Source organism: Buttiauxella sp. JUb87, from assembly GCF_004361975.1.
Classification (GTDB): Bacteria; Pseudomonadota; Gammaproteobacteria; order Enterobacterales; family Enterobacteriaceae; genus Buttiauxella; species Buttiauxella ferragutiae.
The window spans coordinates 230,190-273,291 of record NZ_SNVY01000004.1; the positions used below are offsets into that span (position 1 = coordinate 230,190).

General features: G+C 50.7%; 47 protein-coding genes and 1 pseudogene (1 of these 48 running past the window's edge). 16 read left to right on the forward strand and 32 right to left on the reverse strand.

Going from position 1 to position 43,102, the window contains the following annotated elements:
- Positions 1 to 471, forward strand: a pseudogene (locus EC843_RS16940) (nucleobase:cation symporter-2 family protein); its annotated part reaches 852 nt to the left of the window's first position; the annotation flags it as partial.
- 73 nt (positions 472 to 544) lie between these two features.
- On the opposite strand, the gene EC843_RS16945 reads toward EC843_RS16940, so the two are convergent.
- The 5 genes from EC843_RS16945 to rimJ form a co-directional block, all read right to left on the reverse strand.
- Entirely contained in the window at positions 545 to 1,033 is a 489-nt protein-coding gene (locus EC843_RS16945; protein WP_074388587.1) for a cold shock domain-containing protein, read from the reverse strand.
- Positions 1,034 to 1,116: 83 nt separating this feature from the next.
- The gene (gene murJ / locus EC843_RS16950; RefSeq protein ID WP_064547892.1) at positions 1,117 to 2,652 is read right to left on the reverse strand and encodes a murein biosynthesis integral membrane protein MurJ; all 1,536 of its coding nucleotides are present in this window, start codon (positions 2,650 to 2,652) and stop codon (positions 1,117 to 1,119) included.
- A 311-nt stretch (positions 2,653 to 2,963) separates the two neighbouring features.
- Positions 2,964 to 3,887, reverse strand: coding sequence for a Gfo/Idh/MocA family oxidoreductase (locus tag EC843_RS16955; protein ID WP_133522681.1), 924 nt, complete (start codon positions 3,885 to 3,887; stop codon positions 2,964 to 2,966).
- Positions 3,888 to 3,890: 3 nt separating this feature from the next.
- The gene (locus EC843_RS16960; RefSeq protein ID WP_064547896.1) at positions 3,891 to 4,541 is read right to left on the reverse strand and encodes a YceH family protein; all 651 of its coding nucleotides are present in this window, start codon (positions 4,539 to 4,541) and stop codon (positions 3,891 to 3,893) included.
- 9 nt (positions 4,542 to 4,550) lie between these two features.
- Entirely contained in the window at positions 4,551 to 5,135 is a 585-nt protein-coding gene (rimJ, locus tag EC843_RS16965; protein ID WP_064547898.1) for a ribosomal protein S5-alanine N-acetyltransferase, read from the reverse strand.
- A 241-nt stretch (positions 5,136 to 5,376) separates the two neighbouring features.
- Here rimJ and mdtH point away from each other — a divergent pair, with 241 nt between their 5' ends.
- From mdtH to solA, 7 genes are all read left to right on the forward strand, one after another.
- Complete coding sequence (mdtH, locus tag EC843_RS16970) at positions 5,377 to 6,585, forward strand: multidrug efflux MFS transporter MdtH (protein ID WP_121813895.1); 1,209 nt, start codon at positions 5,377 to 5,379, stop codon at positions 6,583 to 6,585.
- 75 nt (positions 6,586 to 6,660) lie between these two features.
- Positions 6,661 to 7,308, forward strand: coding sequence for a glutaredoxin 2 (gene grxB, locus EC843_RS16975; RefSeq protein ID WP_064547902.1), 648 nt, complete (start codon positions 6,661 to 6,663; stop codon positions 7,306 to 7,308).
- Positions 7,309 to 7,503: 195 nt separating this feature from the next.
- Entirely contained in the window at positions 7,504 to 8,064 is a 561-nt protein-coding gene (locus EC843_RS16980; protein WP_064547904.1) for a lipoprotein, read from the forward strand.
- A gap of 134 nt (positions 8,065 to 8,198) precedes the next feature.
- Positions 8,199 to 9,245, forward strand: a complete 1,047-nt coding sequence (pyrC, locus tag EC843_RS16985; RefSeq protein WP_064547907.1) for a dihydroorotase — start codon at positions 8,199 to 8,201, stop codon at positions 9,243 to 9,245.
- A 73-nt stretch (positions 9,246 to 9,318) separates the two neighbouring features.
- Entirely contained in the window at positions 9,319 to 9,564 is a 246-nt protein-coding gene (dinI, locus tag EC843_RS16990) for a DNA damage-inducible protein I (protein ID WP_064547909.1), read from the forward strand.
- A 383-nt stretch (positions 9,565 to 9,947) separates the two neighbouring features.
- Positions 9,948 to 10,202 carry a biofilm formation regulator BssS gene (bssS, locus tag EC843_RS16995; RefSeq protein ID WP_064547911.1) on the forward strand — a complete coding sequence of 85 codons (255 nt, stop codon included), beginning with the start codon at positions 9,948 to 9,950 and terminating at the stop codon, positions 10,200 to 10,202.
- A 141-nt stretch (positions 10,203 to 10,343) separates the two neighbouring features.
- Positions 10,344 to 11,462: an N-methyl-L-tryptophan oxidase gene (solA, locus tag EC843_RS17000; protein WP_133522682.1), complete on the forward strand. Its 1,119-nt coding sequence runs from the start codon at positions 10,344 to 10,346 to the stop codon at positions 11,460 to 11,462.
- Between the two features lie 137 nt (positions 11,463 to 11,599).
- On the opposite strand, the gene EC843_RS17005 is transcribed toward solA, so the two are convergent.
- Positions 11,600 to 12,649 (reverse strand): rhodanese-related sulfurtransferase, encoded by a 1,050-nt coding sequence (locus EC843_RS17005; protein ID WP_064547915.1) that lies wholly within the window; start codon positions 12,647 to 12,649, stop codon positions 11,600 to 11,602.
- A 229-nt stretch (positions 12,650 to 12,878) separates the two neighbouring features.
- On the opposite strand from EC843_RS17005, the gene EC843_RS17010 reads away from it, so the two are divergent.
- From EC843_RS17010 to EC843_RS17020, 3 genes are all read left to right on the forward strand, one after another.
- Positions 12,879 to 13,799 (forward strand): Kdo(2)-lipid IV(A) acyltransferase, encoded by a 921-nt coding sequence (locus EC843_RS17010; protein WP_133522683.1) that lies wholly within the window; start codon positions 12,879 to 12,881, stop codon positions 13,797 to 13,799.
- A gap of 142 nt (positions 13,800 to 13,941) precedes the next feature.
- A complete protein-coding gene (gene mdtG, locus EC843_RS17015) occupies positions 13,942 to 15,168 on the forward strand; it encodes a multidrug efflux MFS transporter MdtG (RefSeq protein WP_133522684.1) in 1,227 nt (408 codons plus the stop codon).
- Positions 15,169 to 15,269: 101 nt separating this feature from the next.
- Positions 15,270 to 15,644 (forward strand): MysB family protein, encoded by a 375-nt coding sequence (locus EC843_RS17020; RefSeq protein ID WP_064547921.1) that lies wholly within the window; start codon positions 15,270 to 15,272, stop codon positions 15,642 to 15,644.
- A gap of 3 nt (positions 15,645 to 15,647) precedes the next feature.
- On the opposite strand, the gene EC843_RS17025 is transcribed toward EC843_RS17020, so the two are convergent.
- Genes EC843_RS17025 through mdoG form a run of 3 tightly spaced genes read right to left on the reverse strand, consistent with a single transcriptional unit; the run spans position 15,648 to position 19,996 of the window.
- Entirely contained in the window at positions 15,648 to 15,878 is a 231-nt protein-coding gene (locus EC843_RS17025; protein ID WP_237931461.1) for a YceK/YidQ family lipoprotein, read from the reverse strand.
- Positions 15,879 to 15,936: 58 nt separating this feature from the next.
- A complete protein-coding gene (gene mdoH, locus EC843_RS17030) occupies positions 15,937 to 18,468 on the reverse strand; it encodes a glucans biosynthesis glucosyltransferase MdoH (protein WP_064547925.1) in 2,532 nt (843 codons plus the stop codon).
- The gene (gene mdoG, locus EC843_RS17035; RefSeq protein WP_121815655.1) at positions 18,461 to 19,996 is read right to left on the reverse strand and encodes a glucans biosynthesis protein MdoG; all 1,536 of its coding nucleotides are present in this window, start codon (positions 19,994 to 19,996) and stop codon (positions 18,461 to 18,463) included. The genes mdoH and mdoG overlap by 8 nt, the downstream gene beginning before the upstream one ends.
- A 294-nt stretch (positions 19,997 to 20,290) precedes the next feature.
- On the opposite strand from mdoG, the gene mdoC reads away from it, so the two are divergent.
- Complete coding sequence (gene mdoC / locus EC843_RS17040) at positions 20,291 to 21,439, forward strand: glucans biosynthesis protein MdoC (protein ID WP_121813897.1); 1,149 nt, start codon at positions 20,291 to 20,293, stop codon at positions 21,437 to 21,439.
- A gap of 98 nt (positions 21,440 to 21,537) precedes the next feature.
- Here mdoC and EC843_RS17045 read toward each other — a convergent pair whose 3' ends face one another.
- From EC843_RS17045 to csgB, 23 genes are all read right to left on the reverse strand, one after another.
- Positions 21,538 to 23,025, reverse strand: coding sequence for a phospholipase D family protein (locus EC843_RS17045; protein ID WP_243739153.1), 1,488 nt, complete (start codon positions 23,023 to 23,025; stop codon positions 21,538 to 21,540).
- Positions 22,976 to 23,500: an O-acetyl-ADP-ribose deacetylase gene (gene ymdB, locus EC843_RS17050; RefSeq protein ID WP_133522687.1), complete on the reverse strand. Its 525-nt coding sequence runs from the start codon at positions 23,498 to 23,500 to the stop codon at positions 22,976 to 22,978. The genes EC843_RS17045 and ymdB overlap by 50 nt, the downstream gene beginning before the upstream one ends.
- 48 nt (positions 23,501 to 23,548) lie before the next feature.
- Complete coding sequence (locus EC843_RS17055) at positions 23,549 to 24,166, reverse strand: 4'-phosphopantetheinyl transferase superfamily protein (RefSeq protein ID WP_133522688.1); 618 nt, start codon at positions 24,164 to 24,166, stop codon at positions 23,549 to 23,551.
- Positions 24,157 to 25,386, reverse strand: a complete 1,230-nt coding sequence (locus EC843_RS17060; RefSeq protein WP_064547934.1) for a beta-ketoacyl-ACP synthase — start codon at positions 25,384 to 25,386, stop codon at positions 24,157 to 24,159. Before EC843_RS17060 ends, EC843_RS17055 begins: the two co-directional genes overlap by 10 nt.
- Positions 25,383 to 26,114: a 3-ketoacyl-ACP reductase FabG2 gene (locus EC843_RS17065; protein ID WP_133522689.1), complete on the reverse strand. Its 732-nt coding sequence runs from the start codon at positions 26,112 to 26,114 to the stop codon at positions 25,383 to 25,385. Before EC843_RS17065 ends, EC843_RS17060 begins: the two co-directional genes overlap by 4 nt.
- A 252-nt stretch (positions 26,115 to 26,366) precedes the next feature.
- Positions 26,367 to 26,825: a 3-hydroxy-fatty acyl-ACP dehydratase gene (locus tag EC843_RS17070; protein ID WP_133522690.1), complete on the reverse strand. Its 459-nt coding sequence runs from the start codon at positions 26,823 to 26,825 to the stop codon at positions 26,367 to 26,369.
- Positions 26,818 to 27,990 carry a beta-ketoacyl-[acyl-carrier-protein] synthase family protein gene (locus EC843_RS17075; protein ID WP_133522691.1) on the reverse strand — a complete coding sequence of 391 codons (1,173 nt, stop codon included), beginning with the start codon at positions 27,988 to 27,990 and terminating at the stop codon, positions 26,818 to 26,820. Before EC843_RS17075 ends, EC843_RS17070 begins: the two co-directional genes overlap by 8 nt.
- 2 nt (positions 27,991 to 27,992) lie before the next feature.
- Complete coding sequence (locus tag EC843_RS17080) at positions 27,993 to 28,568, reverse strand: DUF3261 domain-containing protein (RefSeq protein ID WP_133522692.1); 576 nt, start codon at positions 28,566 to 28,568, stop codon at positions 27,993 to 27,995.
- Complete coding sequence (locus tag EC843_RS17085; RefSeq protein WP_133522693.1) at positions 28,568 to 30,898, reverse strand: MMPL family transporter; 2,331 nt, start codon at positions 30,896 to 30,898, stop codon at positions 28,568 to 28,570. Before EC843_RS17085 ends, EC843_RS17080 begins: the two co-directional genes overlap by 1 nt.
- Entirely contained in the window at positions 30,870 to 31,475 is a 606-nt protein-coding gene (locus EC843_RS17090) for an outer membrane lipoprotein carrier protein LolA (protein ID WP_133522694.1), read from the reverse strand. The genes EC843_RS17085 and EC843_RS17090 overlap by 29 nt, the downstream gene beginning before the upstream one ends.
- Positions 31,468 to 31,893: a thioesterase family protein gene (locus EC843_RS17095; RefSeq protein ID WP_064547949.1), complete on the reverse strand. Its 426-nt coding sequence runs from the start codon at positions 31,891 to 31,893 to the stop codon at positions 31,468 to 31,470. The genes EC843_RS17090 and EC843_RS17095 overlap by 8 nt, the downstream gene beginning before the upstream one ends.
- Entirely contained in the window at positions 31,887 to 33,581 is a 1,695-nt protein-coding gene (locus EC843_RS17100; protein WP_133522695.1) for a glycosyltransferase family 2 protein, read from the reverse strand. The genes EC843_RS17095 and EC843_RS17100 overlap by 7 nt, the downstream gene beginning before the upstream one ends.
- The gene (locus EC843_RS17105; RefSeq protein WP_133522696.1) at positions 33,572 to 33,922 is read right to left on the reverse strand and encodes a hydroxymyristoyl-ACP dehydratase; all 351 of its coding nucleotides are present in this window, start codon (positions 33,920 to 33,922) and stop codon (positions 33,572 to 33,574) included. Before EC843_RS17105 ends, EC843_RS17100 begins: the two co-directional genes overlap by 10 nt.
- Positions 33,909 to 35,231 carry an AMP-binding protein gene (locus tag EC843_RS17110; protein ID WP_133522697.1) on the reverse strand — a complete coding sequence of 441 codons (1,323 nt, stop codon included), beginning with the start codon at positions 35,229 to 35,231 and terminating at the stop codon, positions 33,909 to 33,911. The genes EC843_RS17105 and EC843_RS17110 overlap by 14 nt, the downstream gene beginning before the upstream one ends.
- The gene (locus EC843_RS17115; protein WP_064547958.1) at positions 35,224 to 35,793 is read right to left on the reverse strand and encodes a hypothetical protein; all 570 of its coding nucleotides are present in this window, start codon (positions 35,791 to 35,793) and stop codon (positions 35,224 to 35,226) included. The genes EC843_RS17110 and EC843_RS17115 overlap by 8 nt, the downstream gene beginning before the upstream one ends.
- 3 nt (positions 35,794 to 35,796) lie before the next feature.
- The gene (locus EC843_RS17120) at positions 35,797 to 36,045 is read right to left on the reverse strand and encodes an acyl carrier protein (RefSeq protein ID WP_064547960.1); all 249 of its coding nucleotides are present in this window, start codon (positions 36,043 to 36,045) and stop codon (positions 35,797 to 35,799) included.
- Between the two features lie 19 nt (positions 36,046 to 36,064).
- Entirely contained in the window at positions 36,065 to 36,337 is a 273-nt protein-coding gene (locus EC843_RS17125; RefSeq protein ID WP_064547962.1) for a phosphopantetheine-binding protein, read from the reverse strand.
- A 15-nt stretch (positions 36,338 to 36,352) separates the two neighbouring features.
- Positions 36,353 to 37,123 carry a lysophospholipid acyltransferase family protein gene (locus EC843_RS17130; RefSeq protein WP_064547964.1) on the reverse strand — a complete coding sequence of 257 codons (771 nt, stop codon included), beginning with the start codon at positions 37,121 to 37,123 and terminating at the stop codon, positions 36,353 to 36,355.
- The gene (locus tag EC843_RS17135) at positions 37,123 to 37,845 is read right to left on the reverse strand and encodes a beta-ketoacyl synthase chain length factor (RefSeq protein ID WP_133522698.1); all 723 of its coding nucleotides are present in this window, start codon (positions 37,843 to 37,845) and stop codon (positions 37,123 to 37,125) included. The genes EC843_RS17130 and EC843_RS17135 overlap by 1 nt, the downstream gene beginning before the upstream one ends.
- A 214-nt stretch (positions 37,846 to 38,059) precedes the next feature.
- On the reverse strand, positions 38,060 to 38,188 hold the full coding sequence (locus EC843_RS24970; protein WP_279535813.1) for a hypothetical protein: 129 nt from the start codon (positions 38,186 to 38,188) through the stop codon (positions 38,060 to 38,062).
- Positions 38,189 to 38,481: 293 nt separating this feature from the next.
- Positions 38,482 to 38,811, reverse strand: a complete 330-nt coding sequence (gene csgC, locus EC843_RS17140; protein ID WP_064547969.1) for a curli assembly chaperone CsgC — start codon at positions 38,809 to 38,811, stop codon at positions 38,482 to 38,484.
- 72 nt (positions 38,812 to 38,883) lie between these two features.
- Positions 38,884 to 39,306 carry a curli major subunit CsgA gene (csgA, locus tag EC843_RS17145; protein ID WP_064547971.1) on the reverse strand — a complete coding sequence of 141 codons (423 nt, stop codon included), beginning with the start codon at positions 39,304 to 39,306 and terminating at the stop codon, positions 38,884 to 38,886.
- 47 nt (positions 39,307 to 39,353) lie between these two features.
- Positions 39,354 to 39,809 (reverse strand): curli minor subunit CsgB, encoded by a 456-nt coding sequence (gene csgB / locus EC843_RS17150; RefSeq protein WP_064547973.1) that lies wholly within the window; start codon positions 39,807 to 39,809, stop codon positions 39,354 to 39,356.
- A gap of 788 nt (positions 39,810 to 40,597) precedes the next feature.
- On the opposite strand from csgB, the gene csgD reads away from it, so the two are divergent.
- From csgD to csgG, 4 genes are read left to right on the forward strand one after another with little or no spacing between them, the layout of a single operon-like run.
- Positions 40,598 to 41,263: a biofilm master transcriptional regulator CsgD gene (csgD, locus tag EC843_RS17155; protein ID WP_064547975.1), complete on the forward strand. Its 666-nt coding sequence runs from the start codon at positions 40,598 to 40,600 to the stop codon at positions 41,261 to 41,263.
- A gap of 4 nt (positions 41,264 to 41,267) precedes the next feature.
- Entirely contained in the window at positions 41,268 to 41,657 is a 390-nt protein-coding gene (csgE, locus tag EC843_RS17160; protein ID WP_064547977.1) for a curli production assembly/transport protein CsgE, read from the forward strand.
- Positions 41,658 to 41,666: 9 nt separating this feature from the next.
- The gene (gene csgF, locus EC843_RS17165) at positions 41,667 to 42,083 is read left to right on the forward strand and encodes a curli production assembly/transport protein CsgF (protein ID WP_064547978.1); all 417 of its coding nucleotides are present in this window, start codon (positions 41,667 to 41,669) and stop codon (positions 42,081 to 42,083) included.
- Between the two features lie 41 nt (positions 42,084 to 42,124).
- Positions 42,125 to 42,958 (forward strand): curli production assembly/transport protein CsgG, encoded by an 834-nt coding sequence (gene csgG / locus EC843_RS17170; RefSeq protein ID WP_064547980.1) that lies wholly within the window; start codon positions 42,125 to 42,127, stop codon positions 42,956 to 42,958.
- The last annotated feature ends 144 nt before the right edge of the window (positions 42,959 to 43,102 follow it).

Here is a 43,102-nt window from a genome sequence, read left to right on the forward strand (position 1 = left end):
AAAGATATTATCCGTGGTTTACGGGTTGATGGCGTGGGGACGGTGATTGGTGGTCTGTTTAACAGCTTCCCGCATACTTCGTTTTCGCAGAACGTCGGTCTGGTGAGCGTAACGCGGATCCATAGCCGTTGGGTGTGCGTGGCTGCGGGTTGTATTTTGATCTTGTTTGGCATGGTGCCGAAAATGGCCGTGTTTGTGGCGTCAATTCCACAATTTGTCTTAGGTGGTGCGGGGTTGGTGATGTTCGGGATGGTGTTGGCAACAGGGATTCGTATTCTGGCTCGCGCCAACTACTCAACCAATCGTTACAACCTTTATATCGTCGCCATCAGCTTAGGGATGGGGATGACACCCACGCTTTCTCACGGCTTCTTCGCACAATTTCCGGCAGCCTTACAGCCTTTGCTACACAGCGGGATCATGCTGGCAACCGCCTGCGCGGTGATTTTGAATCTCTTTTTTAATGGCTACCCAAAAGCGGAAAAGTCACAGGCTTAACAGGCAGGAAGCTTGTAGCGCTCAGAGTTGAGCGCTACAGCATGACTTACTTCAGACCCTGGAGGATCTTCATGGTGGCTTCAACATCAATTTCATCTTCGGAGAAGATTAATGTTGAGCCCTGGAAGGTGGTCACCGCCAGTTTCTTCAGCGTACGCATTTCGCCCGGCTTAGGTTCTGCTTTCGGGCGAATGCTGTTCATCAGCGCGCCAACAGACAGCACCGCGTTCTCTTTATCAATCTTGGTTTCGGCTGGCACTTCTTCGCTGTAAACCAGGAAGGATTTAATCGCCGTGATTTTGATGCGCTCGCCAGCAATAAAGATGTATTTGCTGTCTGGCTCAACTTTCACCGAAAAAGCTGATAAGCCTTTGTTGTTGGTGGTTGGCTCAAAAGTCACCGAGGCATCTTTCTTAATCAGCTCAGGGTTGGCGACCTTAATCACATGAAAATAACGATTGTCACCGTTTTCATCTTTGATAAAACCGAAACCTTTATCTTCAAACCAGGTTGTGATTACTCCGTGCATCGCTATTACCGCCTAATTAATCGTTCAATATGTCAAATTTTTGCAGCGCGCAGTTTAATGCAGAACGCGCCTGGTACCTAGTCTGTTTGCTAAATGGTGCGGCGGGCAAAGTCCTTCACCCTGAAGCCCAGCACCATCAGTGTTGCGAAATACGCCGCAATCCCGGCAACCACTACAGCCATCAGGCGCAGCAAGCGGTAAGGCATGGAGCCAAGATCCCAGGCTGGCATCACGTGCATCATGCCGAACAACACCGCCGCCATCACAACCACACCGGCAAACAAACGCCACAAGAACGCCCACCAGCCCGGCTGAGGCTGGAAAATATCCTGTTTACGCAGTTGCCAGTATAGCAGGCTGGCATTCAGGCAAGCCCCCAGACCAATCGACAACGACAGCCCGGCGTGTTTGAGCGGGCCGATAAACGCGAGGTTCATCACCTGAGTCAGAATCAGTGTGACGATGGCAATTTTGACCGGTGTCTTGATGTCCTGGCGCGAATAGAAACCCGGAGCCAGCACTTTCACCACAATCAGCCCCATCAAACCGACGGAATAGGCCACCAGCGCACGTTGCGTCATCGCGGCATCAAAAGCGGTGAATTTACCGTACTGGAACAGTGAAACGGTGAGCGGTTTTGCCAGAATCCCCAGTGCCACCGCGCTTGGCAACGCCAGCAGAAAACATAAACGCAACCCCCAGTCCATCAGGCGCGAGTATTCGTCATGGTTGCCACTGGCAAAGCTCTTCGCCAGCGAAGGCAGCAAAATAGTGCCTAGCGCCACGCCTAACACGCCGGATGGAAATTCCATTAAACGGTCAGCGTAGTACATCCAGGAAACCGAGCCTGAGGCGAGGAACGAGGCGAAAATGGTGTTGATAATCAAAGAAATCTGGCTAACGGAAACACCGAGAATTGCCGGTCCCATCTGTTTGATAACGCGCATCGCACCGGCATCTTTCAGATTGACGCGCGGCAAAACCAGCATGCCAATCTTTTTCAGATGCGGTAACTGATACGCCAGTTGCAACACGCCGCCCACGGTCACCGCCCAGGCCAGCGCCAGAATCGGTGGGTTAAAGTACGGTGCCGCAAACAGCGCAAAGCCAATCATGCTGAGGTTCAGGAAGGTCGGCGCAAAAGCAGGAACGGAGAAACGGTTCCAGGTATTAAGAATCGCCCCGCATAACGAAGCCAGCGAGATCAGGAAAATATACGGGAAGGTTATCCGCAACAGGCTGGAAGTCAGGTTGAATTTATCTGCGGTATCGGCAAAGCCAGGCGCGGTGACCATAATCACCCACGGTGCCGCTATCATGCCGATAACGGTGACTACCGCCAGTGCCAGCGTGAGTAGCCCGGAAACATACGAGACAAACACGCGGGTGGCATCTTCGCCCTGCTTACTTTTGTACTCGGCAAGAATCGGCACAAACGCCTGCGAAAATGCCCCTTCGGCAAAAATACGACGCAACAAGTTGGGAAGTTTGAATGCCACGAAAAAGGCATCCGTCGCCATCCCTGCCCCAAAAACCCTTGCCACAATGGCGTCGCGCGCAAATCCGAGCACGCGAGAAAACATGGTCATCGAGCTGACGGCTGCCAGCGATTTTAATAGATTCATTATTATGTGGTTCCACAAACATCAACGCCTGCAAGGCAGGCGCTCAGCGCGTAAACAAAAAAGGAAAAAGCGTGGTTTTTCCTTCTTTGTGGTTATCAGCCGAAAATCAATAAATCGATTTTCCTTGTTTATTTATTTGGTGACATATGTTCGCTTTGCGAAAGAATGAGGTTTGTCATCAAACATCAACGCCTGCAAGGCAGGCGTTGGGATAACAGCAATGACGTCCAATTCATGTCGGATGTCGCTACGCTAATCCGACCTACGAAAGCCCCGCTAGTCTACCTATACACAGACGAAATACTACCGTGTTATTCACTCATGGCATCGCGCCACAGTTTCTCAACCACACGCTGGGCTATCAATGCTTGCTCGCCTGCAGTTTCAGGAACTGTCTGATTTGCCACACAATCGAGGAAATGACGGGCACAACCGACAAAACCGCGTTGTTCGAGCGTGGTTTGCCAGCCGGGAATGGGACGATTGACCACCCCATTGCCGCACTCTTCACGCCATTCGCGCATATCGGTCACATCATATAAGCCGCCATCTGTCACCGCTTGTACCGACTCGCGTTGGCTACCGGCACGGCGGTGCATACTGGTGGTGATTTGCAGGTTGCCACTGGCAAAGTGGTGCTCAGCAAACAGCATGTGGCCGTGATCGTTGGTCAGCAATGTTCCGCTTTGTAACTGTGCTTCGCCCCCCCCCAACCACAACGCGGTATCAACAACATGCAGATAATCATCAAGCAAGGTAAAGCGCAGGTCATTTGGCCCGACGCTGTCAGTGCGATGTTTGTCCATCCGCAACGAGGCGCCGTTCGCCAGTTTCGTTTTCAGGTCACGATACAGCGGAGAAAAACGGCGGTTAAAACCGACCATCAAGGTGCGTTTTTTCTGCTGTGCCAGTTCCACTAAACGCTCCGCATCAGCAAGATTTTCTGCCAGTGGTTTATCCACACAGACATTGACGCCAGCCTGTAACAGTTCGCTGACTACCGCGTAGTGGCTGCCGGTGGCGCTGTGGACAAAGACCGCATCGCACTGCGCTGCTAGTTCGGCAATAGATGAAACATAAGGGATACGGTAGGCATCGCAAACCGGTTGGGCTTTGGCGCGGGTTGGGGAAAAAGCACCTTGCACAATCCAGTCATTAGAGGCTCCTAATACTGGCAACCACGCCTTTTGCGCGATGCCGCCCAAACCCACCACGCCGACGCGAAGTTTAGTCATCAATTAATCCCCAAGATGTGCCAACAGCGAGTCAAGACGTTGCTTGAGTTCAGCGACTTCGCTTTCAAGTTGTTCCACGCGGGCAGTTAAATCATCCGTTGGTGCCGTCGCACTTTCGGCGAGGTTGGCTGGTGATGAATCAACTTCGCCACAGAACAAGTGCATATAGCGGCTTTCACGTTTGCCCGGTTCACGTGGCAAACGCACCACAAATGGGCCATCTTCACGGTTGGCAAGGTTTTCAAGCGTCGCTTCAACTTGCGCCATATCGCTGAATTCAAACATACGCGCGGCGCGAGAACGTAATTCACCCGGTGTCTGGGCGCCACGTAACAACAAGTTGGTGACGACCGCCACTTCCGCCGCCGAGAGTTTCAGATTGCCAAATTCGGAATTGCAGAAGCGCTGCTCGTACTTCGTCACGCGATTACCGAAACCGCTAAGAGTGCGCAAAAAGTGGCGCTTGACCAGAGTATCCAGCGTTTCTTGCACATCATGTTCTTTCAGATCCATCACCGGTTCGCGGTTGGTTTTCTGATTACACGCCGTCACGACGCCGTTGACGGACATCGGATATTGTTCAGGCGTGGTCACCTGTTTTTCCAGCAGGCTACCCACCACACGCGCTTCAACCGCAGTTAACTGATATTTCATTTCTCGTCCTTAACGGCCAGGGGTCCATTCTTTGGTGGTGAGCGCAGTCAAAACATGATCGCGCCAGACACCATCAATCAATAAATATTCTTTGGCATAGCCTTCTTTTTCAAAACCAAGGCGGGCGAGGAGATCGCCGCTGCGCTGGTTATGCGGCATGTAGTTCGCCATGATGCGGTGGATATGCTGGCTGCGCTGCATGTAACGAATCGCGGTGGTCAGCGCTTCAAACATCAGACCTTGCCCCTGCCATTTTTCACCCAACGAGTACCCCAGATAACAGGCATGAAATGAGCCGCGCACCACATTTGAAAAATTGGCGACGCCGCGAATCTCTTTCTCGTCAGGGTCGAGCAGCGCAAAGTAATAGGCGCTACCCTGTTTATGCATTTCGCTGATCATGCCCAGACGTGCTTGCCAGCCAGAAGGAAAGCAGTGGCTGTCATCTCGAATCGGTTCCCAGGGTTTCAGGAACTGACGGTTTTCGGCGTAATAATCTGCCAGACGCCAGGCATCTCGCTCATACACCAGACGCACCACCTGGCGGTCGGTTGATAAGCGTACTTTCGGCACGTTACTGCGGTAGCCAAACATGTTCACCCCTGCTCCTCACATCCCATATTTTCTTAGGCAACGTATTTACTATACCTGCGGCTGGCTGCGGAAGGAAAACAACAGCATGCAGATTTTTCACCTGCGCAAACTTTTTCGATTAAAGAGTTCAATCGAAGCCTCAGATTGATGAAAAAATATTGTCATATGCCTGGCTGTCAAAAACTCAAATAGCAGTAGAGAATAGAAGTTCATCACACTTTTAATATTCCCAGGAGGGGAGATGTCACGGGTAGCGCAGGCCAGGAGCCTGGGTAAATACTTCTTATTGCTCGATAACATGTTAGTGGTATTAGGCTTCTTCGTGGTTTTCCCTCTTATTTCCATTCGCTTCGTTGACCAAATGGGTTGGGCAGCGCTAATGGTCGGTATTGCGCTCGGCCTGCGTCAGCTCACCCAGCAAGGGCTGGGGATTTTCGGTGGCGCCATCGCTGACCGGCTGGGCGCTAAACCGATGATTGTCACCGGCATGCTGCTGCGAGCCGTCGGTTTTGCGCTGATGGGTATCGCCCATGAACCCTGGGTGTTGTGGCTATCGTGTTTTATTTCCGCTATCGGCGGCACGTTATTCGACCCGCCGCGTGCCGCGCTGGTGGTTAAACTCGTACGCCCACATCAACGAGGGCGTTTCTTCTCAATTCTGATGATGCAAGACAGCGCGGGGGCGGTTATTGGTGCGCTACTCGGGAGTTGGCTGCTGCAATATGATTTCCGCCTGGTGTGTGCTGTTGGCGCGGTGATGTTTGTGATTTGCGCTTTCGTCAACGCCTGGTTGCTACCTGCCTATAAACTTTCCACCATCCGCACGCCGATGCTTGAAGGGATGGGACGCGTGCTGCGCGATAAACGCTTCATCACTTATGTGTTAACGCTGGCCGGATATTACATGCTGGCGGTGCAGGTGATGTTGATGCTGCCGATTATGGTCAACGAAATTGCCGGCACACCTGCCGCCGTGAAGTGGATGTATGCCATTGAAGCCGCACTCTCGTTAACGCTGCTGTACCCGATTGCGCGCTGGAGCGAAAAACGCTTCCGTCTGGAGCAGCGCCTGATGGCAGGTTTATTCTTAATGTCGCTGGCCATGCTGCCGATTGGCCTTGCCAATAATCTTCAGCAACTGTTCACGCTAATTTGTGTGTTTTATGTCGGTTCAATCATTGCTGAACCGGCCAGGGAAACGCTGAGTGCATCCCTTGCTGATTCCCGTGCTCGCGGCAGTTACATGGGTTTTAGCCGTCTGGGTCTGGCCATTGGTGGGGCATTTGGTTACGCCGGTGGCGGCTGGTTGTTTGATGCCGGGAAAAGTATCAACCAGCCATCGCTTCCGTGGGTAATGTTAGGGATTATTGGCTTCATCACGCTTATCGCGCTGTGGTGGCAATTCAGCACGAAACCTATTGAACCCTCGATGCTCGAACCCGGTAACTAGTTTGCGGCACTCACTTTTCTCCCCCATACTCAATAGTTAACCAACCTGGTTCGCTGATAAATATGGAGGAGAAACGTGAAGCTTTATATCTACGATCACTGCCCTTTCTGCCTTAAGGCACGCATGATTTTTGGTTTAAAGAACATCCCCATTGAGTTGAAAGTCCTGCTCAATGACGATGAAGCCACTCCGACCAAAATGATTGGTAAGAAGATGGCGCCGATCCTGCAAAAAGACGATAGCCGCTATATGCCAGAAAGCATGGATATCGTGCATTACGTCGATAAACTGGATGGCGAACCGCTTCTGACTGGCGCAACCAACGCCGCAATTAGCGACTGGTTACGCCACGTGAATAGCTATGTGCAGCAGTTGTTGATTCCGCGCATGGCGAAAGCACCTTTTGATGAGTTTGCCACGCCACAAGCACGTGCTTATTTCGTCAACAAAAAGGAAGCGATGATCGGCTCGTTTGCCGACCTCCTTCACCATTCGCCAGGGCTAATCAAAAAAATCTCTGATGATTTACGCAAGCTCGATAAGCTGATTGTGCAGCCGAATGCGGTAAACGGTGAGCTGTCTGACGACGATATTCATCTGTTCCCACTGCTGCGTAACCTGACTCTGGTCGCGGGTATTGAGTGGCCAAGCCGTGTTGCGGCGTATCGCGATAATATGGCTAAACAGACACAAATTAATCTGCTGTCGTCCCACGCGGTTTAAATACACTTATTAATTCGAGTTACCAGCCCCAGGAGCTTACTCAAGTATGTGACTGGGGTGAGTAAACGCAGCCAACTCTGATGTCGCTCGAAGTATGACGGCTATTTCGGTTTTTTCCGGTGGCGTAGCCCGCCCTGGGACATCATAATGCTTTATGTCAGGATCTGTGTTCTATGCAGCATGTTAAGGAATTCCATGAAAAAGATTGTTTTCGCCGCAGCGCTAATGCTCAGCGGGTTAGTGGTGGGTTGCAATCAGTTAACGCAATACACGGTCAGCGAACAGGAAATAAACCAGGCGCTGCATAAACGTAATAACTTCTCTAAAGATATTGGCCTGCCAGGCGTTGCCGATGCCCATATTGTTTTAACCAATTTAAGCAGTGCGATTGGCCGTGAAGAGCCGAATAAAGTGACGTTGACTGGCGATGCCAATCTGGATATGTCGTCGCTGTTTGGTAATCAAAAAGCCACTATCAAGCTCAAACTCAAAGCATTGCCGGTGTTCAATAAAGAACAAGGCGCGATTTATTTGCAAGAAATGGAAGTGGTAAACGCGACGGTCGAACCTGAAAAAATGCAGACCATTGTCCAGACCCTGATTCCTTATCTGAATCAGTCATTGCGTAATTACTTCAATCAACAACCGGCTTATGTGCTGGGCGAAGACCGCAGTACTGGTGAGAACCTGGCGAAAAGATACGCCAAGGGACTTGAGGTTAAACCGGGCCAACTCATTATCCCATTTACTGATTAACCCGTTTTTCCTGGTCGGGGGCAACATTCCCCCGACAAAATCTCGATGAAAATGGTGCAAAGCGAAACGTTTGCGCTTATCCTTGCTCTCCGGCACAAATCATCGTTTTTTCCTTCCTACGCCGGAGCAATTTCATGACCGTATTACCCCAGGTATTAAAAATTCGCCGCCCTGATGACTGGCATGTTCACCTACGTGACGGTGAAATGTTAAAAACGGTGGTGCCTTATACCAGCGAAACTTATGGTCGCGCGATTGTGATGCCAAACCTGGTTCCCCCAGTGACAACGGTTGAAGCCGCCATTGCTTATCGCCAGCGTATTCTTGATGCTGTACCGCAAGGCCATAAATTTGAACCGCTGATGACCTGCTACCTGACCGATTCTCTTGACCCGAATGAAGTTGAGCGCGGGTTTAACGAAGGCGTGTTTACCGCAGCAAAACTCTACCCAGCCAATGCGACCACCAACTCAAGCCACGGTGTTACCAGCACTGCCGCGATTAAAACGGTGCTTGAGCGCATGCAGAAAATTGGCATGCCGCTGCTTATCCACGGCGAAGTGACTCACGCTGATATTGATATTTTTGACCGTGAAGCGCGCTTTATCGAAACCGTTATGGAACCTTTGCGCCAACAATTCCCGGAACTGAAAGTGGTGTTTGAACACATCACTACCAAAGATGCGGCGCAGTATGTGAAGGAAGGAAACTCCCTGCTGGCGGCAACCATTACCCCGCAACACCTGATGTTTAACCGTAACCATATGCTGGTCGGTGGTGTGCGCCCTCACCTGTATTGCCTGCCAATTCTGAAACGCAGCATTCATCAGGAAGCGTTGCGTGAGCTGGTTGCCAGCGGATGTGACCGCGTATTCCTCGGTACAGATTCCGCGCCTCATGCGCGTCATCGTAAAGAGGCCAGTTGTGGTTGCGCAGGTTGCTTTAACGCGCCTTCTGCTCTTGGCGCTTACGCGACGGTGTTTGAAGAGTTGAATGCGTTGCAGCACTTTGAAGCCTTCACTTCACTGAATGGCCCACGTTTCTACGGCCTGCCTGTGAATGAAGAATCCATTGAACTGGTGCGTACTCCAGTGCACATGCCGGAACTCATCGAAACGTCCGATGACAGCATTGTGCCGTTCCTCGCCGGTGAGCAAGTGGCCTGGTCAGTAAAAGCATAATTTTTCATGCCCCCTGTTGCATAACCCAGAATATGACTGTATAAATATCCAGTATATTATACAGGGGGCTGTTATGCGTATTGAAGTCACTATTGCTAAAACTACATCTCTGCCGCCAGGCGCTATTGATGCGCTTGCTACTGAACTCTCACGCCGAATTACTCAACACTATCCTGAAGACTCAAATCACGTTCAGGTGCGTTACGCTGCTGCTAATAACCTTTCGGTGTTAGGGGCCAGCAAAGAAGATCGCGATCGTATTAGCGAAATATTGCAAGAGACCTGGGAAAGCGCTGACGACTGGTTTTCTGCGGATTAAAACTCATCATGGAAGGTGGCAGGCTGCTTGAGCCGCTGCTTATTTCAAATATAAGTTTCCCTCGTTATTTTTATGCCGGGTGTCGCCATCCGGTTTTTTTTATCGTTTAAAAATCACACTGCAAATAATTCCCTCCTGACACTGATTACTTAGAATCTTCTGATATTCATCAAGCACAACCTGCGGTTTTATTGAGCAACTAAGCACCTTTATGTAAAAAAAGTGTTGCGGGGTATTTATTTATCCGTCGAAATAGCTTAATCATTGATATACTTAACTGGCTTCACATTTAAAAAGAAACAAGAAACAAGAAACAAGAAACAAGAAACAAGCATTAAACCTCGCGAACCGTTGTCTTAAACACACGTATAAAAGGGGTTATGATGGAAAAAAATAGTGATGTTATCCAAACCCATCCCCTTGTTGGATGGGACATCAGCACCGTAGATAGTTACGACGCGCTGATGCTTCGCCTGCACTACCTGACCTCAAATACGCAAAAGCACGACGAAACTGAAATCGGTCAAACTTTATGGCTGACCACGGATGTTGCCCGGCAATTTATTTCTATTCTTGAAGCCGGCATTGCTAAGATTGAATCCAGTGATTACCAGGTAAGCGATTATCGTAAGCATTGATTATTGATGCTGCCCAAATAACGCACAAGGCACCGTAGAGGTGCCTTTTTTATTATTCCTCTTTCGCTCAATTGCCAGGCGACGGAGAATTAATTACCCTGCTATATAATTCATTTTTGCCAAAGAGAAGAGAAAAGCACCATGCATTATGACCTTATCATCGTCGGTAGCGGTTCTGTCGGCGCAGCAGCCGGGTGCTATGCCACTCACTCCGGCTTGAATGTGCTGATGATCGATAGTTGCCATCCCCCTCACCAACAAGGCAGCCATCATGGCGATACACGCCTGATGCGTCACGCCTACGGCGAAGGGGAAAAATATGTCCCGCTGGTATTGCGTGCGCAGGCACTCTGGGATGCGTTACAGGAAATAAGCGGCGAGAAAGTGTTTCACCGTACCGGCGTGATTAATCTCGGTCCGGCAGATTCAACGTTTATCTCAACCGTGCAACGCAGTGCGCAAAACTGGTCGCTGCCGCTTGAAACGCTGAGTGCTGAAGCAGTCATGGCGCGCTGGCCGCAGATAACCGTTCCAGAAAACTATGTTGGTTTGTTTGAGCCAGACTCCGGTGTGCTTCGCAGCGAGCTGGCGGTGGAGACCTATATTCGACTGGCCAATCAGGGCGGTTGCGCTCAACTGTTCAATTGCCCGGTGACTGATATTCGTCATACCGCTGAAGGGGTGGTTGTCGGTACGCCAGAAGGTGAATTCACCGCGAGTAAATTGTTAGTCAGTGCAGGAACATGGGTCACTAAATTGCTACCGGAACTGCCCGTCACGCCAGTGCGCAAAATCTTTAGCTGGCATCAGGCCGATGGCCGCTACAGTGAAAAAAACCACTTCCCTGCTTTTACCGCCGAACTACCTGATGGTAGCCAGTATTACGGTTTCCCCGCGGGCGAGGATAACGAGCTCAAGCTGGGCAAACATGATGGTGGTCAGGTGATTAGTGAACCCGGTCAGCGCAAACCGTTTGGTGCAATCGCCACGGATGGAAGTGAAGTATTTAGCTTCTTGCGCCAGATAATGCCAGGTGTGGGCGTGTGTATGCACGGCGCGGCCTGCACCTACGATATGTCACCGGATGAAGATTTTATTATTGATACCCTGCCGGGTCATGACAACACGCTGGTGATTACCGGCTTGAGCGGACACGGATTTAAATTCGCTTCAGTGCTGGGGGAAATTGCCTGCCAGTTCGCTCTGGGCAAAGAGTCAACTTTCGACCTGACACCGTTCTCGCTTGCGCGTTTTAAGTAGCGATCGAGGCGGAATAAAATGTTGTAGGGTGGATAAGCGGCACGCGCCATCCACCATTTTCGCCTGTATTCACAGATGAAAACGTCGGATGGCGCTGCGCTTATCCGACCTGTGAAAGAGGTTTCCCCCCTTTGCTTTTACTTAGGATCCGGGATCCCTAACGTAGTGTTGAGAACGCCACGGGATTTGTTGAAAATCTTATTGCCGTTTTCCCGCCCGGCACGACGACGGCGCTGTTCTTCCGGTGACAGAGCCAGTTCATCACGGCAAATGTCGCTACAGCAGCCAGCAAACTTCTCAGCGCAACTCGGGCACTGAATAAACAGCAAGTGGCAGCCGTCATTTTTGCAGTTGGTATGGCTGTCGCAAGATGTGCCGCACTGATGGCAATGGGCAATCACATCATCAGAAATACGTTCGCCCATACGCTCATCAAAGACAAAGTTCTTACCGACAAAACGCACCGGAATCCCTTGTTCACGCGCACGTCTTGCGTATTCGATAATCCCGCCTTCAATGTGGTAGACGTTCTTGAAACCATTGTGCAACATCCAGGCACTGGCTTTCTCACAACGGATGCCGCCAGTACAGTACATGACGATTTTTTTGTCTTTGTCTTCCTGCAACATGTCGACCGCTTTCGGTAACTGCTCACGGAAAGTGTCCGCCGGGATCTCCAGTGCATCCTGGAAATGACCCACTTCATATTCGTAATGGTTGCGCATGTCGATAAACACCGCTTCCGGGTCGTCGAGCATCGCATTCACGTCTGCGGCTTTGAGATAAGCACCGACCTGGCTGGCATCAAATGACGGGTCATCAATCCCATCGGCGACAATGCGGTCGCGGACCTTCATGCGTAATACCCAAAACGATTTGCCATCGTCTTCGAGGGCAACGTTGAGTCGCACACCGTTAAGTGCAGGATGGAAAGCGTAAAGTGTTTCGCGGAATCCATCCACACGGCTGTTTGGCACGCTGATTTGCGCGTTAATCCCTTCATGAGCGAGATAAACGCGACCAAATACATTTAGCGATGTAAACGCCTGGTAAAGCGCATCGCGCGTCGTTTGAGGGTCTTCAATGGTGAAATACTTATAGAATGAGATGGTAGTGCGAGGCTCAGTTTCAGCCAACATGCGCACACGCAGTTCATCATTCGATATGCGGTTGTGTAACACTGGCATGGTGTTCGCTCGGCTATCGTTGATAAAAAAGTGGGCTGCATCATATAGCAATTATCGTTAATTTACATCCCCGCATTTTGCGCTACATTTCCGTTATCTATCCGTACAAAACGCAACAATCGTTTGAATATCAAACACTCTGCTGCTGTTAATTTTGGCAGACCCTCAATTAATGTCACAATAGTCTGACTCAAGAAGATCCGGCATTTGCCGTCACAATAGGTTTTACATGACGAACTTACCGCAATTCTCGCGCGCATTACTTCATCCCCGCTATTGGGGAACCTGGTTTGGTATTGGCTTACTTTACTTAGTTACCCTGCTCCCCTATCCGGTGATTTATCGAGTCGGGCGTGGGCTTGGCCAACTTGCTATGCGGTTTATGAAGCACCGCGTCACTATTACCCGCCGCAATCTTGAACTCGCCTTTCCCCACAAAACCGCGGAAGAACGTGAGTATTATCTCGAGAAAAACTTCGAATCCGTTGGCCTCGGCCTGATGGAAACCGGCATGGCATGGTTTTGGCCCACCTGGCGTATTCGACGCTGGTGTGATGTTTCTGGTGTCGAGCATATTCACGCGGTGCAGGAAGCCAAACGGGGCGTGTTGCTTATTGGAATTCATTTCCTGACGCTGGAATTAGGCGCGCGCATGTTCGGTATGAACACGCCCGGTATCGGCGTTTACCGCCCGAATGACAACCCCCTGCTCGACTGGCTGCAAACCTGGGGCCGTATGCGCGCCAATAAAAGCATGATCGACCGTAAAGACCTTAAAGGCATGATTCGTGCACTGAAACAGGGTGAAATCATCTGGTACGCACCGGACCACGACTACGGCCCGCGTGGTAGCGTTTTCGTGCCATTTTTTGGCGTTGACGAAGCCGCCACCACCGCAGGAACATACACTCTTGCACGTATGTCAGGTGCGGCAATCGTACCAATGGTGCCGCGCCGCAAGCCGGACGGTAAAGGTTACGAGTTGCTGATTCTACCCGCAGAGTTTTCACCACCGCTGGAAACCCCTGAAAGTACGGCGATCTGGATGAATAAAATCATCGAGCAGTGCATTTTGATGGCCCCGGAGCAATACATGTGGCTGCACCGCCGCTTTAAAACGCGTCCAGAAGGGGTTCCTGCGCGTTATTAACTTCTGTAAATCGGTGGCATTTTGCCACCTTTTTTCATTCTAAAATTGTGTTTCAGAAACATTGCCCCTCCCCGCCAACAAGCGCATAATTAGCAAGGTAATAATTCCATCACATGTCTTTTCTGCACTGAACTGGAGCGTTATGACTCTCCCCGAGAACCCGATCAACTGGAAACGAAATCTCACCGTTGCATGGCTTGGGTGTTTTCTTACCGGTGTCGCATTTAGCCTGGTCATGCCCTTCCTGCCGCTGTATGTCGAACATCTTGGCGTGACCGGACACAGCGCACTCAACATGTGGTCCGGCATCGTTTTCAGCATTACATTTTTGTTCTCAGCCATTGCGTCACCTTTCTGGGGCGGGCTTGCCGACCGTAAAGGTCGCAAGATAATGCTACTGCGTTCAGCATTGGGGATGTCCATCGTGATGGTGCTGATGGGCTTTGCGAGCAATATCTGGCAATTTCTGGTGCTGCGCGCACTGCTCGGACTATTGGGTGGATTTGTCCCCAATGCTAACGCGCTCATCGCCACCCAAGTTCCGCGCCATAAAAGTGGTTGGGCATTGGGCACGTTGTCTACCGGCGGGGTAAGCGGTGCACTTCTTGGGCCGATGATTGGCGGTTTTCTGGCGGATACCTATGGCCTGCGTCCGGTGTTTTTCATCACCGCTGGCGTGCTATTTACCTGTTTTGTTTTTACCTTGTTCTGCATTCGCGAACAATTTACCCCGGTGCACAAGAAGGACATGTTGCACGCACGTCAGGTTTTAACTTCGCTCAAAAATCCACGCCTGGTGCTGAGTCTGTTTATCACCACCATGATTATTCAGGTTGCCACCGGTTCTATCGCCCCGATTCTTACGCTTTACGTGCGTGAACTGGCAGGCAATGTCAGCAATCTGGCATTTATCAGCGGGATGATTGCATCTGTGCCTGGCGTTGCGGCGTTAATCAGTGCGCCGCGACTGGGCAAACTGGGGGATAGAATCGGGCCGGAAAGGATTTTAATCTGCGCGCTGGTTATCTCTGTGTTGTTGCTGATCCCGATGTCGATGGTACAAAACCCATGGCAACTGGGGGTGTTACGTTTCCTGCTTGGTGCCGCCGATGGCGCACTGTTGCCAGCGGTACAAACACTGCTGGTCTACAACTCAAGCAACCAAATTGCCGGGCGTATCTTTAGTTACAACCAGTCATTCCGCGATATTGGTAATGTCACTGGTCCGTTGATGGGTGCCGCTGTTTCAGCAAACTATGGCTTCCGCACGGTATTTTTAGTCACCGGTTGTGTGGTTCTTTTCAATGCTCTTTACTCGTGGATAAGTCTCCGTCGCCCGACTGAACGTGTCAGTGTTTCTGGCGACTGACTCAGAAATCTCCGACATACTTGCAACTTTGCAAACAGCGTCAACAATTAACTTGAAATGGCGCCGTAACGCGCTCCCTGACCTGTACAAAGGAGATTACTATGAGTCTGTATGCGACGCTGGAAGAGGCCATCGATGCCGCACGCGAGCTTTTCCTTGTTGAGAACCCGGAGCTGGATGAAGAGAGTGCCAGTGTTCAGCAACTGAACATTCAGAAGTACATTCTTCAGGATGGCGACATTATGTGGCAAGCCGAGTTTTTCGCTGATGACAGCGGGGATGGCGAATGTCTACCGATGGTCAGCGGTGAAGCGGCGCAAAGTGTCTTTGACGGTGACTATGATGAAATCGAGTTACGTCAGGAGTGGATTGAAGAAAATACACTGCACGAATGGGACGAAGGTGAATTTCAACTTGAGCCGCCTCTGGATACCGAGGAAGGCCAGACTGCCGCTGATGAATGGGATGAACGATAAGTTTTACTCGTAAGGCCCATGGCTGGCATCAATCGGCAGCAAAAGTGTGTCGAACACCAGCGAAAAAGGTAAATCGAGCACAGTAATATAGCGCCATGCGCTGTCACGCACATCCCACTGCACACCGGGGTAATACTGATTACCATGTCCCTGCCCCGGTACAGCACGGCTAATAATACTCCCGCATCCGCTCAGTAAGCAGGCGAACAACGCGACCACAAGGATTCTTAACACAGTTTTACTCCAAAAAAATCCCGACCCGAAGGCCGGCATTGATGATGCGTTTCGCGCTCTATTTGGACGGTAACGCCTCAGGGTTCAGGCTAACCGTTTTGTAGCTATCTACCCACGAGGAGTAACGCTGCGGATTCGACCACACACGATAATGCAGACGAGACATAGTGACCGGATCGCTTAACAACACCAAACGACGATCGCGGTTCAGTTTGTCAGGCGTTTCGTTCAGTGCCTGCTCAACGTGACGATCGCGCGCAATTTCCAGCACCTGGCTTGCACGGTGACGTGCTGTTGCCATCGCAGTTGCCAGGGCATTAAACGACGGGTTAAACACCGCGTGCATAAAGCCATCATCCAGCGTACGGCTGCGGTTCAGCTTCAGGTAATTGTCGGTATCGACCAGAACCTGCGGAGGAGAATACTCTTCCGGGATCAGGAACAACTTCCAACGCTTAGTACGCAAACCGATGGTCGCACGACTCGAAATCACCGAGACAAATGGTGACAGAATCAGTGAGAAGACGATTGGCGCAAGCCAGAACAAGAAGCGCAAATCCAGCCATGCCATGCCGACAGCCCACACCAGACCCAACAGAAGTTGAGAACCGTGGCGCATAAACGCTTCACCCCATGGGGTTGAATCATCATCACGCTGCGGCGAGTTCCAGACCACTTCCCAACCGAGGAACGCGCTAACCACAAATACGGTGTGGAACAGCATACGCACCGGAGCCAGCAGCACAGAGAACAGTACTTCCAGCAGCAGGGAGGCCGTCACGCGGAAGAAACCGCCGAACTCTTTCGAGCCTTTGCACCAAATCAGAATGATACTCAGCAGCTTCGGCAGGAACAGTAACACCATGGTGGAAGCAAACAGCGCAATCGCCAGCTCCGGACGCCACTGCGGCCACACCGGGAACAGCTGGCGCGGTTGCAGGAAGTACTGCGGTTCTGTCAGCGCATGAACCACCTGCAATGCAGTTGATAATGCGAGGAACATAAACCACAAAGGTGCCGACAGATACGACATGACGCCCGTCAGGAATACCGCACGGTGAACCGGGTGCATGCCTTTTACCAGGAACAGACGGAAGTTCATCAAGTTACCGTGGCACCAACGGCGGTCACGCTTGAGTTCATCCAGTAAGTTCGGTGGCAGTTCTTCATAAGAACCCGGCAAGTCATAGGCAATCCATACGCCCCAACCCGCACGGCGCATCAAAGCGGCTTCGACGAAGTCGTGCGAAAGGATTGAACCGGCGAATGACCCTTCACCTGGCAGCGGTGCTAACGCACAGTGCTCGATGAACGGCTTAACGCGAATAATCGCATTGTGGCCCCAGTAGTGGGATTCGCCCAACTGCCAGAAGTGCAGACCTGCGGTAAACAACGGCCCGTAAACGCGAGTCGCAAACTGCTGGCAGCGCGCATACAGCGTGTCCATGCCAGACGCTTTTGGTGATGACTGAATGATGCCCGCATTCGGGTTAGCATTCATCAAACGCACCAGGTTGGTCAGACAGTCACCGCTCATGACGGAGTCAGCATCCAACACCACCATGTAGCTGTATTGGTTACCCCAGCGACGGCAGAAGTCATCGATGTTGCCACTTTTACGTTTCACACGGCGGCGGCGGCGGCGGTAGAAAATCTGCCCTTCGCCCTGCACTTCGTTGATCAGTTCCATCCACGCTTTTTGCTCGGCAACACAGATATCCGGATTGTAGCTGTCGCTCAGGATGTAAACATCGAAGTGCTGCTGTTGGCCGGTCGCTTTTACCGATTCCCACGTCGCACGCAGACCCGCAAATACGCGGTCAACGTCTTCGTTACAAATAGGCATAATCAACGCAGTGCGGTTCGCCGGGTCGATTGGCTCATCACCCACTGTTGAGGCAGAGATACTGTATTTATCTTTGCCCATCAGTAGCTGGAGGAAGCCCATCAACGCGGTCCAGAAACCGGCTGATACCCAACAGAACAGAATCGCAAACAGGATCAAGATGCCGGTCTGCAGCACATACGGCAGCAGCTGCATGAAGGAGACCCACAAATCCTGGTCGAGCATATCGGATGGATTGATCAGCGCCCAGCCCTGGTAAGGCAGAATGGTCTTCATGTACCAGGTCGCCACCACGGTCTGAGAAATGGTCAGCAGCAGCAGAATGTAACGTCGAATAGTCCCGACGGTACGCCATTTCTGCTCAGCTTCAGCCTCTTCTTTCGACATATAGCGAGGATTAACTTCCCGCCCGCGTAAACGATCCCAGAACCGACCAATTGGGTTGGTGCGCCACGGATCGGGGAACATCGAAGAACGCGTTGCTTTTGGCATTGCCTGCAACTGGGTGCGCCCTTCTTCATCCTTAATCAGTTGTTCCGCACCCAACGATCCAGGCCAGCTCGCTTCGAGCCGGGCCTTTACCGAGGCTAAAGGGGAATCATCGGCGCGGTCATAGTGGTGCTCTTGCGCATCCAGCGCCTCATGCACCGCTTGCAGATCCGATGCAGGTAGAGCCGCCTTCTGCTCAGCAGAAAGCGGGAGGGCATCAATATAATCAGACGCAGTATCAGTAAACTTATTCATTGGCAGGTAGCTGGTAGCTCCAGGTTTCACTCAACGTTTGCGAGCCATTGACCAGCGCTGCACGCATTTCAGTCGGTTTCTTCTCGTCTTTGACTTTCAGACGTACTGTCAAACGCCAGCCTTTAGTGACCGGGTTGTAACGTACCTGGCTGTCAACGATTTCGCCGTTGTCACCGATGCTGGTTTGCGCGGTAACCGGCGTATCTTGCGGCAGTTTTTTCATGTCCGCGCCGACGTAATCCACGACAAACGCAATCGTGCCGTCTGGCTGGCGAATCAGATTCGACTGCTTCACATCACCGGTTGAGCGGCGAGTCTGCGTCACGTACGCGTTATCTGGCGCGTGCATTTTGTCTTCGTCACGGCTGAAGGTAATGGTGTATTTGAAGTTCATCTCTTTGCCGGGTTCCGGGAGCTGATCCGGCGTCCAGTAAGCAACGATGTTGTCATTGGTTTCGTCGTTGGTTGGAATTTCCACCAGTTCGACGCGACCTTTACCCCAATCACCTTGCGGTGCAACCCAGGCGCTTGGACGCTGATCGTAACGATCATTCAGATCTTCAAAACGAGAGAACTGACGGCCACGTTGCAGCAAACCAAAACCAACCGGATTTTCTGTCGCGAAGGAACTCACGGCCAGATGTTTCGGGTTGTTCAGCGGACGCCAAATCCACTCACCGTTACCAGCATGGATAGACAGACCGTTAGAGTCATGTAATTCAGGACGGTAGTTGATGCTTGGTGACGGCTGATTTGGCCCAAACAGGAACATACTGGTCAGCGGTGCAACGCCCAGTTTGCCTACTTTGTCGCGCAAATAAACTTTTGACTGCACGTTGACCACGGTGTCACGCCCAGGGGTAATCACAAAGCGATAGGCACCTGTTGCACGTGGGGAGTCGAGCAACGCATAGAGGGTCAGCGTTTTGTCGCCAGTTTTCGGGCGCTCAATCCAGTACTCACGGAAACGGGGGAACTCTTCACCAGATGGCAAAGCAGTATCGATAGCCAAACCACGAGCAGACAGACCATAAACCTGACCTGAGCCAATCACACGGAAATAACTCGCCCCGAGCATGCTGACAATTTCGTCGTTTTTATCTTTGCTGTTGATCGGATAGAGCACTTTGAACCCGGCGAAGCCAAGATCTTTAACGGTGTCTTTATCGTGTTTTACATTACCGAAATTAAAGTAATCCGGGTTGTACTTGATCTTATGAACCGCAGTCGCTGTCACTTCGTTGATAGCAACCGGGGTGTCGAAGTACATACCCTGATGATAAAATTCAAGCTTAAATGGGGTCTTTAACTTGCTCCAGTAGGCTTTGTCGTGATTGAACTGGATCTGCTGATAATCCGCATATTTCATGTCGCGGAAGAGCGAAGGCAGATTGCTTTTCGGTGCTTCGTAGCTTTTGCCCGCTAATGTTTTCGCTTGTTTTGCGACATCATCGATGGTGAAGGCCCAAACCGAGGTGGTATAAAGTGACAACATTACTGCCGCACCGAGCCCACACATTTTCATCATTTTTAGTTTATGTTTCATATTAACCAGCACATCCCCCTTTGTGTGCTTAAATCAATCCAATCCATTTTAATGGAAACTTCTGCTTTCCGACAACCAAATACCCGCATTGTTCAGCACGCTGGCTCAGCCTTTAAGCAAAAAAAGACAACTGCTTACGCTTTCAGAGCCCATCCTGGAGACAGGATGTCATGGTTAGTGTAGGGTTGCCACGGAATTGATACCGTTCGGGACTTCAAGCCTATTGGGATATGTTCTTAAGGATAAGGCGATTCGTCCGATAATGTCTGGAGTATTATGAGTAAAGCACCACAACAACGCGAGTTTTTCCTGGATTCTATCCGGGCCTGGTTAATGCTTTTAGGCATTCCGTTTCATATCTCCCTCATCTATTCAAGCCACCACTGGCATGTCAACAGCGCTGAAGCCTCCTGGGGATTAACCCTTTTTAATGACATCATTCACTCCTTCCGGATGCAGGTGTTTTTTGTCATTTCCGGTTATTTCTCCTACATGCTTTTTCTGCGTTACCCGCTTAAACGCTGGTGGAAAGTGCGTGTTGAGCGTGTCGGCATCCCAATGTTGACAGCAATTCCCTTGCTGACGCTACCGCAATTTTTAATGTTGCAACACGTTAACGACAAAGCAAAAAACTGGCCGGGGCTCACCCCTTACGAGAAGTACAACACGCTGGTTTGGGAACTGGTTTCCCATTTATGGTTCTTGTTAGTGATGGTGGTGTTGACGACAGTTTGTTTATTTTTGTTTCAACAAATGAAAAACCGCCTTGAGAAGGCACCCGAAAATAGTGCGTCAACCATTACCCTGGGAAAACTCTCAATTTATTTCCTTGGGTTCGGTTTTTTATACGGTGCCATTCGCCGCACGATTTTCATTGTTTACTCTCCAATATTAAGTGATGGCTTGTTTAACTTCGTGGTGATGCAGACGCTGTTTTATCTGCCGTTCTTCATGCTCGGGGCTTTAACGTTTGTGCGCCCGCAACTGAAAGCCCTGTTTACCACGCCATCGCCATGGTGCGCTGCGGGTGCTGTGCTGGCATTCGCGGCTTATTTGCTCAACCAGCGTTACGGCAGCGGCGATGCCTGGATGTATGAGACTGAAAGCGTTATCACCATGGTTTTAGGCCTGTGGATGGTTAACGTGGTGTTCTCACTGGGCCATAAACTGCTGAACTTCCAGTCTAAGCGTGTCACCTATTTCGTGAATGCATCGCTATTCATTTACCTGGTTCACCATCCGCTGACGCTATTCTACGGCGCGTTTATCACGCCACATATCACGTCCAATGCGCTGGGCTTTATTACGGGACTGGTCTTTGTGGTGGGGATTGCGGTGATTCTGTATGAAATCCATCTGCGAATTCCACTGCTGCGCTTCTTGTTCTCCGGCAAGCCGCAGAACGTGGCGGTTAAAGTTTCGTAGATCGGACTCCGGTAATTTATGGTGGATGACGCTGGCGCTTATCCCCCCTACAACTTCCCTTCGTAGGTTGGACAAGCGAAGCGCCGCCGACAGAGACTTTAGAGCAACCATTCAATAGGTAACCGATAAACCAGTCTCACCAACACCCGTTGCCAAAAACGGGTGTGCGGTTCTTTCTTCCAGATAATCTCTTTGCCATCACGATTTTCTACCCAATTCACCCGCCCCCATTTGTCCAGACGTAATGCCCAGGCGGCCTCTTTCTGGCTCTGGGTAAAACGCTGGTGAATATCTTCCGCGAGTGCGGCGCTTTCAATCACGAAGCCCATTTCGGTATTCAACATTGCCGAGCGTGGGTCAAAATTGAATGAACCGATAAACACTTTCTGCTTATCGACGCTGAAGGTTTTGGCATGCAGGCTGGAGCCAGAATTACCGGTTAACCCCCGGTCTCGCGGCCTGCGGGGGCTATTGTTTTCTGGCTTTAGTTCATACAGCGCGACACCGTGGCGTAACAGTTTCTTACGCCAGCGGGCATATCCGGCATGCACTACCGCCACATCATTGGCCGCAAGCGAATTAGTGAGAATGGCGATTTTCACCCCTTTACGCACCAACCCGAGAATTTGCGCGATGCCGGCGCGAGTCGGGACAAAATAGGCAGAAATTATGTCTATTTCCTGCTTTGGCAGGCCAATCACGTTGATCAGACGTTGCGGTAACAAGGTGTGATGATGCGCCCTTCCCTGCCCCTTACGCGGGTCATCACTCAGCAAACGGGTCTGAGCCCAGTACATATTTAACCTGCGAGCCACAAGATCCGTCGCAAACTGGCTGGTGGTCAGGCGATCCAGATAGCGCCGAGCTTTTGGGTCATTGCGCCAGTCGTCTGGCAGTTGTACCCATTGCTGTAACACCCCGGCGTCAACATCCAGCACCTTTGCCAGCGTCGAAACACACTGGCTTTCCCAATAGCGCTGAAAATCCTGACTGACTTCTGCAACCACCGGGCCAATCGCCAGCACGTCTAAATCTGAAAACAACGGCTGTTTACCGACACCAAAATAAGCATCGCCAACATTACGCCCACCAACAATCGTCGTTTCACCATCAACGGTGAAGGACTTGTTGTGCATGCGGCGGTTCAGGCGGGCAAAATCAGTCAGATAACCGATGGCGCGAAACAAGCGAAATGAAAAGGGATTAAACAGGCGAACTTCAATCTGAGGATGGGAATTAAGCAGCTCTAAAATATCATCCAGCCCGTTGGTGTTATTATCATCCAGCAACAGCCTGACTCTCACCCCACGGTCGGCCGCAGCCAGTAACGCACTGAACAACAACCGCCCGGACATATCGTCCTGCCAGATGTAGTACTGCACATCGAGGGTATTTTCCGCCATGCCGCACAACAGATAACGCGCTGCAAACGCATCAAGGCTATCCGCAAGAGGATGAATACCGCTCACGCCAGGATGCTCAGCAAGCGCCGTGATAATCGCTTTCCCAAGGCGGGTAGCGTGAGGGTTCTTCACGTTAGAGTTGGGCAAGCAGTTGCTGGTAAATACGGGTGTTTTCGTCATCAAAACAGACGAAAACCACTTGTTCAGGCAGCGGGCGCAGACCGATATATCGATAAACCGTATCGACGGCTATTTTTGCGGCTAGCTCTTTTGGGAAAGCGTACGCGCCGGTGCTAATGGCTGGAAACGCGATAGTGCGGTAACCATTGGCAGCAGCCAAATCGAGACAGTTGCGATAGGTTTGTTCAAGCAATTCAGCTTCGTGATTTTCACCACCCTGCCACACCGGGCCAACGGCGTGGATCACAGCTTTAACGGGGATGTTTCCGGCTTCGGTAATCACGGCATGCCCGGGGGCGCATTCACCTTGCTGTTGGCGAATCACTTTGCAGGCCGCCAATAGTGCAGGCCCTGCCGCGCGATGAATGGCACCATCAACACCACCGCCACCTAGCAAGGATGAATTCGCTGCATTGACGATTACATCAACCTCAGCATGGGTGATATCACCTTGTATCACCGACATTCTTTCGCTCATCAGGAAATCTCCAGTTAGTCTTTGAGAGTAGTCTAAATCAGGCGTACATCACTTCCTAATAAGAAGTTGAGGAGAGAAATCGTCAGGAAATGGCTGTTCACCGCAACAAGCGATCAGCGACTCGTCCACGGTGACATGCTGCAAAAAGCGGCCTGGCGGGCAAAGTGTGTGTAATGGCAGCTCCAGCTGGCTCATTTGCCAGACAGTCCCGCCTCGCTGTTTAAGCACCGCTTCGTGTGCCGTCCAGATACGCCAGAACTGCACGATTTGCTCAACTTCCGACAGAGATTCCAGCCAGTCACACAAATGCGCGGCAAAACTGTAACGGGCAATCGCCATAAAACGCGACCGTGGGCGGATTTGCTCAACATCACAACCAACTTCCCCACAACCCACCAGCACCGCAACGCGGGTCGCATGGTTACTGATGTTAAATTCGGGGAGCGATGGATGATAAGGTTTACCTTGTGCTGCGCGGGCTAGTTTGGGCAAAGGACCGTCATTGAGCAGCATCGCCAACATGATCCTCGCAGCAATCCAGTCTGCGCGACGGTGGCCCACTGGCGCATCCTGTAACAGTTCAGGCGACAGCCAACGCGAAGTGGACGCGTCATTCAATACACACGCCACCTCGCCGAACGCCAGCTGATAATCGTTTACCGCCAACGTCGCATCACCAGTGAAGTGTTAATGCCACCAAAGGCAAAATTATTGCTCTGCACAAATTCAGTCTCGATTTTGCGCGCTTCACCCATGATGTAATCCAGCTCACCACACGCCTCGTCCGGCTGAGTCAAATTCAGCGTTTCGGCAAACCAGCCTTCACGCATCATTTCGATACTCATCCAGGCTTCCAGCGCACCACACGCGCCAAGCGTATGACCCAGATAGCTTTTCAGCGAAGATATTGGCGTATTAGTGCCGAAAATTGCCGCCGTCGCCTGGCTTTCCGCAATGTCACCACGGTCAGTTGCCGTGCCATGCGCATTGACATAGCCAATGTCGCGGGCCTCAAGCCCCGCCGAATACAGACCGCGTTCAATACAAATCTGCATGGTTTCTTTCTGTGGCTGGGTGATATGTGCCGCATCGCAATTGGTATGGAACCCGACGATCTCGGCATAAATGGTGGCACCACGCGCCAGTGCATGATCCAGATCCTCGAGGATCAATGTCCCCGCACCTTCGCCAATCACCAGACCATCACGTTGCTTATCAAACGGTGATGGCGTGCTCTTTGGCTGGTCATTGCGTTGGCTGGTTGCAAACAACGTGTCAAACACCGCCGCTTCCGAAGGACATAACTCCTCAGCACCTCCCGCGACCATGACCGTCTGGTAGCCGTGACGAATAGCTTCCCAGGCATAACCAATTGCCTGGCTGCCTGATGTACACGCACTTGAGGTCGGGATCACTCGGCCACGTAAACCGAAGAACAATCCGGTATTCACCGCAGCGGTATGCGGCATCATCTGGACGTAAGTGGTGCCGGTAATATTACGCGTGTGCTTTTCGGTCAGCATGGTGGCGAATTCACTCACTGGCCCCGTACTGCCGGTGGATGAACCGTAAGCTATCCCCGTTTCACCGCAAGTTAAAATCGGATCGTCGAGTAAACCGGCCTGGGTTAATGCCAGTTCAGTGGCTCGAGTCGCGAGCAAAGAAACGCGTCCCATCGCCCGAATACGCTTACGCGTGTAGTGTTCGGGGAGCGTGAAATTATCTATCGGCGCGCCGAGCATGGTGTTTAGCCCATCGTAGATTTGCCATTCTGGCATGTTGCGCACTGCATTCTGGCCGGACTTCAGCCCCGCAGCCACATCCTGCCAGTTATCGCCAAATGCCGTCACACCGCCCATTCCGGTAACCACCACCCGGCGAATCACAACATGCCTCCGTTGATGGAGATAACCTGGCGTGTGACGTAAGCGGCCACTGGCGACATCAAATAACGTGCAAGCCCAGCCACTTCTTCTGGCTGGCCCATGCGCTGGAGTGGAATCAGGCGCATGGCTTCGTTGAGCGCGGCCACTTCCATTTCAATCATGCCGGTATCAATCAGACCAGGTGCTATGCAATTCACGGTGATTTTGCGTTTCGCCAGTTCAATTGCCAGCGCTTTTGTGGCACCAATAATGCCCGCTTTTGCGGCACTGTAATTCACTTGCCCACGGTTGCCCATCAGGCCCGAAACCGAAGAGAGCGTGATGATTCGCCCTCCCGCACGCAGGCCAATCATCGGCATCACACACGGCTGAATCACGTTGTAAAAACTATCGAGATTGGTGCGGATTACGCCGTCCCAATCATCATCAGTTAATGCGGGAAATGCGCCGTCACGCGTGATACCAGCATTGTTAACCACGCCCCAGTAAGCACCGTGGGCTTCGATGTCCGCTTCAATCACACTACGGCATTGCTCGCGGTCTGCGCTATCGAACTGCATGACGCGCCCCGTTCCACCCTGAGCCGTTATTTGCTCAAGCGTTTGTTGTGCGCCCGCTTCGTCGCGATGGTAGTGCACCACCACGGCAAATCCGTCGGCCGCCAGCCCACAGGCAATCGCCTTGCCGATCCCCTTGCTGGCACCGGTTACTAATACCGTCTGTGTCATCTTGCTGCTATCCCATTAAAATACCCGTCATACTTCAAGCTGCCTCTTTGTTGCCTGCGCTCACTCGCCCGAATCACTTACTTATGTAAGCTCATCGGGACTTGTTCTCTTGCCGCCGCGATGCAACTCGAATTATTTTGGGTATGACTCATTATTATAAGTTTCGTAGGGTGGATAAGCGTCAGCGTCATCCACCATTTTCATCCGCGTTGTCGGCTGCGCTGCGCTTGCCCGACCTACAAAAAAACTCCTTTAAAAAAACTTCTCTAATTCATTATTATCAGGCTGATAGGTATTGACCCGCCCGCTCGCCAGTACGTTACCGTCCGCGAGAATTTGTCCTTCAAAACTACCAATTTTTTCATCACGCATTAGTAACGTGACATGACATTCCAACTGTAAACCTTGTGCAAGATACCCGGCTGGGCAGCGCAACCCTCGCCCCCCCAGCAGCATCCCAACACGGCTGGCTTCTTCGCCGTTATTCATGGCGTGCCAGCCAGACCACACCCCTACCGTCTGCGCGATAAGCTCGATGGCAAACCAGCCAGGTAAATTCCCCTGCGCATCGAGAAACTGTGCCAATACCCCATGGTGGCTGACCGTGACCCGACAATGGGCACTTTCTTGTTCCACCGCCACTACCGACTCCAGCAAGCACATGGGTGCTTCGTGCGGCAAATAGTGGTGCGGGGCAAGAAAATCAGTCATGAGATACTCCAAAAATCAGGCTGGCATTGTTACCGCCAAAAGCAAATGAGTTTGACAACATTATTGGTTTGGTAAATGGCTGGGGTGCGCTGAGTAAACCACAAGGCGCAAGGGTGAGGTCTTGATGCGCATCAGTGAAGTCCTGTGCTGGCAGCGTCAGCCCTTGCGATAACAGTAAATAGCAGAGCACCGCTTCACAGGCTCCAGCCGCGCCTAACGTGTGGCCGGTCAGATGTTTTGTCGAGCTGCAAGGAACGCTTTCGCCGAACAGTTGATTCACCACTTTGGCTTCGATTTCGTCATTAAGACGCGTGGCGGTACCGTGCATATTAATATAGCCAATGTCTTGTGCCGTGAGTTCAGCCTCACGCAGCGCCATTTCTATGGCGTGAATCGCGCCCACGCCTTCCGGATGTGGAGCCGACATATGCCAGGCATCTGACGATTCGCCCACGCCCAGTAGTTGTACTTTGCCCGGTTCTTTGGTCAGCAAAATCAGCGCTCCGGCCTCACCGATAGTGATGCCGGAGCGTGCAGCACTAAAAGGTTTACAGCGCGTGCTGCTCAACGATTCCAGGCTGTTAAAGCCGTTAACCGGCATGCGGCTGAGGGTATCTGCCCCGCCGACAATCGCCGCATCGACCATGCCGGATTCAATCAGCCGTTGGCCGGTAATAATGGCACGCGCGCTTGAAGAACAGGCGGTTGAAACCGTCAACGCTGGGCCAAACAGTTGCAGATAATCACTGAGAAAACGCGAAGGATCGCCAAGTTCTTGCTGACCATAACGATAAGACGCAGGCGGTTTGCCCGCATGAGTGCCGCTCACCATGCGGTCACCTTCATCCAGCCCGGACGTACTGGTCCCCAGCACTACCGCCACACGTTCGTTGCCGTAACGCACAATCGCTTCATCTACCTGTGGGCGAATTTGCGCCAGTGCCGCCAGCAACAAGCGGTTGTTACGGCTGCGGTATTGCACCATGTCTGGTGGGATTTCCGGTAACTCGCCGGTAACGCGCCCGACCCAACATTCGCCTTGCTGCAACCAACCGTCGGTATCCGGCACCATGCCAGGTGCAGTGTTAGCCTGCAAATTTTCGGCGATTTCGGCAAGGTTATTGCCTAACGCATTGACCATTCCGGCAGCCGTTAAAGTAATCATGATTAGTTTTCCAGGTGCTGAATGCTGATGACATAACCGAAACGATGGTGACGCACGCTGACTGGCTGGCGGTTTCCGTCACGGGTCAGGTAATCGATCGTTTCGATGATTTCACCCTGGTCGTCACGTAATTCACGTCGTGAATCGATATCTTTTAGCGTCCACCCCGCAGGGAGTTGCGGCTGCCAGGCGCTTATCGGCCAGTAGCTCAACATAATATCGGCAAGCACCTGGCTGGCTGGCGGTAATTCCGGCAACGTAATCGACTGCTCGGTTTTAACCCCTGTTTGATCGTAGGTCAGGCGGAATAAACGGATCCCTAAAGGTGATAAACCTGCCAGCATCACTTTTTGCTGGTCGGCATTCAGCAGCACCATCAGCGACTGCGTTTTACCTTTGACCTGGGCGCTCAGCAGCTGTTGTTCGGTGATTGACGGCGAAATCCCCGGCGCGGGTAGCGTCACCAGGGTGCCCGGTTTTAACCAGGCTTGCGGACGGGATTTATCAGGTTTTGGCGTGCTGCACGCGCTGAGTAAAAATGAGCCCAACAGTAAGGCCAATATCGGTAATTTTTTCATTATTCTCTCTTTCCCTTTCCCTGGGTGGATGGGGGTAAGGCTAATGGTGCGGTTAAAAATGCGCAGAAGATCCCGCAGCTCAACACAATACCGAAACTGGCAATGGCTTGTGTCTGGCTAAACACCAGCATTCCTAAGGTGAAAAGTGTGGTCAGCAAGGCCACGCTGATGGCGAGCAACGACGTAAGCGCAGTCCCACGCGGATTACTAAAGAACAGGGTGTAATTGATGCCGATGCCCAGAACCAGCACCAACGCCAGCAACGAAAACAGATTCAGTGCGTGGCCGCTAAACGCCAGAGCAGCAAGGCCACCGCCGAGTGATAACAGCGAAGGCACCACACTCAGCAGGCCACGTTTTACGCCGAGACGCAGCACATAACTCAACGCAATCGCGGCCACTGCGGCAGCCAACAGCCCCGCTAATAAACTGCGGAAATGGCTGAACAATTCATTGAACATCACTTTTCTGTCAACCCAACTGACGCCCGGCAGTTTTGCCGCCAACCCCGCCAGTGCCGCGCTATCACGAACCCCACTGACCGGCACCAGCGCGCCACTTTTACCGTCCGGCAATGTGAGCCACAACAAGCGCCAGCCACTGCTAATAACACTTTTTTGCCAGAGTTCGGGCGTCACCGCCATTTGTTGCAGATTGGGCGCACTGACGGTAATCCCACTTTCGGCGAGGCGTTTTTGTAAAACCGGCGCGGCTTCGCGCAGCAATCGCAAATCCGCCTGTTGCTGTTCAAGCGAGGCGAGCGGGATCAGTCGGTAACTGTCGATAAGTTTATTCTTTTGCGCGCTTGCCAGGACTGGGGCCAGCTTTTCGAGGCGCTGCAAGGTTTGTTCGGCTGTCTCGCCGTAAACCACAAACCATTTTTGATCCATGCCCTGCCCGGTCAGCGCGGTAATCGCCTGTTCTTCACGCACCAGATCCTGCGGCAACGCCTGGAAGCTGGCAATGTCATCGTTAATTTTTAATGAAACTATTCCGGCGAGACTAATAAACAGCAACGCCAGTGGTATGCCAAAACGCACCACTTTATTGTTTTGCCACGCATTCAACCAACCGTTAAGCAACCTGCTACAAGGCACCGGTCTGACGGGTAAACCGTGCACCGCAAACGGATACCAGCACACCACCGTCAGACAAGAGGCGATTAACCCACTGGCGGCGAACACTGCAAGCTGACGAATGCCAGGGAATGGCGCGAGGATCATAATGAGATAAGCGATCGCCGTCGTCGCCAGCGCCAGCAATAGCGCGGGAAGCACTTTGCGTAAACTGGCGCTCGGCGAATTTTGCGCGCCGTGCACCATACGTTCTGTCAGGTAATAGAGCGTGTAATCTGCCGAAACACCAACGATGCTCATGCTCATCACCAACGTCATCAGGTGCAATTCGCCAAAGCAGAGCAGCGTAATTGCCGTACCCGCCAGCGCACCAATGGCAACTGACGTGGCGCATAACAGTAATGGGCGCAGCGAACGAAACACCAGTAACACCAGCAGCAGTACGCCAATCACCGTTGCCAGACCCAGCGTTGAAACATCATGCTTAGCCTGCTGGCTGGCGTAATCACTGTAGAATAAGGTGCCGCGCGACATCACCTGTGCATCCGGGAATTGTGATTTCAGCTTTTGTTGTAAAGCCCGCAGTTGTTCAACTGCCACACGCCCTTGCTGCATATCAAACGAGGAACCCTTGAGTTCGCCATGCAGCAAATACCAGTAGCGCCCTTGTTTATCACGCGCCACCAGCCAGCCGTTTTGCAGGCGCATTTGGCTGGCAGTTTGTTGCAGCGCCAGTTGCGAACCGCGCACCAGCATCAGCGGATCGTTAGTCAGCTCTTTACCGCTGACGCCGGAAAACGCCGAGTAAAGTTGCGATAACACCCACTGCGCCTGCGCTTCACCGCCATTTTGCAAACGGCCGCGGGTCTGGTTATCCAGCAGGCCATTGCGGTTTTCGAAGTAGAATTTCCCCCACTCCTGCTGGCTTTTAGCCTCCATCGGCCCCTGCACATTTTGCAGGAACGGTTGCTGTTGCAGTTGTGTTTGCCACCACTGCGCAGCAGCGGCATCCGGTTGGTTACCGGGGCTGACCATCCACATCATCTGTTTGTCCAGACGTTGCAGAAAACCGTTCTCAATTTGCGGCGGGACTTTCCCAAGGCTGCTGGCAGGCAGCAGCGACAATACGCTGCTGTCGAGCCGCGCCCTGGGGAGCAAGAGTGCAAGCAACACCACCAGCAAGGTGACTACCGCCAGCCAGCCCCACGCCAGGCGACGATACACGTCAGAAAGCGAAGCGCTGCTGCTCTTCATTCGTGAGTTTTCGCGGTTCTGGTCGGTGGTTACTAAAGATGATTTCAGTGAAATCGCCCTGCAAATCGTTCAACGCAATGCGCTTCAGATACTTATCGCCCTGCAAAGTAATGGTGCTAAACAGCTTATCGAGCGGCGTTGTTGTCGGCGTTAATACCAGCTGCCATTGGCCTTTGCCCTGGTCGGTAAAGACGCTGGAAAAGTTCTCATCGAGCACTTTGCGATCAGCCTGGAATAGCGCACGCAACAAATGGTTGAACTGGAACATTTGCGGGTTGCTGTCAGCGGTGATGATTTGCGGTGGCTGAGTGCCCATCTTTTGTGCCATATGGCTGTCATCCAGCACCAGCGTCATCGGGAAAGGATGCTGTTGTTGCCACCACAAGCCTTTGCTTTTGGCGATCAACACTTCACCGCTGGAATGGAGCGGTTGCGCCATGCCGCTAATTTGCCGTTCTTGTTGGAATTTAGCCCGAACCACCGGCTGCGAGGCAAAACTGCGCTGCACATCATCAAGTGTGATGGCGCTCACCGTAAAGCTGATAAGCAGCAAGGCCATTAAAAAAATCTTATTCATGACTCAAACCCATACGTTCAAAAAGTACTGGAGGGGAAACAAAACACAGCTCTCCGCTGGTTGCCGAAACAGCAACCTGAATGGTGTAACCCGTGGTGGTGCGTTTGCCACTTTGCGCATCGACAATTTCATAGCCGATTTTCAGACGGTTTTCGTATTCCAGTACCGTAGCGCGGACCAGAATCTGTTGTTCAAATTTCACCACATCACGGTATTTGACGCGGGTGTCGACCACTGGCCAAACGTAACCGGACTCTTGCATCGCCCGATAGCCATAAGAAAATTGGCCAAGCAACGCCTCACGCGCCACTTCAAAGTAACGGAAATAGTTACCGTGCCACACCACACCCATTGCATCGACATCATGGAATGGGACTTTGATGCTGATCTCCACAGAGAAACGTGGGTCATTTAACATCCGGACTCCTTTTCTGGCGGTAACTGCCAGAAATCATAAAAATTAAACCAGTCTAGTGGCGAACGCAGTGCGTAAAATTCCAGGCGCTGCGCGTAGCGATCAATGATGTCTTGTAGAGACTGAGAGCGTGTGGTTCGCGGTAGCAACAGCGGATCGGCAAAGTTTTCGGCGTGAATACGCAACTTGCCCTGCTCACGCAATACCATCATAAGAATGACTGGGCATCGTAATGCGGCAGCCAGGATAAACGGGCCTTGTGGAAATGGCGCGGGGCTGCCCATAAACTGGCTCCAGCAGATGCGCCGTTCCCCGCCGCGCTGCGAGTTCACCGCAATTCGGTCACCCACAATCGCCACCCATTCACCAGCGTCAAGTTTGTCTTGTAATAACATTGCTGTCTGCGGCCCAATATGGCTGACAGGGAGCAAGTTCACCGCCGCCTGTGGGGCAATTTCTTCAATAATCTGACGAAAACGTTGGGCATGGTCAGTAAATACCAGCGCATTAATAATCAGCCCGGCCTCCACTTGCGCCAGCGCGCGGCTGGCCTCGATGTCACCGAGATGAGCGGCAAGGATCAGCTTCCCCTGCCCGGCCTGTGGTTGTAAAACTTCACGGCTGCCTGGTGCAAATTCAATGTCACGTCCCCAGACAATATCACCCCGCCAGGCCGCAATCTTATTGAGCATCGCATCCCCGAAACGTAAGAAATGCCGATAGCTATTTAAACCTTGTGGCAAGGTTATTTGCTGGCTTTCTGCCTGTTGCCTGACGCGTTCCAGCCACTGCTGTGAGGCTTTACGCTGCGCGCTTCCGCTCAGCCACATCCACGCCACCACCGGATAAAGCAAGACGTTGAATGCCCGACGCCCTAAACGCTGGTAAATGTTGAGCATTAAACGCATTCCCGCCAGCCCTTTACGCTCGGGGATTTGTGCCCAGTGAGCAGCTTTGCGACGGCGCGTGAGCAACGCCGGAATGCGCGGCAACATGCCAAAAAACAACCGAGTGTGCATCCAGGAGATACGCAAATTATCGTGCAGCGCATCAAAGTGCGACACACCATCCGCTGGATAGATAACCCTGGTACGCAAAAATCGACTGTCGGTTCCCGCCCAATACAAACGCACCATGATTTCGGTATCGAAATCCATCCGTTTACCCGGACGGTGTTTCTCAATAATCCCGAGCGTGGCCGCCAGCGGATAGACACGAAATCCACACATACTGTCTTTTAATGACAGCGACAATGTTTCAATCCACACCCAGACATGCGTGACATAACGCCCGTAAAGGCGCGATTTTGGTACTGATTCGTCGTATTCCGGCGTGCCGGAAATCAGGCTTTCGGGATGGGCTCGCGCTTCATCTAAAAAACGTGGCACATCTTCTATGCAGTGTTGCCCGTCGGCATCAAGCTGGACTGCGTGGGTAAAACCCGCCTGCGCCGCCGCTTCCAGGCCGGTAATCACCGCCTCTCCCTTCCCCTGATTAGTGGGAAGACTGATAAGCGTAACGCCGGTTAATTCTGCCAGTTGCTGTTTGGTGGCTTGTTCACTGCCGTCATCGACAATAATGCAAGGCAGGCCAAACGGTTGCAGGCGTGCCAGCACCGCCGACAGCGTCGCGCCGTGGTTAAAACACGGGATCACCACACAGGGGCGAAAAGCCGCAGGTGTTACGGGCATAATTTAATCTTCCCGCTGCTGGCCGGAATGCCGCCATCTTCAGTCAACAAGGTGTAGGAAAAACTCAGCACGTTACGCGTAGCATCCCATTGCAGATTCAGTTCCAGTTCGCTTTGCGGAACAATCGGGCGCTGGAATTTAACGTTATCAATCGCACTAAAGCGCATATCCGGCGCAAGTTCTGCACCGTAGGCCATCACCCAATCGAGTTGCGCGACCCCAGGTAACAGCGGTTGTGTGGGGAAATGCCCGGCAAACCAGCCTAATGTTGGCGGAACCGCAAGCCGCAAACACAGTTTGCCCGCTTCGGGTTGCGCACGCTGTAACTCAACGGGTTTCATCAAATAACTCCTGTAATTGCGCCCACGCGCGCTTGCTCTGGCTATTGAGCGGGATGCGCTCGACGATGCGCCAGTAACGCGGAATGGCGATTGGCTCAAGCCAGGCACTGAGCGCTTCTCGCCACTGTTGCTTGCAGGCTCCTTGCGCTGTGGGTGCCACCACTACGGCACCAAGTGCGATGCGACTCCCTCGAGTGACCGGGACCACAACCGCTTCTTCAACACCTGGCAAAGCCAATAATCGACGCTCAACTTCACTCAGCGAGATACGTTTTTCTTCAATTTTAACCACGCGGTCACGTCTGCCAATTAAACGAAACCGCCCTTGCGAGGTAAATTCCAGAATATCGTCGAGTTGCCCGTGAAGGTGATGAATCAAGGGTGATTCCACGTGCCAGACATCGTCTTGTTGAGTAAACCGCACCGCCGGAAAGGCTTGCCATTCCGGAGCAGTCTGCACATGTTCACGCCATGCCAGCACACCGGTTTCAGTGGTGCCGTAAATTTCTGATACTGGCGTTTTCAGCCAGGCCAGTGCCTGTTGCGCCGTAACATCATCGAGTTTCCCGGCAGCGGAAATCACTCGTTTGAACTGCGGTGCGGCAAGGTTAATATCCAGCCGTTTTAAAAATGCCGGACTACTGATAAACAGCAATGGATGTGAGGCACGCGCCGCTAATTGTTCCGGGAAGTGAATCATCGCAGCATCTCCCGCCAGGCCAAGCGCCATCGGCAGCATCACGCGGAAGGTGAAACCATAAAGGTGCTGATGCGACACCGACCCCACTACGCGACAATCACGCAGGCTATCGCCCCACAGCGCCGCCAGCCAGGCAATTTCCTCATCCAGTGCACGCAGCGTTTTGTAGATTTGTGCCGGTTCCCCCGTCGAACCTGAGGTAAAGAACACCACGCCAGCCTCTTCGGGGACCGGTTCAAACGGCTTGAACGCGGAGTAATTCAGTGTTTGCGGGTTCAGCACCGGGCAACTGAGATTTAGCGGAGTATCACTGAGCACGCCGCAAAAATGTTCTTGCTGCTCACACAGTTGGGCTTCACGATTATGCCCTGGTAAAACCGGTGTTTTACCCGCGTGCAGCGTCGCTAATAGTGCAGCGATAAAGTCATAACTGTTATCAAAACAGAGCGCCCAGCACTGGCCGGGCTGGCGCTGTAGCCAGTCATAAATACGCTGCACATCTTTAATTAAATCGCTCTGCGTGAAGCATTGCTGCCCGGCAAACGCCACCACATGCTGCGGATGACGGCTACCATTAAGCCAGAGCGCCAGCGCTAACGGGCTATTCATAGCGACGTTTCACTCGCACTCTGACCAGCCATTCGGCAGCAAATAACATTCCCATGAACAGGTAACTCACCATTCCATTCCATAGAGTCCACCAATGAATGTTGCCCGCAAGGCACGTCCATAGGGCGACACTGCCGTTAAAAATAAAGAACAGGCACCAGACTTGTGTCACACGGCGGGTGTAACGCACGCCCGCAGGCGGCAGATCCCCTTCACGCCAACGCGCCAGGCGCTCGATAAGCGACATCGTCGTAAACAATGATGACCCAAACAAGGTCAGCATCACCGCATTGACGACCACCGGATACCACAGTAGCAGTTGCGCTTCTCGCATCCAGATACTGGCGAGTGATAACACCGCCCCAGCCCACGCAAGACCTTTAAAAGCCCGGCTTAAAGCACCAGTTTTTCCACGTAACACACATAAACGCAGCACAAAACACAGCGCAAGGATCGGCAGCAAAATGTGTAATTTTGGGTATGAGATCGCCAACCAGACGGCAAAGGGCCAACCAATTACGGCTAGCCCCCCCGCTATCGTCAGTGCTTGTTTTGCCCGCACGCTTTACGGCTCGCTATGCAAACGCTCAACCGCGTCTACAACATCCTGTACTGTGCGTACCGATTTAAAATCTTCCGGTTTAATTTTTTTACCGCTGCGCTTTTGTAGATGAACAACCATATCTACAGCATCGATACTATCGAGATCCAAATCTTCGTATAAACGAGATTGCGGAGTGATTTGTTCAGGAGAGAGTTCAAATAACTTAACCAGTAACCCGGTGACTTCCTGATAAATATCTTCTTTCTTCATAACGTACTCGTGGTTTCAATCAGGCGCTGTGCGCAGGGTTTTGACTTTTAATAAATGCGGCGAGATTCGCGACAGAATAAAAATGTTCGCGCATCGCTTCGTTTTCGGCGGATAACACCACACCATAACGTTTTTTAACCGCCAGTCCTAATTCCAGTGCGTCAATGGAATCAAGGCCAAGGCCGTCATTACCAAATAACGCGGCCTCACTTTCAATCTCATCAACGCTTATCTCTTCGAGATTCAAAGTATCGATAATGAGTTGTTTAATATCGGTCTCTAAGGATTCCATATAACCATCCGAGTCTTAACGAGAATCAGGAACCAGTTCCTGACATAAATATTGGCTAAGACGGCGCGCCGCTAAGCCTGGGGCATCGTCTAAATTGACCATAAAGCTCTGGCTGTCGATCCGCTGTTTGACACTCACGGTAATCATTGGCTTGTGCTGTGGGATCTGATACCAGCGGCTGTGTTTATCGAGATACCGCTGGTCGCAATGAATATGCACTAGCCGCAATTCACATCCGCTGCGCACCGCAATATTAGCCGCACCGCGCTGGATAACCAGCGGTTCCCCTGGGCGTGTGCGTGTGCCTTCCGGGAAAATCAGTATCGCCTCCCCTGCTGCCATACGCTTCTGGCTTTCAGGAAGTAACGTTTCGCCCTGACTGTTAACCAGATAATCGGCTGCACGTATCACGCCTCGAAAACAGGGATTGTTTACCAAACTGGCTTTCACCAGGCAGCCAATATGCGGCGCCTGAGAAGCAATAAATACGTAATCCAACAACGTCGGATGGTTGGCAACAATCAAACACCCATGATCGTTTGTTAACTGCTCGCAATTTTCGAAGCGATAGTCGAACACACCGAGGCCGCGACCGATGCGTAAAAACAATCGGAAACTGGCGGCAATGCTTCGACGTGCAATCTCACGGCGCTTGCCATTATCACGCACAAATAATAGTAGTAAATTAAACCAAACCAGCGACAGCACCAGGCCACCACTACCAAATAAAACAAATAACCAGCCGGTCATAAGCACCCGCCAGCCCCATTTCAAACGCGCCCACATTAGCAACGGCTCCAGCACCAGGCGAGGCGTTCACCGGCAACAGTAAAAGTGGGCTGCGAGCTTAACCAGCTGTGCAAAAATGCCAGTCCCTGCGGTAAAAATTGCCCTTCGCTCATTGGACTCGGTGTGGTTTTGCATTGAATTTGCGAACCACTTTCCAATAACAGTGCAACGGAAAATGGCAAATTGACCACGTCACCGGCCAAATGCGGGTGATAAAACTCGGGGATCAAACCATCGAAATCGACCAGCAAAACGCGCTTATACCCGGCATGATGCAGCGATGTGACTTCTATTAATGCCTGGGAAAATGAGTCATAACCCGCAGAAACAGACGATGACACCAGGGCTTTTTTGGCTGCAATGGTGGTATTACCTACTGACGAGTTGTGTACCGACATCGCAAAATCCGTTGGCGAGAGGCTTTCTTGTTCCGCCAGCGCAGTTAAAATTCGAAAGTTTCTTTCAAGTTCACCGTGACGGCTGGCAAAAACCAGCGCATCAACTGACTGTCGGGACAATATTGCCAGTGCACAATCAACGGCAAGACGGCTTCCTGATGACAAACGACGCGCCGTCATCATCGGTAAGTAGCGGCTTTTTGCAAGCGGAGCTGAAATATCAACGGCGCCGGGGGTTTGGCTCCATGCCTGCCACTCCTCGGTTTCAGATAAACCAGGGGCTCGGGCCTGCCAGTCGACAACGTTAAACGCTAACTTCATGCTCGATACCCATATTCATCTAAATCGCCCGACAGATTTTAATCCCGGGACAGTTGCCGACTATCAACTAAGTCTTAATTTTAAGAATTTTCGCTCAAGTTTTGATATTTCGTGCGCTATGGCTTCTCCAGCGGCTGAGAATTGTAACAAAAAAGGCGATTAAATAAATACTTGAGATAAATCCTCTGGCCCGCGGAACAGCAGGCCGTGGATTTTAACGGTAGGTCACTTCCAGAACGGCGAGTTTGCGCTGGGGATCAAGATAATGAATTTGCGTCGTTAGCGGGACGTTGTTATCAGGTTTGTAGTTATAGAGTTGGTTGAATGCGACTGTTCGTACCACTGGTTTTCCGTCTTGTGTGCAGGACAATTTAACGGATTGTTCTCTTTGTGAAAAAGTACAGGGAGCCTCTACTATAGAGCCCCGAAAATGAATCACACCATCGCTGGCATGTGCGTTAAGTAAAGGGACACAGACAGCAAGCATGGGCAAAAGCATGAAACATCTTAGGCTTGATATTTTCACGTCAGGAACTCCTCAACCAGGTTATATGAGGGTTATCGGCACCAGGTGACCAGAACTACAGTTAAACCCTGGTATATAGATGAAAGAATTTCTACCTGCCGCGAAATTAATTAAACACTTCCTGGTGATGCCCACTGTTTTTCAAGATGAATATCTTTTCCATCCGTTATAGTGACAGTAATCGTCACGCTGTCTCCTGGAGAAATATTGAGGCTCAGGCGTGAAAGTTTGGCTGGTTCATTGGCCTTGATAAAAACATGGCTACTCTGGCTGCTATTAGTTTGTCCGCCAGAGCCTGAACGTAATGCCGTCATTTTGAAGGTACATCGGCAATCCTCGGTTAAGGTCGCCACTGGCACAATAGTGTAGATCTCCCCTTGTTGCTGGGTATCAAAGGTAAGTTGATTACTGAGTGCGGCAAGCAATAATAAGGTGTGCATATTTCTTCCCTCTCCCACTATAAAAAGAAAAACAGGGCCAGGGCCCTGTTTTTATATAGTTCAGAAAACCTGTTAGTGCTGCTGAAGGTTAGCGTGGTTGTTGAAGCCAGCTTGAGTCAGCGTAATGGAAGAATCACTAGCAGTTTGATTAACATTTGCTCCATTCAGTCCACCATATTGTTTCACGTCAATAGTGGAATCTTCAGCACTCCATTGAGCGATGGTGGCATTGTTTCCAAAACCATCTTGCAGAAGTGTGATTGTTGAATCGTCAGCACCCTGACCAACATTCGCGCCGTTTGACACGCCATATTGTTTGATATCAACAGTCGAATCTTTGGCATCAGCTTGTAGCGCAGTAACGTTGTTACCCGCACCTTGCTGATACACTTTCATTGTAGAATCTGGACCATGGCTAGGGAATTGTGGGAATACTGCCATTGCGCTACCTGAAACAACCACTGCTGCTAATGCTGCGATTTTGAAAAAGTTCATGGTAAAGCCCCCATCGTATTGAGAATGTAAGTCTAAATGGTCGTGTATTATCGTTGAATAACGCGTACCGCCATTTGAGACTGTTTCTGAACTACAACTGCCGACTTCTGTGTGCCTTGTTGAATAATGCTTGCCTTATTACCCGAGCCTTGCTGAATAATAAGAGCGGCATTACCAAATGACGTTTGCTGTATATCTGCATCATTGCCGTAGCCTGATTGCGCAACATAAGCAAAGTTATAACTCCCTGATTGGTCGACGTTAGCTCTGTTCCCAGACCCAGTCTGAGAGACCAGTGCTACTTGCCGGGTTCCATTTTGGTCAACATTGGCATTATTATTGTTGCCATGTTGCCCAATTATTGCTGCCTGATTTAACGATGCTCTACTTAATTCGTTAATCGCAAAGTTATATTCTGATTTTGCAAGATCTGGATTACTCGCAATAACATAACCAGGCGCACCCAACAATGCTAACATCACTAATAACGATCTGTTTTTCATGTTGTCACCCTGGGCCTGAATACATCTACTAATTGCATCTTAAAACATCACACATTTACTTTTGTTAACGCTAACGATGAAAAGTTATTTCTGCGTTACGGAACTGAGTATGTCTGGCGAAACATTTAAAATATCTCACCCGCACGTTGTATTTTTATATTTCCACTCATTACAAAGTATGAGTCGTATAAAAAAAATCAAATACAACAAAGGGTTCAGGATTGATCATATTAATTAGCTTGCAAGCTTTTAAACCGTCTCGCCAACCACACTGTATTTTGCCGCCTGGTTGGGTTTCCCGCGGCGTTCCAGGCAATTTTTAAGGGGCCCCTGTCACGAAGATTATTTTCCTTAAGAATCATCCTAACGCGCAATGTAACATTCACTATTTACATATGTTAAGACCAGTCACGCTCAAAACAAAAATCAAAAACTTGATTTAATTCAATTATATATAATCATTTGTATGATTTTTAAAACTATGCAATTTATAATATGTGTACAACTTTAGTATTAAAACTAAATAACAAAAAAACTGTATTGCAACATTTTAATATCTACAGTTACATTTTGTAACAGCTTTAACACTTGCTTTAAGATTAGTAACCGCTAGATTGAAATCAGCAGTAACATTTTGTTTAACACATTAAGTCAGGACGCAACTTAGCGTTATTTGACCGTGTTACATTAATTTCAAACACAGCAGTGCAGCATCTATCAGTACCTCTGGTGAATTAACTTTCTGTTAATTCAGCTGGTTGATGCGCAAACTCGGATGGAGTTTCATCATGTTTAATGAAGTCCATACAATGAATAGCCAGGCGTTAAATGCTCAAACTTTATTGTTGATCACTAAACCCTCGCTACAAGCGACTGCGTTATTACAGCATCTAAAGTCTTCACTCTCTATCAATGGGAAACTCCATAATATTCAACGCTCTCTTGAAGATGTCGTGGGTAATTTAGTGGTGCTTTTCGATATGGTTGAAGCCGATAAAAAGCTGATTAACTATTGGCAAGATAACTTAAGTCGCAAACATAACAGTATTAAGCTGTTGTTACTTAACACTCCTGAAGAGTATCAATTCCGTGACATAGAAAACTGGCCGCATATAAACGGCGTATTTTACATGTCAGAGGAAGAGCCACGTGTGGTAGAAGGTATTCGAGGCGTAATGGCCGGAGAGTGCTATTTTTCTCAGAAATTAGCAAGTTACCTTATTAATCACTCAGGGAACTACCGTTTCAATAACGTCGAGTCATCTCTTTTGACTCACCGTGAAAAGGAAATACTTAATAAATTGCGTATTGGGGCATCCAATATTGAAATCGCCCAGTCGTTATTTATAAGTGAAAACACGGTAAAAACGCATCTCTACAATCTTTTCAAGAAGATATCTGTAAAAAATCGCACTCAGGCTGTTTCCTGGGCAAACGATAATCTCAGGCGATAAGGCGATGAAATTACAAACTGCTTTACTGCTAGCGTCAGTATTAGTCTGGACCTCCAACGGCGTTCGCGCCGTTGAAGTCGAGGTTCCTGGATTATTAACGGATCATACCGTTTCTTCGGTGGGGCATGAGTTTTATCGTGCCTTTAGTGACAAGTGGGAAAGCAGTTTTACCGGAACCTTAACCATCAATGAGCGCCCCAGTGCCCGTTGGGGGAGCTGGATAACCATTACCGTTGATCAGGACGTCATATTTCAGTCGTTCTTATTCCCCTCTAAACGTGATTTTGACCGTAATGTCACTATCGCACTGGTCCAAACCGCAGAAGCGATTAAGCGCCGACAAATTGACAAAACATTGTTAAGTACCGGTGATTTAACCAGCGACGAATTTTAGGAGGCTGTCATGCGTATCACTCATGCAGTTATTTCTTTACTGCTGATATCCCCTTTGTCCTGGGGAGGCAATATGACTTTTCAGTTCACTAACCCAAATTTTGGTGGCAACCCCAATAATGGGTCCTTCTTACTTAATGAGGCGCAAGCTCAAAACTCGTATAAAGACCCTAGTTATGACGATGATTTTGGTATCGAAACACCGTCAGCACTGGACAACTTTACTCAAGCTATTCAGTCACAACTTCTTGGCGGGTTGCTAAGCAATATTAATACTGGCAAACCGGGTCGCATGATCACTAATGATTTTATCGTCGATATTGCAAACACTGACGGACAGCTACAGTTAAATGTCACTGACCGTAAAACAGGAAAAGTATCGACTATCCAGGTTGCAGGCTTACAAAATAATTCCACTGATTTCTAGTGGAAATTAAATAATCAAAAAAGTATTTAAGGATAAACATCATGCAGCGTTTACTTCTCATCGTAGCAGTGTGTTTATTAAGTGGTTGTTTAACGGCACCACCTAAAGAAGCTGCGAAACCTACACTTTTGCCTCGTGCGCAAAGTTATCGTGACTTAACCCATTTGCCACCAGCAAAAGGGAAACTGTTTGTCTCGGTATATAATATTCAAGATGAAACTGGGCAATTTAAACCTTATCCAGCAAGTAACTTCTCGACCGCGGTACCACAGAGTGCAACATCCATGCTGGTCACAGCATTAAAAGATTCTCGCTGGTTTATTCCTCTGGAACGTCAGGGCCTGCAAAACTTGCTCAACGAACGTAAGATCATTCGTGCAGCGCAGGAAAATGGAACTGTAGCCGAGAATAACCGTATGCCTTTGCAATCACTGGTTGCGGCAAACGTAATGGTTGAAGGTTCAATCATCGGTTATGAAAGCAATGTGAAATCAGGCGGTGTTGGCGCGCGGTACTTCGGTATCGGTGGCGAAACTCAATATCAACTGGACCAAATTGCCGTGAACCTACGTGTGGTTAACGTGAGTACCGGTGAAGTGCTTTCATCGGTGAATACCAGTAAAACGATTTTGTCTTATGAAGTGCAGGCTGGGGTATTCCGCTTCGTGGATTACCAACGACTGCTGGAAGGTGAAATCGGCTATACCACCAATGAACCGGTGATGATGTGTCTGATGTCAGCGATTGAAACAGGAGTTATTTATCTGGTTAATGATGGTATTAACCGTGGATTGTGGGATCTGCAAAATCCGCAAGATGTTAACAACCCGGTACTGGCCAAATACAGAGAGATGTCAGTCCCTCCAGAATCCTGATAATTATCAGATAAGAAAAAACCAGCCGCGGCTGGTTTTTTTATTTATTCTGACCCGTCCTAAATAGCGTTGACACATTTAACTCGCAGGCAGAGGAAAATGTGATGAACCAATATGTTAAACGCACACAACGCGATTACCCTC

Bases quoted from the DNA above. Each gene is read 5' to 3' on its own strand.
- csgC (WP_064547969.1), bottom strand. From the start codon at position 38,811: ATGCACACCTTATTATTGCTTGCCGCACTCAGTAATCAACTTACCTTT.
- EC843_RS16955 (WP_133522681.1), bottom strand. From the start codon at position 3,887: ATGACTAAACTTCGCGTCGGCGTGGTGGGTTTGGGCGGCATCGCGCAA.
- EC843_RS17110 (WP_133522697.1), bottom strand. From the start codon at position 35,231: ATGAATAGCCCGTTAGCGCTGGCGCTCTGGCTTAATGGTAGCCGTCAT.
- EC843_RS17090 (WP_133522694.1), bottom strand. From the start codon at position 31,475: ATGAATAAGATTTTTTTAATGGCCTTGCTGCTTATCAGCTTTACGGTG.
- dinI (WP_064547909.1), top strand. From the start codon at position 9,319: ATGCGTATTGAAGTCACTATTGCTAAAACTACATCTCTGCCGCCAGGC.
- mdoC (WP_121813897.1), top strand. From the start codon at position 20,291: ATGAGTAAAGCACCACAACAACGCGAGTTTTTCCTGGATTCTATCCGG.
- csgE (WP_064547977.1), top strand. From the start codon at position 41,268: ATGAAATTACAAACTGCTTTACTGCTAGCGTCAGTATTAGTCTGGACC.
- EC843_RS17100 (WP_133522695.1), bottom strand. From the start codon at position 33,581: ATGCCCGTAACACCTGCGGCTTTTCGCCCCTGTGTGGTGATCCCGTGT.
- csgF (WP_064547978.1), top strand. From the start codon at position 41,667: ATGCGTATCACTCATGCAGTTATTTCTTTACTGCTGATATCCCCTTTG.
- pyrC (WP_064547907.1), top strand. From the start codon at position 8,199: ATGACCGTATTACCCCAGGTATTAAAAATTCGCCGCCCTGATGACTGG.
- csgD (WP_064547975.1), top strand. From the start codon at position 40,598: ATGTTTAATGAAGTCCATACAATGAATAGCCAGGCGTTAAATGCTCAA.
- EC843_RS17075 (WP_133522691.1), bottom strand. From the start codon at position 27,990: ATGATTACTTTAACGGCTGCCGGAATGGTCAATGCGTTAGGCAATAAC.
- EC843_RS17105 (WP_133522696.1), bottom strand. From the start codon at position 33,922: ATGAAACCCGTTGAGTTACAGCGTGCGCAACCCGAAGCGGGCAAACTG.
- csgB (WP_064547973.1), bottom strand. From the start codon at position 39,809: ATGAAAAACAGATCGTTATTAGTGATGTTAGCATTGTTGGGTGCGCCT.
- EC843_RS17020 (WP_064547921.1), top strand. From the start codon at position 15,270: ATGAGTCTGTATGCGACGCTGGAAGAGGCCATCGATGCCGCACGCGAG.
- EC843_RS17135 (WP_133522698.1), bottom strand. From the start codon at position 37,845: ATGAAGTTAGCGTTTAACGTTGTCGACTGGCAGGCCCGAGCCCCTGGT.
- EC843_RS17085 (WP_133522693.1), bottom strand. From the start codon at position 30,898: ATGAAGAGCAGCAGCGCTTCGCTTTCTGACGTGTATCGTCGCCTGGCG.
- EC843_RS17005 (WP_064547915.1), bottom strand. From the start codon at position 12,649: ATGCCAGTGTTACACAACCGCATATCGAATGATGAACTGCGTGTGCGC.
- EC843_RS17130 (WP_064547964.1), bottom strand. From the start codon at position 37,123: ATGTGGGCGCGTTTGAAATGGGGCTGGCGGGTGCTTATGACCGGCTGG.
- EC843_RS16980 (WP_064547904.1), top strand. From the start codon at position 7,504: ATGAAAAAGATTGTTTTCGCCGCAGCGCTAATGCTCAGCGGGTTAGTG.
- mdtG (WP_133522684.1), top strand. From the start codon at position 13,942: ATGACTCTCCCCGAGAACCCGATCAACTGGAAACGAAATCTCACCGTT.
- mdoH (WP_064547925.1), bottom strand. From the start codon at position 18,468: ATGAATAAGTTTACTGATACTGCGTCTGATTATATTGATGCCCTCCCG.
- EC843_RS17010 (WP_133522683.1), top strand. From the start codon at position 12,879: ATGACGAACTTACCGCAATTCTCGCGCGCATTACTTCATCCCCGCTAT.
- EC843_RS17125 (WP_064547962.1), bottom strand. From the start codon at position 36,337: ATGGAATCCTTAGAGACCGATATTAAACAACTCATTATCGATACTTTG.
- mdoG (WP_121815655.1), bottom strand. From the start codon at position 19,996: ATGATGAAAATGTGTGGGCTCGGTGCGGCAGTAATGTTGTCACTTTAT.
- csgG (WP_064547980.1), top strand. From the start codon at position 42,125: ATGCAGCGTTTACTTCTCATCGTAGCAGTGTGTTTATTAAGTGGTTGT.
- bssS (WP_064547911.1), top strand. From the start codon at position 9,948: ATGGAAAAAAATAGTGATGTTATCCAAACCCATCCCCTTGTTGGATGG.
- EC843_RS17065 (WP_133522689.1), bottom strand. From the start codon at position 26,114: ATGACACAGACGGTATTAGTAACCGGTGCCAGCAAGGGGATCGGCAAG.
- rimJ (WP_064547898.1), bottom strand. From the start codon at position 5,135: ATGTTTGGCTACCGCAGTAACGTGCCGAAAGTACGCTTATCAACCGAC.
- EC843_RS17070 (WP_133522690.1), bottom strand. From the start codon at position 26,825: ATGACTGATTTTCTTGCCCCGCACCACTATTTGCCGCACGAAGCACCC.
- csgA (WP_064547971.1), bottom strand. From the start codon at position 39,306: ATGAACTTTTTCAAAATCGCAGCATTAGCAGCAGTGGTTGTTTCAGGT.
- solA (WP_133522682.1), top strand. From the start codon at position 10,344: ATGCATTATGACCTTATCATCGTCGGTAGCGGTTCTGTCGGCGCAGCA.
- EC843_RS16960 (WP_064547896.1), bottom strand. From the start codon at position 4,541: ATGAAATATCAGTTAACTGCGGTTGAAGCGCGTGTGGTGGGTAGCCTG.
- ymdB (WP_133522687.1), bottom strand. From the start codon at position 23,500: ATGAGCGAAAGAATGTCGGTGATACAAGGTGATATCACCCATGCTGAG.
- mdtH (WP_121813895.1), top strand. From the start codon at position 5,377: ATGTCACGGGTAGCGCAGGCCAGGAGCCTGGGTAAATACTTCTTATTG.
- EC843_RS17095 (WP_064547949.1), bottom strand. From the start codon at position 31,893: ATGTTAAATGACCCACGTTTCTCTGTGGAGATCAGCATCAAAGTCCCA.
- EC843_RS17120 (WP_064547960.1), bottom strand. From the start codon at position 36,045: ATGAAGAAAGAAGATATTTATCAGGAAGTCACCGGGTTACTGGTTAAG.
- EC843_RS17080 (WP_133522692.1), bottom strand. From the start codon at position 28,568: ATGAAAAAATTACCGATATTGGCCTTACTGTTGGGCTCATTTTTACTC.
- murJ (WP_064547892.1), bottom strand. From the start codon at position 2,652: ATGAATCTATTAAAATCGCTGGCAGCCGTCAGCTCGATGACCATGTTT.